The sequence below is a fragment of the Pseudocitrobacter faecalis genome (assembly GCF_965231525.1).
Taxonomy (GTDB): domain Bacteria; phylum Pseudomonadota; class Gammaproteobacteria; order Enterobacterales; family Enterobacteriaceae; genus Pseudocitrobacter; species Pseudocitrobacter faecalis.
Genome location: NZ_CBDDNJ010000002.1, coordinates 3,739,573 through 3,795,234, shown reverse-complemented (window position 1 = coordinate 3,795,234; position 55,662 = coordinate 3,739,573). Strand labels below are relative to the sequence as shown.

General features: G+C 54.6%; 56 protein-coding genes and 3 tRNA genes (2 of these 59 cut by a window edge). 28 read left to right on the top strand and 31 right to left on the bottom strand.

All coding sequences use genetic code 11. The features are described from left to right. The 7 genes from hpaX to hpaG form a co-directional block, all read right to left on the bottom strand. Positions 1-1,179, bottom strand: partial view of a 4-hydroxyphenylacetate permease gene (gene hpaX / locus ACOXYR_RS18485; protein WP_415727660.1) — the 5' portion only. The gene continues 189 nt to the left of window position 1, outside the view; the window shows 1,179 of its 1,368 coding nt (coding positions 1-1,179); the start codon lies at positions 1,177-1,179; its stop codon lies beyond the left edge, outside the window. Positions 1,180-1,401: 222 nt separating this feature from the next. Further along, positions 1,402-2,190, bottom strand: coding sequence for a 4-hydroxy-2-oxoheptanedioate aldolase (hpaI, locus tag ACOXYR_RS18480; protein WP_189623724.1), 789 nt, complete (start codon positions 2,188-2,190; stop codon positions 1,402-1,404). Between the two features lie 10 nt (positions 2,191-2,200). Continuing rightward, the gene (hpaH, locus tag ACOXYR_RS18475) at positions 2,201-3,004 is read right to left on the bottom strand and encodes a 2-oxo-hept-4-ene-1,7-dioate hydratase (protein WP_015966059.1); all 804 of its coding nucleotides are present in this window, start codon (positions 3,002-3,004) and stop codon (positions 2,201-2,203) included. Between the two features lie 88 nt (positions 3,005-3,092). Then, positions 3,093-3,473 carry a 5-carboxymethyl-2-hydroxymuconate Delta-isomerase gene (locus ACOXYR_RS18470; RefSeq protein ID WP_108475425.1) on the bottom strand — a complete coding sequence of 127 codons (381 nt, stop codon included), beginning with the start codon at positions 3,471-3,473 and terminating at the stop codon, positions 3,093-3,095. A 9-nt stretch (positions 3,474-3,482) separates the two neighbouring features. Further along, positions 3,483-4,334: a 3,4-dihydroxyphenylacetate 2,3-dioxygenase gene (gene hpaD / locus ACOXYR_RS18465; protein WP_421356711.1), complete on the bottom strand. Its 852-nt coding sequence runs from the start codon at positions 4,332-4,334 to the stop codon at positions 3,483-3,485. Position 4,335: 1 nt separating this feature from the next. Beyond that, positions 4,336-5,802, bottom strand: a complete 1,467-nt coding sequence (hpaE, locus tag ACOXYR_RS18460; protein ID WP_108475427.1) for a 5-carboxymethyl-2-hydroxymuconate semialdehyde dehydrogenase — start codon at positions 5,800-5,802, stop codon at positions 4,336-4,338. Next, positions 5,799-7,088 (bottom strand): 4-hydroxyphenylacetate degradation bifunctional isomerase/decarboxylase, encoded by a 1,290-nt coding sequence (gene hpaG, locus ACOXYR_RS18455; protein ID WP_421356712.1) that lies wholly within the window; start codon positions 7,086-7,088, stop codon positions 5,799-5,801. The genes hpaE and hpaG overlap by 4 nt, the downstream gene beginning before the upstream one ends. A gap of 282 nt (positions 7,089-7,370) precedes the next feature. Between hpaG and hpaR the strand changes: the two genes are divergently transcribed. Next, positions 7,371-7,817, top strand: a complete 447-nt coding sequence (hpaR, locus tag ACOXYR_RS18450; RefSeq protein ID WP_108475429.1) for a homoprotocatechuate degradation operon regulator HpaR — start codon at positions 7,371-7,373, stop codon at positions 7,815-7,817. Here hpaR and ACOXYR_RS18445 read toward each other — a convergent pair. The 3 genes from ACOXYR_RS18445 to ACOXYR_RS18435 all read right to left on the bottom strand — a co-directional run bounded on the left by ACOXYR_RS18445 (position 7,814) and on the right by ACOXYR_RS18435 (position 9,711). After that, positions 7,814-8,293, bottom strand: a complete 480-nt coding sequence (locus tag ACOXYR_RS18445; RefSeq protein WP_113858186.1) for a FidL-like protein — start codon at positions 8,291-8,293, stop codon at positions 7,814-7,816. The genes hpaR and ACOXYR_RS18445 overlap by 4 nt on opposite strands. 3 nt (positions 8,294-8,296) lie before the next feature. After that, positions 8,297-9,043 (bottom strand): winged helix-turn-helix domain-containing protein, encoded by a 747-nt coding sequence (locus ACOXYR_RS18440; protein ID WP_108475580.1) that lies wholly within the window; start codon positions 9,041-9,043, stop codon positions 8,297-8,299. Between the two features lie 119 nt (positions 9,044-9,162). Then, the gene (locus ACOXYR_RS18435) at positions 9,163-9,711 is read right to left on the bottom strand and encodes a helix-turn-helix transcriptional regulator (RefSeq protein WP_113858187.1); all 549 of its coding nucleotides are present in this window, start codon (positions 9,709-9,711) and stop codon (positions 9,163-9,165) included. A 277-nt stretch (positions 9,712-9,988) separates the two neighbouring features. On the opposite strand from ACOXYR_RS18435, the gene ACOXYR_RS18430 reads away from it, so the two are divergent. Together ACOXYR_RS18430 and tsr are read left to right on the top strand one after the other, a co-directional pair. Continuing rightward, complete coding sequence (locus ACOXYR_RS18430; protein ID WP_350436454.1) at positions 9,989-10,999, top strand: Ldh family oxidoreductase; 1,011 nt, start codon at positions 9,989-9,991, stop codon at positions 10,997-10,999. Positions 11,000-11,156: 157 nt separating this feature from the next. After that, positions 11,157-12,818 carry a methyl-accepting chemotaxis protein gene (gene tsr, locus ACOXYR_RS18425; protein ID WP_421356713.1) on the top strand — a complete coding sequence of 554 codons (1,662 nt, stop codon included), beginning with the start codon at positions 11,157-11,159 and terminating at the stop codon, positions 12,816-12,818. Positions 12,819-13,138: 320 nt separating this feature from the next. Here the strand turns inward: tsr and opgB are convergent, their stop codons facing one another. The 6 genes from opgB to ACOXYR_RS18395 all read right to left on the bottom strand — a co-directional run bounded on the left by opgB (position 13,139) and on the right by ACOXYR_RS18395 (position 18,877). Beyond that, the gene (gene opgB, locus ACOXYR_RS18420; protein ID WP_421356343.1) at positions 13,139-15,430 is read right to left on the bottom strand and encodes a phosphatidylglycerol--membrane-oligosaccharide glycerophosphotransferase; all 2,292 of its coding nucleotides are present in this window, start codon (positions 15,428-15,430) and stop codon (positions 13,139-13,141) included. Positions 15,431-15,663: 233 nt separating this feature from the next. After that, positions 15,664-16,155 carry a YjjA family protein gene (locus ACOXYR_RS18415; RefSeq protein WP_113858191.1) on the bottom strand — a complete coding sequence of 164 codons (492 nt, stop codon included), beginning with the start codon at positions 16,153-16,155 and terminating at the stop codon, positions 15,664-15,666. A gap of 71 nt (positions 16,156-16,226) precedes the next feature. Further along, positions 16,227-16,964 carry a replicative helicase loader DnaC gene (gene dnaC, locus ACOXYR_RS18410; RefSeq protein ID WP_015966046.1) on the bottom strand — a complete coding sequence of 246 codons (738 nt, stop codon included), beginning with the start codon at positions 16,962-16,964 and terminating at the stop codon, positions 16,227-16,229. Positions 16,965-16,966: 2 nt separating this feature from the next. After that, positions 16,967-17,506 carry a primosomal protein DnaT gene (dnaT, locus tag ACOXYR_RS18405; protein WP_421356344.1) on the bottom strand — a complete coding sequence of 180 codons (540 nt, stop codon included), beginning with the start codon at positions 17,504-17,506 and terminating at the stop codon, positions 16,967-16,969. Positions 17,507-17,630: 124 nt separating this feature from the next. Beyond that, entirely contained in the window at positions 17,631-18,104 is a 474-nt protein-coding gene (locus ACOXYR_RS18400; protein ID WP_108475437.1) for a threonine/serine exporter, read from the bottom strand. After that, positions 18,095-18,877 (bottom strand): threonine/serine exporter family protein, encoded by a 783-nt coding sequence (locus tag ACOXYR_RS18395; protein WP_113858193.1) that lies wholly within the window; start codon positions 18,875-18,877, stop codon positions 18,095-18,097. The genes ACOXYR_RS18400 and ACOXYR_RS18395 overlap by 10 nt, the downstream gene beginning before the upstream one ends. A gap of 277 nt (positions 18,878-19,154) precedes the next feature. Between ACOXYR_RS18395 and pobA the strand changes: the two genes are divergently transcribed. The 3 genes from pobA to bglJ all read left to right on the top strand — a co-directional run bounded on the left by pobA (position 19,155) and on the right by bglJ (position 22,064). After that, positions 19,155-20,345, top strand: a complete 1,191-nt coding sequence (gene pobA, locus ACOXYR_RS18390) for a 4-hydroxybenzoate 3-monooxygenase (RefSeq protein WP_113858194.1) — start codon at positions 19,155-19,157, stop codon at positions 20,343-20,345. Between the two features lie 355 nt (positions 20,346-20,700). After that, positions 20,701-21,420 carry a helix-turn-helix transcriptional regulator gene (locus ACOXYR_RS18385; protein ID WP_108475440.1) on the top strand — a complete coding sequence of 240 codons (720 nt, stop codon included), beginning with the start codon at positions 20,701-20,703 and terminating at the stop codon, positions 21,418-21,420. Continuing rightward, positions 21,384-22,064, top strand: coding sequence for a DNA-binding transcriptional activator BglJ (gene bglJ, locus ACOXYR_RS18380; RefSeq protein WP_108475441.1), 681 nt, complete (start codon positions 21,384-21,386; stop codon positions 22,062-22,064). The genes ACOXYR_RS18385 and bglJ overlap by 37 nt, the downstream gene beginning before the upstream one ends. Before the next feature lie 41 nt (positions 22,065-22,105). On the opposite strand, the gene ACOXYR_RS18375 is transcribed toward bglJ, so the two are convergent. Next, entirely contained in the window at positions 22,106-22,564 is a 459-nt protein-coding gene (locus ACOXYR_RS18375; protein WP_108475442.1) for a YbaK/EbsC family protein, read from the bottom strand. Positions 22,565-22,855: 291 nt separating this feature from the next. Here ACOXYR_RS18375 and ACOXYR_RS18370 point away from each other — a divergent pair, with 291 nt between their 5' ends. After that, a complete protein-coding gene (locus tag ACOXYR_RS18370) occupies positions 22,856-24,199 on the top strand; it encodes a PTS sugar transporter subunit IIC (protein WP_421356345.1) in 1,344 nt (447 codons plus the stop codon). A gap of 111 nt (positions 24,200-24,310) precedes the next feature. Here the strand turns inward: ACOXYR_RS18370 and fhuF are convergent, their stop codons facing one another. Together fhuF and ACOXYR_RS18360 are read right to left on the bottom strand one after the other, a co-directional pair. Beyond that, on the bottom strand, positions 24,311-25,099 hold the full coding sequence (gene fhuF / locus ACOXYR_RS18365; RefSeq protein WP_421356346.1) for a siderophore-iron reductase FhuF: 789 nt from the start codon (positions 25,097-25,099) through the stop codon (positions 24,311-24,313). A 103-nt stretch (positions 25,100-25,202) separates the two neighbouring features. Then, a complete protein-coding gene (locus tag ACOXYR_RS18360; protein WP_350436458.1) occupies positions 25,203-26,267 on the bottom strand; it encodes a GGDEF domain-containing protein in 1,065 nt (354 codons plus the stop codon). A 209-nt stretch (positions 26,268-26,476) separates the two neighbouring features. On the opposite strand from ACOXYR_RS18360, the gene ACOXYR_RS18355 reads away from it, so the two are divergent. Next, entirely contained in the window at positions 26,477-26,746 is a 270-nt protein-coding gene (locus ACOXYR_RS18355; protein ID WP_108475446.1) for a DUF1435 domain-containing protein, read from the top strand. Between the two features lie 40 nt (positions 26,747-26,786). Here ACOXYR_RS18355 and ACOXYR_RS18350 read toward each other — a convergent pair. The 4 genes from ACOXYR_RS18350 to rsmC form a co-directional block, all read right to left on the bottom strand. Continuing rightward, a tRNA-Leu gene (locus tag ACOXYR_RS18350) sits at positions 26,787-26,873 on the bottom strand. A gap of 30 nt (positions 26,874-26,903) precedes the next feature. Next, positions 26,904-26,990, bottom strand: a tRNA-Leu gene (locus tag ACOXYR_RS18345). Between the two features lie 27 nt (positions 26,991-27,017). Beyond that, positions 27,018-27,104: transfer RNA gene (locus ACOXYR_RS18340), tRNA-Leu, on the bottom strand. 203 nt (positions 27,105-27,307) lie between these two features. Next, positions 27,308-28,339 carry a 16S rRNA (guanine(1207)-N(2))-methyltransferase RsmC gene (rsmC, locus tag ACOXYR_RS18335; RefSeq protein ID WP_108475447.1) on the bottom strand — a complete coding sequence of 344 codons (1,032 nt, stop codon included), beginning with the start codon at positions 28,337-28,339 and terminating at the stop codon, positions 27,308-27,310. A 121-nt stretch (positions 28,340-28,460) separates the two neighbouring features. Here rsmC and ACOXYR_RS18330 point away from each other — a divergent pair, with 121 nt between their 5' ends. The 8 genes from ACOXYR_RS18330 to ACOXYR_RS18295 all read left to right on the top strand — a co-directional run bounded on the left by ACOXYR_RS18330 (position 28,461) and on the right by ACOXYR_RS18295 (position 35,225). After that, positions 28,461-28,898 carry a DNA polymerase III subunit psi gene (locus ACOXYR_RS18330; protein WP_108475448.1) on the top strand — a complete coding sequence of 146 codons (438 nt, stop codon included), beginning with the start codon at positions 28,461-28,463 and terminating at the stop codon, positions 28,896-28,898. Then, positions 28,843-29,289 carry a ribosomal protein S18-alanine N-acetyltransferase gene (gene rimI / locus ACOXYR_RS18325; protein ID WP_108475449.1) on the top strand — a complete coding sequence of 149 codons (447 nt, stop codon included), beginning with the start codon at positions 28,843-28,845 and terminating at the stop codon, positions 29,287-29,289. Before ACOXYR_RS18330 ends, rimI begins: the two co-directional genes overlap by 56 nt. 18 nt (positions 29,290-29,307) lie before the next feature. Further along, positions 29,308-29,985, top strand: a complete 678-nt coding sequence (gene yjjG, locus ACOXYR_RS18320; RefSeq protein WP_421356347.1) for a pyrimidine 5'-nucleotidase — start codon at positions 29,308-29,310, stop codon at positions 29,983-29,985. Between the two features lie 91 nt (positions 29,986-30,076). Next, positions 30,077-31,666 (top strand): peptide chain release factor 3, encoded by a 1,590-nt coding sequence (gene prfC, locus ACOXYR_RS18315; protein WP_108475451.1) that lies wholly within the window; start codon positions 30,077-30,079, stop codon positions 31,664-31,666. Positions 31,667-31,997: 331 nt separating this feature from the next. Further along, complete coding sequence (gene osmY / locus ACOXYR_RS18310; RefSeq protein ID WP_373300331.1) at positions 31,998-32,591, top strand: molecular chaperone OsmY; 594 nt, start codon at positions 31,998-32,000, stop codon at positions 32,589-32,591. 105 nt (positions 32,592-32,696) lie between these two features. Then, the gene (locus tag ACOXYR_RS18305; RefSeq protein WP_007373037.1) at positions 32,697-32,858 is read left to right on the top strand and encodes a DUF1328 domain-containing protein; all 162 of its coding nucleotides are present in this window, start codon (positions 32,697-32,699) and stop codon (positions 32,856-32,858) included. Between the two features lie 153 nt (positions 32,859-33,011). Next, a complete protein-coding gene (locus ACOXYR_RS18300; protein WP_421356360.1) occupies positions 33,012-33,800 on the top strand; it encodes a TatD family hydrolase in 789 nt (262 codons plus the stop codon). 147 nt (positions 33,801-33,947) lie between these two features. Beyond that, a complete protein-coding gene (locus tag ACOXYR_RS18295; RefSeq protein ID WP_108475453.1) occupies positions 33,948-35,225 on the top strand; it encodes a NupC/NupG family nucleoside CNT transporter in 1,278 nt (425 codons plus the stop codon). On the opposite strand, the gene ACOXYR_RS18290 is transcribed toward ACOXYR_RS18295, so the two are convergent. Continuing rightward, positions 35,220-36,083, bottom strand: coding sequence for a YjjW family glycine radical enzyme activase (locus tag ACOXYR_RS18290; protein WP_421356348.1), 864 nt, complete (start codon positions 36,081-36,083; stop codon positions 35,220-35,222). The genes ACOXYR_RS18295 and ACOXYR_RS18290 overlap by 6 nt on opposite strands. Next, a complete protein-coding gene (locus ACOXYR_RS18285; protein ID WP_421356349.1) occupies positions 36,055-37,605 on the bottom strand; it encodes a YjjI family glycine radical enzyme in 1,551 nt (516 codons plus the stop codon). Before ACOXYR_RS18285 ends, ACOXYR_RS18290 begins: the two co-directional genes overlap by 29 nt. A 245-nt stretch (positions 37,606-37,850) precedes the next feature. Between ACOXYR_RS18285 and deoC the strand changes: the two genes are divergently transcribed. From deoC to deoD, 4 genes are all read left to right on the top strand, one after another. Next, a complete protein-coding gene (deoC, locus tag ACOXYR_RS18280; protein ID WP_015966024.1) occupies positions 37,851-38,630 on the top strand; it encodes a deoxyribose-phosphate aldolase in 780 nt (259 codons plus the stop codon). Positions 38,631-38,758: 128 nt separating this feature from the next. Further along, on the top strand, positions 38,759-40,081 hold the full coding sequence (deoA, locus tag ACOXYR_RS18275) for a thymidine phosphorylase (protein WP_108475456.1): 1,323 nt from the start codon (positions 38,759-38,761) through the stop codon (positions 40,079-40,081). Positions 40,082-40,133: 52 nt separating this feature from the next. After that, complete coding sequence (gene deoB, locus ACOXYR_RS18270; protein WP_108475457.1) at positions 40,134-41,357, top strand: phosphopentomutase; 1,224 nt, start codon at positions 40,134-40,136, stop codon at positions 41,355-41,357. Between the two features lie 78 nt (positions 41,358-41,435). Further along, positions 41,436-42,155 carry a purine-nucleoside phosphorylase gene (gene deoD, locus ACOXYR_RS18265; RefSeq protein WP_108475458.1) on the top strand — a complete coding sequence of 240 codons (720 nt, stop codon included), beginning with the start codon at positions 41,436-41,438 and terminating at the stop codon, positions 42,153-42,155. A gap of 104 nt (positions 42,156-42,259) precedes the next feature. Here deoD and lplA read toward each other — a convergent pair whose 3' ends face one another. Both lplA and ACOXYR_RS18255 read right to left on the bottom strand, forming a co-directional pair. Then, positions 42,260-43,276 (bottom strand): lipoate--protein ligase, encoded by a 1,017-nt coding sequence (lplA, locus tag ACOXYR_RS18260; RefSeq protein ID WP_108475459.1) that lies wholly within the window; start codon positions 43,274-43,276, stop codon positions 42,260-42,262. Positions 43,277-43,290: 14 nt separating this feature from the next. Continuing rightward, positions 43,291-43,932: a YtjB family periplasmic protein gene (locus tag ACOXYR_RS18255; protein ID WP_015966018.1), complete on the bottom strand. Its 642-nt coding sequence runs from the start codon at positions 43,930-43,932 to the stop codon at positions 43,291-43,293. A 104-nt stretch (positions 43,933-44,036) separates the two neighbouring features. Between ACOXYR_RS18255 and serB the strand changes: the two genes are divergently transcribed. Then, a complete protein-coding gene (gene serB / locus ACOXYR_RS18250; protein WP_113858206.1) occupies positions 44,037-45,008 on the top strand; it encodes a phosphoserine phosphatase in 972 nt (323 codons plus the stop codon). Positions 45,009-45,018: 10 nt separating this feature from the next. Beyond that, entirely contained in the window at positions 45,019-46,401 is a 1,383-nt protein-coding gene (radA, locus tag ACOXYR_RS18245) for a DNA repair protein RadA (protein ID WP_421356350.1), read from the top strand. A 79-nt stretch (positions 46,402-46,480) separates the two neighbouring features. On the opposite strand, the gene ACOXYR_RS18240 is transcribed toward radA, so the two are convergent. Beyond that, the gene (locus ACOXYR_RS18240; RefSeq protein WP_421356351.1) at positions 46,481-46,639 is read right to left on the bottom strand and encodes a hypothetical protein; all 159 of its coding nucleotides are present in this window, start codon (positions 46,637-46,639) and stop codon (positions 46,481-46,483) included. A 28-nt stretch (positions 46,640-46,667) separates the two neighbouring features. Here ACOXYR_RS18240 and nadR point away from each other — a divergent pair, with 28 nt between their 5' ends. Beyond that, positions 46,668-47,900, top strand: a complete 1,233-nt coding sequence (gene nadR, locus ACOXYR_RS18235) for a multifunctional transcriptional regulator/nicotinamide-nucleotide adenylyltransferase/ribosylnicotinamide kinase NadR (protein ID WP_108475582.1) — start codon at positions 46,668-46,670, stop codon at positions 47,898-47,900. Between the two features lie 39 nt (positions 47,901-47,939). On the opposite strand, the gene ettA is transcribed toward nadR, so the two are convergent. After that, positions 47,940-49,607 carry an energy-dependent translational throttle protein EttA gene (ettA, locus tag ACOXYR_RS18230; protein ID WP_108475462.1) on the bottom strand — a complete coding sequence of 556 codons (1,668 nt, stop codon included), beginning with the start codon at positions 49,605-49,607 and terminating at the stop codon, positions 47,940-47,942. Between the two features lie 210 nt (positions 49,608-49,817). Here ettA and sltY point away from each other — a divergent pair, with 210 nt between their 5' ends. Next, positions 49,818-51,755, top strand: coding sequence for a murein transglycosylase (sltY, locus tag ACOXYR_RS18225; protein WP_108475463.1), 1,938 nt, complete (start codon positions 49,818-49,820; stop codon positions 51,753-51,755). A gap of 87 nt (positions 51,756-51,842) precedes the next feature. After that, positions 51,843-52,178, top strand: a complete 336-nt coding sequence (trpR, locus tag ACOXYR_RS18220) for a trp operon repressor (protein WP_108475464.1) — start codon at positions 51,843-51,845, stop codon at positions 52,176-52,178. 47 nt (positions 52,179-52,225) lie between these two features. Here trpR and yjjX read toward each other — a convergent pair whose 3' ends face one another. After that, positions 52,226-52,750, bottom strand: coding sequence for an inosine/xanthosine triphosphatase (gene yjjX, locus ACOXYR_RS18215; protein WP_113858209.1), 525 nt, complete (start codon positions 52,748-52,750; stop codon positions 52,226-52,228). Between the two features lie 52 nt (positions 52,751-52,802). Here yjjX and gpmB point away from each other — a divergent pair, with 52 nt between their 5' ends. Beyond that, positions 52,803-53,450: a 2,3-diphosphoglycerate-dependent phosphoglycerate mutase GpmB gene (gene gpmB / locus ACOXYR_RS18210; RefSeq protein ID WP_108475466.1), complete on the top strand. Its 648-nt coding sequence runs from the start codon at positions 52,803-52,805 to the stop codon at positions 53,448-53,450. Here the strand turns inward: gpmB and robA are convergent. Further along, positions 53,447-54,316 carry an MDR efflux pump AcrAB transcriptional activator RobA gene (gene robA / locus ACOXYR_RS18205; RefSeq protein ID WP_108475467.1) on the bottom strand — a complete coding sequence of 290 codons (870 nt, stop codon included), beginning with the start codon at positions 54,314-54,316 and terminating at the stop codon, positions 53,447-53,449. The two genes, gpmB and robA, sit on opposite strands and share 4 nt — an antisense overlap. Positions 54,317-54,528: 212 nt before the next feature. On the opposite strand from robA, the gene creA reads away from it, so the two are divergent. Both creA and creB read left to right on the top strand, forming a co-directional pair. Continuing rightward, entirely contained in the window at positions 54,529-55,002 is a 474-nt protein-coding gene (creA, locus tag ACOXYR_RS18200) for a protein CreA (RefSeq protein ID WP_015966008.1), read from the top strand. A 12-nt stretch (positions 55,003-55,014) separates the two neighbouring features. Further along, positions 55,015-55,662, top strand: partial view of a two-component system response regulator CreB gene (creB, locus tag ACOXYR_RS18195; RefSeq protein WP_113858211.1) — the 5' portion only. 42 nt of this gene lie beyond the right edge of the window; the window shows 648 of its 690 coding nt (coding positions 1-648); its start codon is at positions 55,015-55,017; its stop codon lies beyond the right edge, outside the window.

Here is a 55,662-nt window from a genome sequence, read left to right as displayed (position 1 = left end):
GACCGCTCTGGCACGAAGGCTGATTGATTGATCCGGGGTAGTCCAGAAAATGGCCATGGCGCTGAACGATCCGGTTGAGGCCATCACGATCCCCAAAAGTTGGATCAGACTGTGATCGGTAGCGGACGCCAGCAGCCAGCCCACGGCGGCGAACAGATACGGCAGGGCGGTATGATGTTTACGTTCCTGGTGTTTGTCAGAATGCCGGCTCCAGTAGATCATCCCAAGAATGGTACAAATCTGCGGTACGGCGGCGAGCAGGCCGATAGTGATGTTGCTACTGGCCTGGTTAAAGCTTTGCAGGATCTGCGGCGTCCAGATGCTGATGGCGCTTAAGGTGTTGGTCAGGCAGAAGTAGGCGAGGGTATACATCAACACAATCGGCGTGAAAATCTCGCGCCACAGGCTGCGCTGCTGTGCGGCGTGGTGGCTGATTGCGCCTTCCGGCTGAACCAGGGTCAGGCGATCGTTATCCATCATCTGCTGAAGGTTTTTCTTATCATCAGCGGTCAGCCATTTGGCTTTGTCCGGGGAATCATCAAGATAGAACCACACCATGATACCCAACAGCAGTGAGGGGAAGCCTTCCAGCAGGAACAGCCACTGCCAGCCTTTCAGCGCCATCACACCGTCCAGGGCCAGAATATAACCGGAGACGATGGAACCGAGCGCGGTTGTTACCGGCATTGCCACCATAAACAACGCGTTCGCGCGGGCGCGGAAATAGGCCGGGAACCAGTAAGTGAGATAAAGCAGAATGCCCGGCAGAAAGCCGGCTTCGGTAATGCCGACCAGAATACGCAGCACATAAAGGCTGGTGGGGCCGGTGGCGAACATCGTCGCAGTGGAGGCGATGCCCCACAGCACCATAATGGTGGCGATCCAACGGCGCGCACCGACAATCCCCAGCATGATGTTGCTCGGAATGCCGAAAATTACGTAGGCGGCGTAAAACAGCGTCGTGGCGAGGCCGAACATGGTGGCGCTCAGGCCGAGATCGCGCCCCATCGTTAGCCCGGCAAAACCGATGTTGATGCGGTCAAGAAACGAAAAGATAAACAGCACAAACAGAAAGACGATCAGGCGGCGAAAGAGTTTGTTGATGACCGCCTGCTGGCCTGCCGTCAGCGATTTATGCGCGTCCGCGGGGTTTGGCAGTGCAGATGATGTGTCGCTCATGGCTATTCCTCTAAGGGGATTTTTGTAGGGTACGACAACGGTTCTTGCCGGATGCGGCGTTGCCTTATCCGGCCTACGGTTTGGTGTTGCTGTTTGCCGGATGCGGCGTTGCCTTATCCGGCCTACGGTTTGGTGTTGCTGTTTGTCGGATGCGGCGTAAACGCCTTATCCGGCCTACGATTTGGTGCGGTTGTAGGCCGGATAAGCGCAGCGCATCCGGCGTCAATACACGCCGGGCTTAATGGCTGTGGCCTGCGCGCCAAACCGGGCGGCGAGCGCTTCGGCGGCGCGGGCGAGCAGGGTGGTGTCGACGCCGACGGCGACAAACAGCGCGCCTAATTCCAGATAGCGTTTCGCCAGTGGCTCATTGGCGATTAAGATCCCCGGCGCTTTGCCCGCTTCGCGGATCTGTACGATCGCCTGCTCAATCGCGGCTTGCACTTCCGGATGCTGAGGATTACCGGCATAACCCATATCGGCGCTCAGATCCGCCGGGCCGATGAATACGCCATCCACCCCTTCCACATCCAGGATCTGTGGCAGGTTTTTCATTGCTTCACGGGTTTCGATCTGCACCAGCACGCACATCTCATCGTTGGCTTTTTGCAGATAATCCGGAATACGGTTCCAGCGCGAGGCGCGTGCCAGTGCGCTTCCTACGCCGCGAATACCGGCTGGCGGGTAACGCGTGGCACGAACCGCTTCACGGGCTTCATCAGCGTTTTGCACCATCGGCACCAGCAACGTTTGCGTGCCAACATCCAGCAGTTGCTTAATCTGCACCGGATCATTCCATGACGGACGCACCACCGGCTGGCTGGGGTAGGGCGCAATCGCCTGAAGCTGAGTGAGCACGGTTTGCACAGTGTTTGGCGCATGCTCACCGTCAATCAACAACCAGTCGAATCCCGCCCCTGCCAGCAGTTCGGCGCTGTAGCTGCTGCTCAACCCCAGCCATAAACCGATTTGTGGACGACCCGCTTTCAGCGCCGCTTTAAAGGTGTTTTCCATGATTCTCTCCTTAAACAAAACGGCAGCTAATGGAACCCATGTTGCCGTAGTCAACGTGGAAGGTGTCGCCCTTGCGCGCCGGAACCGGGCGGGTGAACGATCCGCCGAGAATGATTTGCCCGGCTTCCAGTTGCACGTCATACGGTGCGAGTTTGTTCGCCAGCCAGGCCACGCCGTTTGCCGGATGATTCAGCACGCCAGCGGCGACGCCGGTTTCTTCAATCACGCCATTGCGGTAAAGCAGAGCGGAGATCCAACGCAAATCCAACTCATCGGGCTTAATGGGACGACCGCCGAGGATCACCCCGGCATTGGCGGCGTTATCGGAAATGGTGTCGAACACTTTGCGCGGGCGCTGAGTTTCCGGATCGATGTTGTGACAGCGGGCGTCGATCAGCTCCAGCGCCGGGATCACATAGTCCGTCGCGTTGTAGACGTCGAACAGAGTACAGTTCGGCCCGCGCAATGGTTTTGCCAGCACAAAAGCCAGCTCCACTTCGATGCGCGGCACGATAAAGCGATCGGTCGGGATATCGCTGCCATCGTGGAAGAACATGTCATCCAGCAACGCGCCGTAGTCTGGCTCGCTTATCTGCGAGCTGGCCTGCATCGCTTTCGAGGTCAGGCCAATTTTGTGACCTTTGAGCGTGCGACCTTCGGCGATCTTCAGGCGAACCCATTCGCGCTGTACGGCGTAGGCATCTTCGATGGTGATCTCCGGGTAGTCGAGGGAGATCGCGCGGATCTGTTCACGCTGTTTTTCTGCCTGATCCAGACGCTGGGCGATCAGGGTGTGAGTTTGTTTGTCGAACATGGCGATATCCTGTGGCATTGCCGGATGCGGCTGTGCCTTATCCGGCCTACGGTTCGGTGCTGTCTTTTGCCGGAGGGCAACCTGCACCTTACTTAAACAACGCGTGCACGTTGTTTTGTTTAAAATTCAGTACCGGATGAAGCTCTTCAATCTCAAACGACAGTGCCAGCAGGCGGCTCTCCATCAGGGCGGCAAAGTGCGTTTTAATCAGTTCAAACAGCATTTCGCCGACTTCCTGACGGCTTTCCAGGCTGCGCCCCGCACCGATTTTCAACGTCATATGTACGAAGGCGTAATCGCGCTGCCCGTCGGCCATCTGCCAGGTATCGACCCAGTGCACGCGGCTGCGAATGCCTGCCAGCGGGAAGATGCCCGTGGCGGCCAGCGCCGGATTCACTTTGGCAAACAGCCCCGGCAGGTCAGCTTCTTCGCGGATGTTGTCACTGCATTCAACGATAAAGTGCGGCATAAAACGTCCTTACGCGGGAAGCGGGAAAACAGCATTAACCTGGCCGGTGCCGGAGCTTGGGAACAGTTCGGTGATAAATTCGACTTTGCCGTCGTATTTATCCCAGCCGAGCATCCCCAGCAGCATCACCGTGTCGTGCATGTTGCCTTCGCCGTAGCAGTAGTTGGCGTACTCCGGCAGCATGCTGCAAAACTCTTTGAACTGTCCTTCGCGCCACAGCTTTACTACGCGCTCGTCCATCTGGCGGTCGAACTCGCGGGTGTAGCTGTTCATGCCTTCCTCGGCGCGCTGGTCGTCAATAAAGCGGTGCGACAACGAACCGCTGGCAAGTACCGCTACGGTGCCGTCGTACTGTTCGATTGCTTTCAGAATCGCTTCGCCCAGCTTGCGGCTGTCGGCAAAGTCATGAACCGTGCAGAAAGCGGAAATGGAAACCACTTTGAAGTGCTTGTCTTCATTCATGTAGCGCATGGGCACCAGCGTGCCGTACTCCAGTTTCAGGCTGGGGATGTTGTGCGCTTTCGCCCGCACGCCGAGTTTCAGTGCTTCATCGGCGATAAGTTGCCCCAGTGCCGGGTTGCCTTCGTAGTTGTAGGTCATGTCGCGGATAAAGTGCGGCAGTTCGTTACTGGTATAGACGCCTTCGAAATGATCCGCACAGTTGATGTGATAAGCGCTGTTCACCAGCCAGTGGGTATCGAAAACGATAATGGTATCGACGCCCATTTCCCGGCAGCGCTTGCTGATCTCTTTATGACCGTCGATCGCTCCCTGGCGGCAGCCGTGGTTTTTCCCTGACAGTTCAGAGAGATACATCGACGGTACGTGCGTGATTTTTGCTGCTAATGCGAGCTTGCCCATATCAGACTCCCCATTTCGGAATTGGATGGTCGCCCATGGAAATGCAGACGTTCTTCATTTCCGCGAACACCTCAAAGCTGTACTCACCGCCTTCGCGCCCGGTTCCGGAGGCTTTCACACCGCCAAACGGCTGGCGCAGGTCGCGGACGTTCTGGGTGTTGACGAATACCATGCCCGCTTCGATACCGCGTGCCAGGCGCAGCACTTTGCTGACATCCTGCGTCCAGATGTACGATGCGAGGCCATACTCCACGTCATTCGCCAGGCGTAAGCCTTCGGCTTCATCTTTAAACGGCAGCAGGCAGGCGACAGGCCCAAAAATCTCTTCCTGGGCGACGCGCATGCGGTTATCGACATCCGCCAGCACCGTTGGGCGCAGGAAGTTGCCGCCTTTCAGATGCGCAGGCAGGTCGGACGGTTTATCCGGGCCGCCCGCCAGCAGGGTGGCGCCTTCTTCAATGCCGAGGCGGATATAGCCGGAGACTTTTTCCCAGTGCTGCTGGCTGATAAGCGCCCCAACCTGGGTATTCGGATCGGTCGGATCGCCCACGCGCAGACGATTCGCGCGTTCGGCAAAACGTTTTACGAATTCCGGGTAGATGCTCTGTTGAATAAAGATGCGTGAACCGGCGGTGCAGCGTTCGCCGTTGATTGAGAAGATGGTGAACAGGGCGGCGTCCAGCGCGCGTTCAATATCGGCATCTTCAAAAATCAGCACCGGCGATTTACCGCCCAGCTCCATAGAGTATTTTTTCAGCCCGGCGTTTTTCATGATGTTGCGCCCGGTGGCGGTGCCGCCGGTGAACGACACGGCACGCACGTCATGATGACGCACCAGCGCATCGCCTGCGGTGGCGCCGTAACCCTGCACCACGTTCAGCACGCCGGCCGGAATACCGGCTTCCAGCGCCAGTTCACCCAGACGATCGGCAGTCAGCGGAGAGAGTTCAGACATCTTCAGCACCGCGGTATTGCCCAGCGCCAGACACGGTGCAACCTTCCAGGTGGCGGTCATAAACGGCACGTTCCACGGTGAAACCAGCGCACACACGCCCACCGGCTGCACCAGCGTGTAGTTGAGCATCTTGTCATCGACCGGGTAGGTCTTGCCGTTCATCTGTTGGCACACTTCGGCGAAAAATTCGAAATTGTGGGATGCGCGCGGGATCAGCACGTTTTTGGTTTGATGAATAGGCAGACCGGTGTCCGCGGTTTCCATCGCGGCGATCTCCGGCACGTTTTGGTCAATAAGATCGCCCAAACGGCGCATCAGGCGCGCGCGCTCTTTCATCGGCAGATTGGCCCATTTCGGAAACGCCTCTTTCGCCGCCGCTACCGCCTGGTTTACCTCCGCTTCACCGCCGGAGGCAACATCTGCCAGCACCTCACCGGTTGCCGGGTTGGTGGTCTGGAAGTAGTCGCTGCCAGCCACGTTTTTGCCGTTGATCCAATGGTTTATCTTTTTCATTTTGCAGTCTCCTCACTGACAATTCGGTTCACCAGACGCCCCACGCCTTCCACTTCCACCACCACTTCATCGCCGGGCACCACGTCGGACAAGCCTTTCGGTGTGCCGGTGGCGATCATGTCGCCAGGATTGAGGGTCATAAATTCGCTCAGATAAGCGATCAGGAAGGGTACGCTGAAGATCAGATCGGCAGTTGTGCCTTGCTGGCGTAACTCGCCGTTGACGTAGGTGCGCAGGGTCAGGTTATGCGGATCGGGAATGGCGTCTTTCGGTACGATGGTTGAAAGCATCGGCGTCAGTCCGTCACGGCTTTTTACCCGCAGGTTCGGGCGATAGTAGTTTTCCAGGTAGTCGCGGATGGCGTAGTCGTTACACACGGTGTAGCCCGCGACATAATCCATAGCATCGGCTTCGCTGACGTTACGCGCCTGCTTGCCGATCACCACCACCAGTTCCGCTTCGTAGTGCATGTACTCGATGTTGTTCGGGCGCACGGACGTCTGGTTGTCGCCCGTGAGAGTATTTGGCGCTTTCAGGAATACCAGTGGCTCTTCCGGTGGCTTAAATTCCAGTTCGCTGGCGTGATCGGCATAGTTCAGGCCAAGGGCAAACAGCGTGCCGTGTGGATGCGGCAGCGTTGGGAAGGTTTTGCGTGTGGTCACTTCACGTTCGTTGACTACCGGGTTTTCCAGCGCCGGGAAACCTTCCGCCAGAATGCGCACCTGGTCGCCGGGTTGAATCGCCACACGATTATGTGGCGTGCCAAGCAGGATGGCGTCGCCAGGGCTCAGCGTGGCGAATTCGCTCAGGGCGCTCAGCAACTGCGCGGCGTTGCGTTGTAAGTCGGCGGTATTCCAGTGATCCGCTTCGCGCCCGTTGATTTCGGTAATAATTGTCAGGTTATCGACATCTTTCAGCGCCACCGTTTCGCCTATCGGGCAGAAGCCATCGCGGCATTTGGCTTTGATCGCCGGGCGATAAAAGCTCTCTTCCGGCAGGCTGACGTCATTCGCCAGCGCATAGCCCGCGATGTACTCTGCGGCGTCTTCTTCGCGCACTTTTGTTGCCGTTTTACCGACAATCAGCGCCACGGTTGCGCCGCTTTGTACCGTTTCGCCTTGCGGGAATGGAATGGGTTCTCCCGCATGAATCACGGTGTTACGCGGTTTGATAAACCAGACGGCGGTTTTGGGCGGTGTCTTATAGGGGGCTTGTTGGAACGCGTTGTGCCAGGCGTCAATCTGGCTGCGGTGGTTCAGGGCGACGGCGAAGACGGTGCCTTTCATTGACCTCTCCTCAGGGCTGATTCGGTGAGCTACATTTTCATTAATATGTTAATGATCTCTTTTATTCCTGATCGTGCCGTTTGGCAAAAATAAGTGAAATATTTGTGATGCCTTTAACAAAATATTTACACTGATATTTATTTAATTCATAAGAAACAAACATTTAAAGTTATATGGTGATTTTTGGCTGGCTATAGCACAAAGAAACCGGTTGCCGAACAACGCCGCGTTTGCTAATTGTTTCGTTATTAATGATTTTTTTGAGTACCGTGGGGAAGAATGATGCACGAATCTTTGACTATCGCACTGTTGCAGGCACGCGAAGCGGCGATGAGCTACTTTCGTCCCATCGTTAAGCAGCATAATTTGACCGAGCAACAGTGGCGTATCGTGCGTATTCTGGCCGAGAATCCGTCGATGGATTTTCACGACCTGGCATTTCGCGCCTGCATTTTGCGCCCAAGCCTGACCGGTATTTTGACGCGTATGGAACGCGATGGTCTGGTGCTGCGCTTAAAGCCGGTTAACGATCAGCGCAAGTTATTCGTGTCATTGACCAAAGAGGGGCAGGCGCTTTACGCACGCGCGCAAACGCAGGTGGAAGAAGCCTATCGGCTGATTGAAAATGAGTTTACGCCAGAGAAAATGCAGCAGCTTACCGCGCTGCTGGGGGAGTTTATCGCACTGGGAAGTTTGCGCCAGAGCGAAAATAGGGACGATAAAAACTAGCTCGCGCAGAGTAAAAGCGGCGAGTAGAAATTACCGATAATGATGGCGTGTTCCGGCGTTCGCTGAATGCTGAGTAAGCGCTTCTGACCGAGAAGAATACCGGCAGTGTACGCTTCGAAAATTTTATCCGGCACGCGATCGTGGCTAAATCGTTCGATGTTCTGAATGTGAATTTCATACAGGCTATCGTGCAGATTACGCCAACTGAAATTCTCCTGTCGCGAGACGGTATGCATTTTCGCGTTCGCCATCAGGTTGCCGGTCATGATGAAATAGCCGCTGCCGTCCGGGTTGAAATGCATGACCACCTGGCCGTCGAAATTGAAGGGATTATTGTCGCGGCTTTCCTTGAAGTTGAGTTGCCCGAGGCAGTTAAAGGCCAGCGGTTTGGGCTTATTTAGCCACCATAACGTTGCGGCGACCAGCGCGATGTTAATGAGAAGAAAGGCTATTATCTGAAGGGTACGGGACTTCATCGGTCACCACTCATAAAAGTAATTGGTGCTACAGGTGCTGGTACTTTGGCTTGAGCGCGAACACTGAGAAAGCACCAGTCGGCCCTTATCCCCATAAAACAGCGTGTTCTGAATATGCACATAGAATACGGAGTTTTCCAGGCACGATAAGCCGCTGTTTTCTTTGATTTGGCGAGTGAGCGCCACGGCCTGTTTTTGAAAAACATCCGCAATGGGCGTGAAGGTATACACCGGGCAGCCGTCAATCTGGGTCAGTAAATAGCGGGCAGTCACTAGCGGTGACTGTTTTTGCGAGAGATAACTGCCGCAAATGGCCGCAACCACCATCGTCGCGATGCACAACCAAATGGCTAATTTGGGGCGGGAGCGAGGCGCACGCATCGGCACGGGAAGCGCGGGCGCGCTTTCACGGCTGAGGGGGTGCACACTTATCTCGGCATTCAGCATAAAACCTGTTTTCGGTACGGTGATGATAAACGAGGTGCCGGGCATCATACCGTCCAGCAATTTACGCAAGATGCTAATGTATTGATTTAGCGAGTTATTAGAACCCGTCAGACCCCGCTCGTCCCACACGTCTTGCAGAAATTTTTCGCGATCGACCACCATACCATGATGGGCGATTAATAAACTGAAGATATGATTCGCGGTACTGGTCAGCACCTGTCGCTCGTCGTTCTCCTCTCCCTTCAGGGAGAGCGAACCCTCTTCATTGTCATAGATGAGCGCATCAGCGAGCAGATATTTCATATGCGGTAAGAGCATCCGGAATCAAGAAAGCCAAAAGCAAAGTGCTTTTATATTAGCTGAAATTATAGGTCGTTACGTTACCTATAACATTGATCCCAGCGATGATCACCGCGTCTGCATTAGTTGTAGAGAGCCTGGCGTTCCATCAGGTTCATTTTGCGGTTGAATTCGACCAGGGTATCGCAGTGGAATTTATCCATCGCATTGCGCTTGTGGGTATAAATTGTTTTCGGCGATTTATTGAGAATTTGCGCAATGCGCACCAGCGTGAAGCCCTGGCGAATCAAGGAACAGACGCGCGCTTCAGAGCGGGTGAGCTGTTTATCGCGGCGGCGGCGGCTAAAAGTCGGGTTTTTCAACTGTTCTTTTAACTCACTCATTTCCAGTCGATCGGAAAGAATGTTCACCCTGTCATCCGGTAACATCACGCTCAGGGTGTCAATCTGCTCGCTTTCCGTAAAGACCAGCCACTTTTGGACAATTGGAGTGGCGTAGATTTCCTGGCACAGCAAACGCTGCTGGCTGTCGCTGGCCTCTTTAATCCACTTAATATCGGCGGCCGGTTTTCCCTGTTGATGCATCAGGTTTTTCACACCTACCCAGAAGAAATAATTGTTACTCAGAACCCGAACCTGATAGCGGGGTTCTGCAAGAGTTAATGCGGTCATCGTCAATTTCACACCCGTTCTGGCCGCGATGGCATTATCGCTGGCTCGGAGAAGAATGAGAAAAAGCCTACCTTGCAGGGGGCGTTTAAAGATATTTATAAATACATTTGGTGTTTATATGGTGATTTGCTCTAATTTATAAGTGTTGTATATGTTTTTCATCTGTTTGGCGTGTGTGCTTGTGCCATTGTTGTTAATTGAAAATTAAGATACGGTTAACTAACCCTGCCGTCTCTGGTCAACGTTATCGGAGATGAAAATCATAAAGGAGCGTTTCATGGAAACAGTAAACCTCTCTGTCGATGAGGCTTACGCGCTGGCGTATCACGCGCTTAGCAGTAATGGATTCAGTGAACAACATGCGGCGGTGATTGCGAAAAACGTCACTGCCGGTGAGCGTGATGGTTGTGCATCACACGGTCTGTGGCGTTTGCTCGGTATTGTCGACACGTTGCGCAAAGGAAAAGTGTCCGCCGATGCGCTGCCCACGGTGGTGTCTCAGGCCCCGGCGATTGTGAAAGCGGATGCGCATGGTGCGTATTCGCTGCTGGCATTTGAGCAAGCGCTGCCGCTGTTGATCGAGAAAACGCGGCAATGTGGCATTGCGGCGCTGGCGATCAACCGCTGCGTCCACTTCTCCGCGTTGTTTGCCGACGTAGAACCGCTGACCGACGCCGGGCTGGTGGCGCTGGCGACGACGCCGAGCCACGCCTGGGTTGCACCGGCGGGTGGCACTCAGCCACTTTTTGGTACCAACCCGATAGCCTTTGGCTGGCCGCGGGGCGATAAGCATCCGTTTATTTTTGATATGGCGACCAGCGCGGCGGCGCGTGGGGAAATTCAACTGCATCATCGTGCCGGGAAAGCGATCCCTGAAGGCTGGGGCATCGACAGCGACGGCAATGCCACTACCGACCCGCAGGCGGTGCTGGATGGGGCGATGCTCACCTTTGGCGGGCACAAAGGTTCAGCGCTGGCGGCCATGGTTGAGTTGCTCGCCGGGCCGTTGATTGGCGATATGACCAGCGCGGAGTCTCTGGCGTGGGATAACGGCGCAGGTGGTCTGCCGTACGGCGGCGAATTGATTCTGGCGCTCGACCCGACGCGCTTCCTCGGCGAGGATGCCAGTGCGCATCTGGCGCGGGCAGAAACATTATTTAGCGGCATGCAGGCGCAGGGCGCTCGGTTACCGGGCGAGCGTCGTTATCAGTCACGCCTGAAGAGTGAAAAGCAGGGCGTAGTTATCACACAGTCGCTTTACGATGATATCCGTGCGTTAAGCGCCTGATGCGCTTCGCTTATCAGGCCTACGCGCGGGTCAAACATAGCGCCAAACCGTAGGCCGGATAAGGCGTAGCCGCATCCGGCAATTCAGGGTTGCACCTTTTCTTAAAGTTTTCTCTTTCCAGGCCGAAAACCGTAATTCGCCAGGAGGAAGAGAAAGCATGTTAAAACGTATCAAGATCGTGACCAGCTTAGTGCTGGTTTTGGTGTTATTTGGACTCTTACAACTCACATCGGGCGGGCTGTTCTTCAACGCGCTCAAAAACGACAAGGAAAACTTTACCGTTCTACAAACCATTCGCCAGCAGCAGTCTGGCCTCAACGGCAGCTGGGTGGCTTTGCTGCAAACCCGTAACACCCTGAACCGCGCCGGGATCCGCTACATGATGGATCAAAACAATATCGGCAGTGGCGCTACGGTGGCGGAATTGATGCAGGTCGCGCAGAAATCGCTGAGCGATGCGGAAAAGCGTTGGGCCGAGTACGAAGCGATGCCGCGTGACCCGCGTCAGAGTGAGTCGGCAGCGCTGGAAATCAAACGCAACTATGACATCTACCACGGTGCGCTGGCGGAGCTGATTCAGCTGCTGGGCGCGGGGAAAATCAACGACTTCTTTGACCAGCCTACCCAGGGCTATCAGGATAGATTCGAGCAGGCTTATGTTGATTATCTGCAACAGAACGATCGTTTATACGATCTGGCTGTCGCCGATAACACTCGTTCATACGATCAGGCGATGTGGATCTTAGCCGGCGTCATGATTGCCGTACTGCTGGCGATCGCGATTGTCTGGTTTGGCATCCGTAAAACCCTGATCCTGCCGCTGCAAAGTCTGATTGAAAGTATTCGCCATATTGCCGGAGGCGATCTTGTTCGTCCTATTGATGTGGAAGGGCGCAACGAAATGGGGCAACTGGCCAGTACGTTGCGTCATATGCAGGGTGAACTGGTGCGTACCGTCGGTGAAGTGCGTAACGGCGCGGACGCGATTTATAGCGGCGCGAGCGAGATTGCGATGGGCAATAACGATCTCTCTTCCCGTACTGAACAGCAGGCCGCTTCGCTGGAAGAAACCGCTGCCAGCATGGAAGAGCTGACCGCAACCGTTAAGCAGAACGCCGAGAACGCACGTCAGGCGAGCAACCTCGCACTGAGCGCGTCGGAAACGGCGCAGAAGGGCGGGAAAGTGGTGGATAACGTGGTGCAAACCATGCGTGATATCACCGCCAGTTCGCAGAAGATTGCCGATATTATCAGCGTAATTGACGGCATTGCTTTCCAGACCAACATTCTTGCGCTGAACGCCGCGGTAGAAGCGGCGCGTGCAGGCGAGCAGGGACGTGGTTTTGCGGTAGTCGCGGGGGAAGTGCGTAATCTGGCCCAGCGTAGCGCGCAGGCAGCCCGCGAAATTAAGAGCCTGATTGAAGACTCGGTTAGCCGTGTTGATTTAGGTTCGACGCTGGTGGAAAGCGCCGGTGAAACCATGGGTGAGATTGTGAATGCGGTGACCCGCGTGACCGATATTATGGGCGAGATTGCGTCTGCGTCTGATGAGCAGAGCAGGGGCATCGACCAGGTCGGGCTGGCGGTGTCGGAGATGGATCGTGTCACCCAGCAGAACGCCTCGCTGGTGGAAGAATCCGCCGCTGCGGCTGCCGCGCTGGAAGAACAGGCCAGCAGACTGACTCAGGCGGTAGCCGTGTTCCATATCCAGCAGGAAAAAGCACTTCAGGAGAAACCGGAAGAGCGCGTTGTGGCAATGAAGCCAGTGCAACGTAAGGCTGCGGCGACGGATGCCGGGGAGAATTGGGAGACGTTTTAAGGCCCTCACCCTAACCCTCTCCCACAGGGAGAGGGAACCGATCGAGCACGTTGCTGAATTTCCTGCGTTTTTCACCCTCTCCCTGTGGGAGAGGGCGGGGTGAGGGAACCGATTGTACCAGTGGTCAGGTATATGCGGTTTTCACCCTCTCCCTGTGGGAGAGGGCCGGGGTGAGGGAACCGATTGTGCCAGTGGTGAGGTGCGTGCGGTTTTCTCCCTCTCCCTATGGGAGAGGGCGGGGTGGGGGAACCGATTGTGCCAGTGGTCAGGTATATGCGGTTTTCACCCTCTCCCTGTGGGAGAGGGCCGGGGTGAGGGGATTACCCCTGCGCCTCAACCACCTTAATCTCTACCATTCCAATCCCTAACTGACGTGGGGAATGGCCGAGGATATTCCCTTCGTTCGTAGACTCAGGCGCTGGTGGAACAATCACCAGCGTGCTGGCCTGCGTCGGGTTATCGAAGTGCAGCGTCGTCGTGGTCACGTCGTGTCCCAGCGTCAGCGTTTGCTCGCTATTACCGACGCGCACCGGGATTGGTTTATCGGCATTCTGCCCAAAGGCTTTTGCGGTGATCACCAGGTCAAATTTCTTCGGCAGAGGGTGCTGATACTCAATCTTCACCTGGTTGCCCAACTGGGCATTAGACCAGCGTCCCCAGCTTTCCGGACGTGAAATGCCACTAAACTGCTTCACCTCTTCCGGCGCGCCAGCGACGTTGAAAATGAAGCTGTCGGCTTTGTAGCGAATATCGTTATCCACCACTTTTAGAGTGTCGACGTTGCCGTTATAGCGCGTCATGTCGATCACGGTATCTTTGAATGCCGTTTTGCCTTTCCACTGCGCTTTATCGACATGCTGGACTTTTTGTTCGCCACCGAGCTGCCCCTGAGAGACGCACCAGTCGGTGGAGAGCGCGAATTCCGGTGCCCAAAGCTGGCCCATCTTGTAGCAGCGGTCAATCCAGACGAAGTTATCGCGCGGAGCGAAATCGGCTAACTGATAACGCAGCGGTGCGGAGTACTCGCTTTCTGGCAGCGGTTCGACGCGTTTTTCCGACACGCGCAGCAGCAGCGGCAGACGGAAATGGCTACCGGAGAACGCAATCATGTTTTTCTGCGTATCGATGGTGAACTCTTTCATCTCTTTCGGGAAATTCCACAGACGGATGATGTCGGGTTTCCACGCCAGCACTTTCTCTTTCATATTGAGGAAAATGGTCGACAGCGATTCGCCCGAGAGGCTGCTGCGCCCAAGGCCGATGAAGTTATCACCGCCCAGAATATCGAGCACCGTTGCACCGTTATCCATAGTGTTACGCTTTTGCGCCATCACTTCCTGCTGAGGCTTGTCGCCGCGCAGGATGAAGAACAGGTTATTGCGATCCTGCTTATTGAGGTAATCCCAGGCGGTGTTTTTCATCGCCAGATGATCGGAGGAGACCACGATCACCGTGTTTTTAAAGTACGGCGAGGCTTTGATTCGGTTAATAAATTCCGCAATATTCTGCTGGCTACAGGTGACGGCGCTGAAGGACTGATTCGCCTTGCCGCCAATTTCATAGCGTTTACGCGAGCAACTGCGCGAGATAAAACCATCCGGATGGTGCGTGTCGACGGTCAGAGTGAACAGAGAGAAACGCTTACCCTCTTTAGAGAGCGTTTCGAATTTTTTCCATGCTTCGTCCAGCACCGTGTCATCGTAGAAGCCCCAGTCGTTGCGGTAGTTCGGGTCGTCAACGGTGGCCTTCAGCTCTTCGGAGCCGTAGAGGTTGTCAAAGCCGTGCGACTTCAGGAAGACATCTTTCCCGGCGAAGCGCAGGTTCGCGCCCTGGACAAAATAGTTTTCATAGCCTGAGTTCTTCAGGATATCGCCGAGGCAGATATTTTGCGGGAAGAAACTGGAGAGCGACGCGGACGCGTTGCCTTCAAACGGGGCGAACAGCGGAATACCGCATTGTGACGCGACCATTCCGGCAATGGTGTAGTCGGTGCCCGGTAACTGCATGGTGTGGCTGAAATCGATGCTGTCGTCTTTCAGCGCGCCAAGCTCCGGTGCGAGATCCGGGAACGCCTGGTTATCAAAATAGGTGCGCTCAAGGCTTTCACCGTAGATGTAGACGAGGTTCAGCTTTGGCTGCGGAATACTTTTGGCGGGCTCTTTGTAGTAAATAGAGAAATCAGGATCGCCGTCGCGTGATTGAGATTTTACCAGTTCGCTAATCTGGCGAAACGCCGGGCTGGCATCAACGGAACCCACCGCCAGCACCAGCGCCAGCAGGCTGTAACCAAAATGGTGTGGGTGATGGCGGCGGCGACGCAGCAGCCAGCCGAGCGTGCCGAATATGGCCACCAGCCCTAACACCAGGCCGATGCCTGGCAGGATATATTTGCTGACGCCCGCGCCGGTCAGGCTGTTGGTGAGTGTGTAAAGTACGGCGTCGTTGATGCCGTCGCCGGTGAAATAGTCGCTGGCATAGAGCGTAATGTTGAGTACGACAAAAAATCCCAAAACAATCAGCGTAGCGGCGAACCACCACGTATTGCGGCCTGCCTTCAGGGCATAAATCGCCACGGAGGCAAGAAAAAGAGCAAGGGAGAGCAACTCTGACACTACGTATCCTCAACAGCGCCAGTTTTCTGGCCAGACATTTATTGAACAGCATAATGTAATCATGCGGTCGTATAGCTGCAATTCTAGCGTCATCAAAGTGTGCTGTTGTTCAGAATTGGTTTATAAATAGCCGACTTTATCGCCGAAGAAGGGAACTTTTATGCATGAGGGGTAAGAGAGATGTCGCAGCGCGCGGAGAAGCGAATGGGCGTTTATCCGCGCGCTCAGTGGGATCAGGAGAGGAAATTCACACCCTGTTTCAGCACCAGATCGCAGGCTTTGGCTTTCACTTTTTTACCCAGCTCGCTATTACCCAGGCTTTCAAGATTCAGCTGCTGCCCATCTTTTGCATTCAGCAGACCCTGGATGCCGTCCATGTAGCTGGTGTCTTTTTTCTGCTCAGCGGCAGTGTCCAGCCCCAGTTTATCCAGCACCTGAGATTTAATGTTGTCGACGTTGGCAACAGAAGTGATTTTCTCTTTTGCACAGTAACCCATAATGCCCGCGGCATTATTCATGGTGCTGGAGCTGAGAGACTGCGAGCCGCCATTGAGCAGGCTGGTTAATGAGGAGAGCGATGTGCCGCTCTGCTGGCTGCTGCTCTGGCCGCCCAACTGGCTGGCTGCGCTGCTCAGGGTGTCGGTCAGGGAACTGGCGTTGGCCGCAGTGGCGAAGAAGGCGCCTGCGAGGATAGCGCCGCAAAACAGGGATTTGGTCGTTTTCATGAGAAGCACTCTATTCATGCAATGAATGTATTAGGCCGCCAGTATACTCCCTGTCGGCACTAAGATTTATCTCAATACTCTTTGCCGGTGACCCGGCTGCGATAGCTGTCCCAGTTGAAGATCACCCACAGACTGTTGCCGAGACGCATACGATCCATTACGCGCTCTCCGAGTAGCTTATTCATCTCATCCATATTGCTGTTGGTGAGCATCCCGGTAGGGCGTTTAGAAGATGAACGACGATCGACAATCTGATTAATGATCACCTTCTCGTAGCGCGACTCCGTTTGCACGCCGATTTCGTCGATCACCAGCAGGTCGACCTGGCTGAGATCGTTTAGCAGTTGCTCTTCGCTGGTTTCCCGATTGCTGAAAGTATCTTTCATGGCCGACATAATGTCGGCAACGGTGATGATCAGCACCGATTTCCCGCGAAGGAGTAGTTCATTGCAGATGGCCGCCGCCAGGTGGTTTTTCCCGGTGCCAGGCTTGCCGGAAAAGATAAAACTGGCGATGTTGCCATCGAACTCTTCCACGTACTGACGCGCTTTTGACAGCGCGTTCATCTGGCCTTCGTTTTCCACGCGATAATTATCGAACGAACAGTTCTGGTGCAGTGGGCGAATGCCCGAACGGTTAAACGTGCGCTGCATTTTCATGGCGCGGTTTTCCCGCTCCAGCGCGGCGGCGCGGATTTTTCCCTGCTCTTTTTGCCAGGCCAGCAGCTCTTCACCGGTCGTGAAGGCGGGCTTGACGTTCGCCGGCATCATCTTTTGCAGGCGTTGCATTAAATCGCCAACGTTTTTCATGCTCATCCTCTGAAACCAGGGGGAATATGATTATCGGGTTCGGATACGCTGTTCAGGTCGCGCTTCGGCTGGCCGTTATTGTTCGCACGGCCCATTTGTACGCTGCGCGCCAGTTTTTGCTGCCACTGTACGTGATGGAACACTTTCCCTTCTGCCTGCCAGTAAGCGACAAATGAAGCCAGTTCTTCTGGGGTGACTGGCTCACTAAGGGCAATACCCCAGAGTGCGGAAAGCCGCAAAAATTCAGCATCCGGTTGCCAGCCGGTATACATGGCAAATTTGCCCATCGGCACGGCGATAGGGGCGGGCGCTGGCTCTTCAAAGAACTGCGTATCCAGCGCCACGTCGCTGCCTGGACGGGCAAGCTTTTCTTCCAACGCTAACAATTGTGCCAGCCGTTCCGGCGTGATGGCGTAGAACGCGGGCGCATTGTTAGCAAATACGGCCAGTGCACCACCTTCTGTTTTAGCAAGAATGGCAGCAGGATCGGCGACAAAGGCGTCAATACCAATCACGTTCGGCGTCAAAATACGAGAAGACATAACACTATCTCAATACAGAAAAACACAGGAAGGCTGCGAAATAGCCGCAGGTTAATGGGCATATAGTAGCACAGAGCATGAAAGGGACGGCAGCCTTAATCCCGCGCTGCCGTTGTGCTGAGAATTAGACCCGCGGGCGTTTGCGATACAGCCACAGGCCAGGGATCGACAGGCCGATAGAGAGCGCGCCAACAATCGATGATGCCTTAAGAAAGTTGCTGATGAGCGCAATCATCATCTCTTCGGTATAACCTAAGTGGCTGATTTTTACTGCGGAAATCATAGCTGTATAGGCTGATATACCGGGGAACATGGGGATGACGGCGGCGACGGTAAAGATCTTCGGGTGCGCGAGGTACCAGCGTGACCAACGAATGCCAATGCTACCGACCAGAATCGCGGCGAGGAACGTTGCCCACTCAATGTTAAACCCGGCGGTCATCATCACAAAGCGCGAGCTATGGCCGATCGCGCCCAACAGCCCACACCACGGCAACGCCCGGTGCGGCACGTTGAAAACCATCGCAAAACCCACTGCCGGAATGGACGAAAGAAGGATGTCCTGAACCAGCGCCAGCATAAAATCGATTACACCCATCCGCGCAGCCCCCATAAGGTCATGGCCATCACCACGCCCACGCAGGTGGCAAGCGTCAGCAGGCTGGCGATCGCCCACCGCGCCAGCCCGGTGTTGATGTGACCTTTAAACATGTCGGCGACGGCGTTAATGAGCGGAAAACCCGGCACCAGCAGCAGGACGCTGGCTGCCATTGCCACGGTTGAGGTTTGGCTGAAAGCAGGCATGCGCAACAGCAGGCCAGAGACAGTGGTCGCGGCGAAAGCGGTAATACAGAAATTGATTTGCGGGTGCATTGCGCGGTGGGTGAGAACCTGGCGAATATACATCGCGATAGTACTGGCGCAGAGCGTGACGAATGCACCATCCCAGCCGCCGTTATTGAGTTTACAGAAACAGGCGCAGGAAAGGCCTACCATTGTCACCACGAGCCAGCGCGGGTAGCGCAGGGGCTTGATTTGCGTGAAGCGTTTGGCGACATCCCGCGCATCCAGCAGTTTATGCTCTGCCATGATAACGATGTGTTGGATCTCCGTCACCATATGCATATTGATGCCGCGATCGGCGTTTTTGCGTGTCGATGTAATGCATTGCCCATCTTTGATGGTTGATAAAACAATGGCATTCGGTGAAATGGCGATTTCGACGCTGTCCATTCCCAGCGCGCGCCCTAAGCGTGAAGCCAGCTCATCAACCAGCGCGCTTTCCGCGCCGTGCTGAAGCAGAAAAAGGCCGCACTGAATACAGAGCCGCGTAATGCCTCGCTGGGTGTGGTGATCAATTTCCGTGGTCATCCTGCATCCTCGGTACAACTGCCTGATGAGTTACTTTTACCCGAAGCGTCGCGGGTGGGAGTCCGTGTCGGATCAAATAATGTGCAAAAAGGCGTCGGTGTTTTGGCGTGGGTCATAACTTGATGCTCGCCACACTTTCTGAAAATTGTCGAAAAGTGCAGCTTTTGAACAGGTTTTTCCCTTCTTTTCCCACGCCCCCTTATCAAAAATGCATGAATAAACTTTATGCAAACATAAAACAAACAAATTATTAACTTATCCGACGTGAGGCGACCCTATGAAGACACAGGTAGTGATTATTGGCGCGGGGCCTTCCGGGCTGCTGTTGGGGCAGTTGCTGCATAACGCGGGCATTCAGACCCTGATTCTGGAGAGACAGACGCCGGACTACGTGCTGGGGCGGATCCGGGCCGGTATTCTGGAAAGTGGCACAGTTGGCCTGCTGCGCGAAGCGGGAGTGGCAAAACGGATGGATGCGGAAGGGCTGGTGCATCACGGGGTGGAGTTTTTGTTTAACGGCAAACGCATTCCGGTACCGCTGAGTGAGCTGACCGGCGGCAAGAGCGTGATGGTTTACGGACAAACCGAAGTGACGCGTGACCTGATGGAGGCCCGGCAGTCCAGTGGCGCGCCGGCTATTTATGGTGTGAGCGATGTACGTATCGATGACATCAAAAGTGACAGCCCAACAGTCACCTTTAACAAAGGCGGTGAAATCTGCCGCGTGTCCTGCGATTTCGTCGCCGGATGCGATGGCTTTCACGGCGTTTCGCGGCAAACCATTCCGCGTGAGATTTTGCGGGAATACGAAAGCGTCTGGCCGTTCGGCTGGTTAGGGATGCTGGCCGATACGCCGCCGGTGAATCCGGAGCTGATATACGCCCATCACGAACGCGGGTTCGTTCTTTGTAGTCAGCGCTCACTAACTCGTAGCCGTTACTATTTACAGGTACCGCTAACGGAGAAAGTCGAGCTGTGGTCTGATGAACGCTTCTGGCAGGAGCTGAAATGTCGTCTGCCTGAGGATCTTAGTCAGAAGTTAGTGACTGGTCACTCACTTGAGAAGAGTATCGCGCCGCTGCGCAGTTATGTGGTGGAACCGATGCAGTATGGCCGCCTGTTCCTGGTGGGCGATGCGGCGCATATCGTTCCGCCGACGGGGGCGAAAGGATTAAATCTGGCGGCGTCGGACGTCAATTATCTGTGGCGGATCCTGTGCCAGTATTATCAACACGGACGGGCCGACCTGCTGGATCGCTACTCGCAGTTGGCGCTTAATCGTGTCTGGAAGGGGGAGCGGTTTAGCTGGTTTATGACCCATCTGCTACACGATTTTCAGGATAAGAGTGAATTCGATAAAAAGATGCAGGAAGCGGATCGTCAATATTATCTGGGTTCACGCGCTGGCCTGACCACGATTGCAGAGAACTATGTCGGTCTGCCCTATGAGGCGGTCGAGTCATTATAATTTTCCGCCTCTTACTTTTATCAATTAAAGGTGAGGGGCGCATTAGTGCTTTTAATCAATTCAAAAATATAATACTACATAAATGAGTTATATAATTAACAAATGTTTTAATTATAACTTACGCGCAGATTCATTTTTTCTAATTGCATTTGGATTACCATTTTATAAACAATGTGACATATTATATCGGTTAACCTTTTGCCGTGACGCCCCTTATTTAAATATATCAATTTGATCTCATTTATCAGGGCAAGAAAAGGTAATTAAGGAACAAGGATGAACAGGTTCTTTTTTTTTAACAGCACACCTTTACCGGTGAGCGTAAAAAGAATCGTCGATTGGATGCGGAGGTTTTATGTTACAAGGATACTGTAAGTTCGGCGTCATTATCAGTAAAATACCGGTGATGCAGTCCGGGTTGAGTGCGATAATGACCACGCATTTCCCCAATTATGAGCTGAACGTTTGTCACTCTCTGGAGGAGCTTACGCTGCTCCAGCTTCGTCGGGCTGACCTGGTGTTGGTCGATCTCTCTGGCGATATTCATCAGCCGCGCAACGTGTGCGAGCAATTCTACTCTCTACTGTCGCAATACCGTGATATTCACTGGGTTTTTCTCGTCAGTCGCCCTCATTATTCCCTTGCCATTGAATTTTTGATGCGTCCGGAAAGCACTCTGTTATCTGACTCTGAGCCTGTTGAACGTGTCGTCATGGCGATTCGCCAGGGAGGCGCTTCCGCCGAGCGCATCAGTCAAACCCTGTTGGTGCCAGATTACGATGCTATTCATGAGGAAAATGAAAAAATGGTGATGCTGACGCTGTCGGAACGTAAAGTTTTACGTCTGCTGGCGAAGGGCTGGGGAATTAACCAAATCGCCACGCTGTTGAAAAAGAGCAATAAAACAATCAGCGCACAGAAGAACAGCGCTATGCGCCGTTTATCGTTACGCAGCAATGCTGAAATGTACGCGTGGATCAACAGCACTCAGGGAATGAAGGAACTCAATCTCTTCTCAGCATATGGAGAACCGGCAGAATGGAAAAACATCACGGAAAGCAGCATGTCGCTATAGTCGAACCCTGCGTGATGGCGGAAGTCGGCCTGCGTCATTTGCTCGCCGCGTCTTCCCGAAGCCCCTATGTATTTCATTTTTTCCGGTCGGTTGATGCGCTTAGAGAATCCATGCTAAGCGACGACTATTTTGCGGTAATCTGTTGTCTGTCAGGTACGCGTGAATTACGCCTTGAAAGCCTGCTGATTCAGGATGAAATAGCGAACAGCAGATCAGAAATTATCCGTATCATTCTGGCCGGCGATCGGCAAGAAGTGGAACTGATTAAGCAGCTTTCGCCAACGCTGCTGAACGGCGTGGTAAGCAAAGCGGAATCGCTCACCAGGCTGAAGAACACTATCCTTGAAATTTTGCGCAGCGGCGGGACGCAGCAGCTCGCGCAGGATGAAAGCGATATCACCGTGCATCACCGCTTTTTAAGCCCGACTGAACGGGCCATTTTACGCTATATGACCTGCGGTTATTCCTTAACGGATATCGCTGAACGGCTTGAGCGGAATATTAAAACGATTCGCGCGCATAAATTTAATGCGATGGCGAAGCTGGGCGTCAATTCTGATATCGGGTTACTTAGCGCGGCGGACTTATTGATGTCATTGCCCGATCGCGAAGGCTTATCCGGCGACCTTTCCTATTTTGTATAGCTGAAAGCCGGAGCGGATGCGTCAGCTCCGGTATCTGAGGCTTACAAACACACATCGACCCAGGTGGCGCCGGTCAGTTGCGCAATGCGTTCGGGGGATATCCGTACGGCGCTGTGCGTGGACCCAGCGGCGGGCAGTACTTCCGCATACTGCTGCAATGAGACATCACAATAAACGGCGAGCGGGTTTTCCAGGCCAAACGGGCAGACGCCACCAACCGGGTGGCCAGTCAACGTTACCACTTCATCGCTACTCAGCATGCGAGCTTTGGCACCAAAGGTTGTTTTCAACTTTTTGTTATCCAGGCGGGCATCACCTTTTGCCACGATCAAAATAACCTGCTCTTTGACCTTCAGCGACAGCGTTTTGGCTATCTGGCCGGCTTCCACCTGATGGGCAGCGGCGGCAAGGGCGACGGTGGCGGTGCTTTGCCCTGATTCAATAATCTCAATATCGGGGGCGTGTTCGGCGAAGAATTGCCGCACAGATTGCAGGCTCATTAGACTCTCCTGAAAAATTGTGGCGTTCAATCTGTCATAAGCCCTGGATGCTGTAAATATTTGCTGTGAGGGAATCGGATAAAACCGCGTTTTCTGGATCTCCTTCACAATCACTGCAACCGGTTACAGTAACCGGTTGCAGTTCTGCAGAGAGGGGATTAAAACTGTGAGTGTCACTTATGCTGTACCCAATAATAAGAGCCCTGTACGACGTGTCGCGTAACACGCGTTTGTATAGCGGCAAAATCGTTGTTGCTGTGCTTACGTCTCAAGCCTGTCAGGAGGGCTGCTATGTCTGCTGGTCACACTGCGTTTAATTTAATTTTCCGGTTCGTGGAAAACTACGTCAGCCCCATTGCCGGGCGTATTTCCTCGCAACGTCACGTAATGGCTATTCGTGACGGCTTTATCTCTGCCATGCCGTTTATGATTGTTGGCTCGTTTTTACTTGTCTTCGCTTATCCGCCATTTTCGCCCGATACCACCTGGGGCTTTGCCCGCGCGTGGTTAGATTTAGCAAAAGAATTTGAAGGTCGCATTCTGACGCCGTTCGATATGACCATGGGCATTATGTCCATCTATATCTGTGCGGCAATTTCTTATAACCTTGGCAAACATTACGAAAAATCCCACCAGCTTGATCCATTTATGTGCGCCATGTTGTCTATTATGGCGTTCCTGCTGGTTGCTGCGCCGAAAACCAATGGCACGCTGCCGGTGGATAGCCTCGGCGGAACCGGGATTTTCACCGCCATTCTGGTGGCGATTTACTGCGTTGAGCTGATGCGCTTTTTGAAAGCGCACAACATCGGTATTCGTTTGCCGGATCAGGTGCCGCCGATGATCAAAAACTCCTTTGATCTGCTCATTCCGGTGCTGGTGGTGGTACTGACGCTTTACCCGCTCAGCCTGCTGATCCAGGGACAGTTTGGCATGCTGATCCCGCAGGCGATTATGTCGCTGTTTAAACCGCTGGTTTCGGCGGCTGACTCCCTGCCAGCGATTCTGTTAGCGGTGTTGATTGGTCATCTGCTGTGGTTTGCAGGTATTCATGGGGCGGCGATTGTCTCCGGGATGCTGCAGATGTTCTGGCTGACCAACCTTGGTCTGAACCAAACCGCGCTGGCGCAGGGCGCGCCGTTACCGCACATCTTTATGGAAGCGTTCTGGACTTTCTTCATCGTTATTGGCGGCTCAGGGGCGACTATGGGGCTGGTGTTCTGCTACCTGCGTAGCCGTTCAGCACATTTGCGTTCGATAGGTCGTCTGAGCGCGGTACCAAGCCTGTTTAACATCAACGAACCGGTGATTTTTGGTACGCCAATCGTGATGAACCCGGTGTTCTTTATTCCGTTTCTACTGGCGCCGATGGTAAACGCCGTGCTGGCGTGGGCAGCCATGAAGCTGGATCTCATTGGCCGCGTTATCTCGGTTGTTCCGTGGACGGCTCCGGCACCGATTGGCGGCGCATGGGCGTTAGGCTGGGATTTCCGCGCGGCGATTCTGGTCGTACTGCTGGCGTGTGTGTCCGCCATCATCTACTACCCCTTCTTCAAGGTATATGAGAAACAGCTGTTGGCGCAGGAAGCGGAAGAAGCGCAGCGTGCGGCGGAAGAGAGCCAGCAGGTTGCGTAACGACTGAGTCGGGGTTGTTGCCGGGTGGCGCTACGCTTACCCGGCCTACCGGTTATCTTACATATTTCGCTGGCCTGATAAGCGAAGCGCTATCAGGCATTTCGCGTTCGATTATTTCAGCGTGCAGTCACCGCATTGCTGCACATCCGGCAGGCGGTAACGCTGACAGCAGGTACGGCGAACCAGCAAGCCCTCACGTGGCACGACGGTGCGCCACAGCGGGTTATCCTGGCCGCAGGAAAGGGTTTTCGCAAAGAATAATTGTTGGCGCAGGTTGTTGACCTGTTCTTCACCCAGCACGGTTTTCATCTCACCCAGATACCAGTTAATCAGATAGCCGGTGTTGCTCCAGATAAGTTTTCCGTTAATGTCGCCCGTGGCTTCCAGAGCTTCAACAACCGGGATCAACGCCTGTTTAATCAGTGTTTCCATACGATGCGAGCCTGAAGACTGGCTGGCGCGCGTATCTTCCTGTACATCGACCCAGAAACAGGCTGCACGTCCCGTTTCATGGAATTCGACGTGGAAATGCTCCGGCGAGAGGTCAAGCGCGGCATCTTCTGTCAGCAACGCCAGCATCAGCGGCGGCACCATCAGGCCGATATACCATTGCGCCCACAACGAGATCAGCGGCTTATTCTCCCGCGTCATGGTCGGCTGGTTACGATAGATATGATCGGAATAGAGCGCCAGCAGCGAACTGAGCTCGGTGGGCCGCATCCACTCCGCCAGGGTTTTGGCTTGTGCGGAGTGAGGCTCATCGAGTTTAAAGCATTCCAGCATATGCGGGCGCTGTTCGGCGATTTTGTCGCGCACGGATTCAGCCAGCGTTCGCTTACGAGTTGGAAGCGGCGCTCGCCAGATAATATCCTCAGCAATCGGTGCGGAACGGTAAGCCATAGAATTCGCTGGATACAAATCTAAATGATAATGATTGCCAATCCTAGCTATAGATAAAACCGAGCGCAAGGAATTTTATGTTTCTTACGCTCGGGGTGTGAGGTTAGTGCTGGGGAATGGCGTCGCTGGTCAGTATATGGTTGCGGCCCAGTCGCTTGGCTTCGTAGAGGGCTTTATCCGCATTTTCCAGTGCCTTATCAATTTCTTCGCCTTCAAGTGGGGCAATGCCAATACTGATAGTGACATTGGTCGCCACGCTGGCGTTCAGGATGTGCGGAATTTTCAGATCGTACACTTTCTGGCGGATGCGCTCTGCCGCGCGTTGAGCGCTATCGGCATTGCTGTTTGCCAGCAGGACAACGAACTCTTCGCCGCCGAAGCGAGTCACGATATCGCGTGAGCGCACGGCATCACGCACCGCAGCGGAAACCTGAATCAGCGCCTGATCGCCCATCATATGACCATAGTGATCGTTATAGGCCTTGAAATGGTCGATATCCAGAAGCAGGACATGATGACCTTCCGGCGCCAACGACATCAACGTGGCGAAGCGGTGCTGGAAGCCCCGGCGGTTATACAGTCCCGTTAAGGGGTCAAGCATACTTAAATCATTCAGCGTTTCCCGCTCTGCCAGCAGCTTGTGCATCAGACTCTGGGCAAAGGCATCGTTACGCTTTTCAATCAAATGCTGGATACTGATGCCGACGATCGGCAAGGCCAGGCAGAATGCCATTCTTAACCATTGTTCGTGGTCGCTGAAAAGCAGGCAGATAATAAATACCGGCAGCGAGTGCAGCAGAAACGCGACAATATTATTCGAAAAGGCGATGGTGCCGATGAACAAAACATTAAGCAGGACAACCGTTAAAAATGTCATTTCGGTCGGATACGTGCCGGGCATTTTTATCACGATGTGCCAGGCCCATAAACAGCCGAAAATAACTGAAATAACAGGAAGAAAGATCTTTCGCTCTGCATTCAGCCAGTGCCAGAGTAACAGCACGCTACTTACGCCCAAAATTAACGAGAGGGGAATCGTAAACGCATGAACTTTATAGATAGGATTCAATAGCGAAAATAGTGACGACACCAGATTAAGAAAAAGGAAAAGCCTCAGCGTGAGCTGATACTTTTTGCTGTGCAGAGACCGCCAGGATTGTACTGTCATAAGAGATCGTTATTAATCTTCTGGTAATTAAAGAAAGGTCGCCAGCTGTGAACAAAACAAAATAAAACATGCAAGAAGTGCACGCAAACCCCAGGAATTAAGAGGGGGAAGTTTACGGTCGCACAATTTATCACCTTACAACCGTCGTGTCATTATTCGTAAGCGAAACTTATCATTTCACGAGGTTCTCAAATGATAAAAATTATCATATGATATTGGTTATCATTATCGATTTAAGAGATGAAACCATGTTGATGAGAACGTTAGGCAGTGGGTGGGGCGTGCTGATCTCGGGGATGGCGACCTTTGCTCTTGGTCTGCCAGGGCTTTCGATGGACGCGTGGCGCGGAATTATCACCGTCGGCATGCTGCTGACCTGCGTGATGATCTGGCATCGACAATGGCGCCATTACGTCTTGCTGCCGTCGTGCGTAGCACTGATAAGCGGTTTGATGCTGATTGTGATGAACGTTAAATAAGGGAGTAAAGAAGAAGGAACTGCAGGATGGGAACGAGGACTGGTGCGAGGGGGGGGACTTGAACCCCCACGTCCGTAAGGACACTAACACCTGAAGCTAGCGCGTCTACCAATTCCGCCACCTTCGCACAGATATCTCGTTGTTTATATCGCCCTCGTGGTGCGAGGGGGGGGACTTGAACCCCCACGTCCGTAAGAACACTAACACCTGAAGCTAGCGCGTCTACCAATTCCGCCACCTTCGCACAGTGCGAGCGATATAACGTGGTTTATGGTGCGAGGGGGGGGACTTGAACCCCCACGTCCGTAAGGACACTAACACCTGAAGCTAGCGCGTCTACCAATTCCGCCACCTTCGCATACCATCGATACCCTAAAAAGTATCGTTACCACGGAGGCGCATTCTAGAGATTTTCAGCTTGACGTCAATAGTTAATTATTGGATGTCGCGCGATTGCTGCAAAAAACGGCGATTATGCTGCGCCTGATGCGCTGCGCTTATCAGGCCTACGGGATTGGTAGGCCGGATAAGGCGGTTCGCCGCATCCGGCAAAGGGTCAGCTTAGGCTTTCTTCGCCTGGCGGGTCATGATGGCGCGATACACCTTGAAGCGGCCGGTCTGCGCGATAACTTCGTGGAAACCAAAGGTGTCGTCGAGTATCGCCGGATACGGCAGGAAGGCGTTCGCCACAATGCGCAGTTCACCACCACTGTTCAGATGACGCACGGCGCTACGAATCAACGTTTGCGCGGCATCGAGGCTGGTTTGCAGGCCATCGTGGAACGGCGGGTTGGAGATAATCATATCGAAGCGGCCTTTCACTTCAGAGAAGACGTTGCTGGCAAACACATCGCCCTCAAAGCCATTGGCCGCAAGCGTTGCGCGGCTGGCTTCGACCGCAGGTGCGCTGACGTCGCACAGAGATAAACGTACTTTGGGGGAATGGCTGGCAAGCGTCGCGGCTAACACGCCCGCGCCGCAACCGACATCCAGCACTTTACCTTTGGTATGCGGCGTCAGGGTGGAGAGCAACAGTTGGCTACCCACGTCCAGCCCATCACGGCTAAATACGCCCGGCAGCGTTTTGATGGTCAGTCCGTCGAGCTGATATTCGCCCCACTGTTTTTCCACATCAAAGGTGGTCTGTTTTTCCAGACGACCATGATACAGGCCGCAGCGACGGGCGCTGTCGACCTTATTCAGCGGCGCGTAATCCGCCAGCATTTGTTCGGCGCTGCGCACGCCGCTGCGGTTTTCCCCAACCACAAAAATATCAGTCCCAATCGGCAGCAGCGACAGAATATTCATCAGCTGGAACTGGGCTTCCGGCTTGTTCTTCGGCCAGTAATAGATAAACGTGTCGCAGTCAGCGACATCTGACGCCTCGGCCACCAGGCTGTAGCGCACGTTCTCGCCCATCTGCGGGGCCAGCGCCTGCCAGTGGTGGAATTGCTGGGTATGCGCGCGGCTGAATGCCGTGTCGAGGCGGGCAGGCAGGTCATCCTGCAAATCTCCGGCAAACAGAATACGGCTTTGTTCGAAATCATCACTGTGGCGCAGCAAGACTTCACTTGCCGGGGTAAAAGCAGACATGAAAAGCTCCTTCGTTAAACGTGGCGGCGATTATACACTGTTGTTTACGCGCGAGCGCGTAATTGGCGCACTTTCGCTGAGTTTGCTATATTTGCGCCCTTGATAGACAGGAGCGTTTTACATGACTTCCCGGCGAGACTGGCAATTACAACAGTTGGGCATCACCCAGTGGTCACTTAGGCGCCCGGCGGCGCTGCAGGGAGAGATCGCGATTTCGCTCCCTGAGCACATCCAACTTGTGATGGTTGCTGATGATCTGCCGTTGCTGACGGAACCGCTAATTATCGATGTACTACGCGCGTTGCAGCTTACGCCAGACCGCGTCCTGCAACTTACGCCTGAAAAAGTGGCAATGCTACCGCAGGGAAAACGCTGCAACTGCTGGCGTCTTGGCAATGATGAGCCCGTCTCGCTGGAAGGGGCTCAGGTCTCAACGCCTGCCTTTAACGAATTAAAAGCCAGCGCGCCAGCACGCGCCGCGCTTTGGCAACAAATTTGCGCACATGAACACGATTTCTACCCTCAGCACGACCGATCTCCCCGCAGCCTGGCAGATTGAGAAACGCGCCCACGCTTTTCCGTGGAGTGAAAAAACCTTTGCCAGTAACCAGGGTGAACGTTATCTGAATCTGAAGTTAACCGTTGGCGATGAGCTGGCTGCTTTCGCTATCACTCAGGTGGTGCTGGACGAAGCGACGCTATTTAATATTGCCGTCGATCCCGCTTATCAACGTCGCGGGCTGGGGCGTGAGTTACTTGAACACGTCATTGATGAAGTCGAAAAGCGGGGCGTCGCGACGCTATGGCTGGAAGTGCGCGCCTCGAATGCGCCTGCCATTGCGCTCTATGAAAGCTTAGGTTTTAACGAAGCGACGATTCGCCGCAATTACTACCCGACAGTTGACGGGCATGAAGATGCGATAGTGATGGCATTACCCTTAAGCATGTAAGTAAAACAAGGTGATACGATGAAGTGGGACTGGATTTTCTTTGACGCCGATGAAACGTTGTTTACGTTTGATTCTTTCAGCGGCTTACAGCGGATGTTTCTCGACTATAGCGTGACCTTTACCGCCGAAGATTTTCAGGACTACCAGGCCGTGAATAAGCCGTTGTGGGTGGATTACCAGAATGGGGCGATCACCTCGTTACAGCTTCAGCGTCAGCGCTTTGTTGGCTGGGGTGAGCAGCTAAACGTGCCGCCGGAAGAGTTGAACGACGCGTTTATGAATGCGATGGCTGAAATCTGTGCACCGTTGCCGGGCGCGGCATCGCTTATCAGCGCGCTGGAAGGCAAGGTAAAAATGGGGATCATCACCAATGGCTTTACGTCGTTGCAGCAGATTCGCCTTGAGCGCACCGGTTTTCGCGATCACTTTGATTTACTGATTATTTCTGAAGAGGTTGGCGTCGCTAAACCTGACCGTCGCATTTTCGATTACGCGCGGGAGTTAGCCGGGAACCCGGATCCTTCACGCATATTAATGGTCGGTGATACCGCCGCGTCGGATATTCTCGGCGGCATGAACGCAGGCTGGTCGACCTGCTGGCTGAATGCGCACCAGCAGCCGCTGCCGGAAGGTATTAAACCCGACTATACCGTTTCGTCATTAAGCGAACTGGAGTTACTCCTGTGTAAACAGTGATTGCCTGTCCCCCTTTGATGGGTAAAATAGCCGCAATTTTTCGTATTTAACGTGCGCAGCGCTTTGCTGCGCCTGGAAAGAAGATCCCATTATGACGTTGTCTCCTTATTTGCAAGAGGTGGCGAAGCGCCGCACTTTTGCCATTATTTCCCACCCGGATGCCGGTAAAACAACAATTACCGAAAAGGTTCTCCTGTTCGGACAGGCGATCCAGACTGCGGGTACGGTAAAAGGCCGTGGCTCCAGCCAGCACGCGAAATCTGACTGGATGGAGATGGAAAAACAGCGTGGTATCTCAATCACCACGTCCGTGATGCAGTTCCCGTATCACGATTGCCTGGTAAACCTGCTGGACACCCCGGGGCACGAAGACTTCTCGGAAGATACCTACCGTACCCTGACGGCGGTCGACTGCTGTTTGATGGTCATCGATGCCGCGAAAGGTGTAGAAGATCGTACCCGTAAGTTGATGGAAGTGACCCGTCTGCGCGATACGCCGATCCTCACTTTTATGAACAAACTCGACCGTGACATCCGCGATCCTATGGAACTGCTGGATGAAGTGGAAAACGAGCTCAAAATTGGCTGTGCGCCAATTACCTGGCCTATCGGCTGCGGCAAGCTGTTCAAAGGTGTTTACCATCTCTATAAAGATGAAACCTATCTTTATCAGACCGGTAAAGGTCACACCATTCAGGACGTGCGCATCGTTAAGGGATTGAATAACCCGGAACTTGACGCCGCTGTTGGTGAAGATCTGGCGCAGCAGTTGCGCGATGAGCTGGAACTGGTACAGGGGGCCTCGAACGAGTTCGATAAGGATCTGTTCCTGGCCGGTGAAATCACGCCGGTATTCTTCGGGACAGCGCTGGGTAACTTCGGTGTGGATCACATGCTGGATGGCCTGGTGGAGTGGGCGCCAGCGCCGATGCCGCGTAAAACTGACACTCGCGAAGTGGTTGCTGCGGAAGAGAAATTCTCTGGCTTCGTCTTCAAGATTCAGGCCAACATGGACCCGAAACACCGTGACCGCGTGGCGTTTATGCGCGTCGTTTCTGGTAAATATGAGAAGGGTATGAAGCTGCGCCAGGTGCGTATTGGTAAAGACGTGGTCATTTCCGACGCGCTGACCTTTATGGCGGGCGACCGTTCTCACGTAGAGGAAGCCTATCCGGGCGACATCATCGGTCTGCATAATCACGGTACGATCCAGATCGGCGACACCTTTACCCAGGGTGAAATGATGAAGTTCACTGGCATTCCGAACTTCGCGCCGGAACTGTTCCGTCGTATTCGCCTGCGCGATCCGCTGAAGCAGAAACAGCTGCTTAAAGGGCTGGTACAGCTTTCCGAAGAGGGGGCGGTGCAGGTGTTCCGTCCGATTGCCAACAACGACTTGATCGTGGGGGCGGTCGGCGTACTGCAGTTCGACGTAGTTGTGGCGCGTTTGAAAAGCGAATACAACGTTGAAGCGATTTACGAATCGGTAAACGTCGCGACCGCCCGCTGGGTGGAAGGCAAAGACGTCAAGAAATTCGAAGAATTTAAACGGAAGAACGAAGTTCAACTGGCGCTGGATGGCGGCGATAACCTGACCTATATCGCACCAACCATGGTTAACCTGAACCTGACACAGGAACGTTACCCTGATGTCGAGTTCCGTAAAACTCGCGAGCATTAATCCCCCCGGAAGCACGGCCAGCGCCGTGCTTCCGCATTTTTAGCCTCTCTTTTTTCCGCTGCGGAAAGTTCTTAATTGCACCCCCATCTCATCCGTTTTGCTGGTTTTTTAGTCAATTGCACCTGCAAGCTGCCGAGAGTGTTCTATATTTAACAGAGTGATGAGCGAGTTGCTGGTTTAATGCACTTTGTTATTTATGAATCTTAGCGCATTAACCCATCAAATATACTCATCGCGGTATTAATAACCTCAAACGGGACGGATGTCGTCCTCAGCAGCATAACGGCCACTGTGTCGGGTGCTCAAAAACCGGGCAATACAAGGAGAAATAATGATGACTAAGATGAAAATGGGAAAAACGTTGCTGGCCGTCATTCTGGGCTCTGCGGTGATGAGCGGTTCTGCAATGGCTGAAAGCAATGCGGCCTCTGAAGCAGGACAGAAAGTTGACAGTTCGATGAATAAAGTCGGCAACTTTATGGATGACAGCGCTATCACGGCGAAAGTGAAAGCGGCGCTGGTCGATCATGATGCGATTAAAAGTACCGATATTTCGGTGAAAACTGAAAATAAAGTGGTGATCTTAAGCGGTACAGTCGACAACCAGTCTCAATCCGATCAGGCGACTTCCCTGGCGAAAGGGGTTGAGGGCGTGAGCAGTGTCGAAAACAAATTGACCATCCGTGAAGGTAAAGCCGACAGCATGAAGGGTTACGCGGGTGATGCGGCTACGACCAGTGAAGTGAAGGCCAAACTGCTGGCTGATGACATCGTACCGTCACGCAAAGTTAAAGTTGAAACCACCGATGGCGTTGTGACGCTGACCGGTACGGTTGACTCCAAAGCGCAGGTGGAACGCGCTGAAAGTATCGCCAAAGCCATTGACGGCGTGAAAAGCGTAGAAAACGACCTGAAAACGCCGTAAGGAACGTTCAGGAAAATATTGATGCACTTTTAATTTTTTAATATCGCTGGTGTCGCCTGAGTGCGTTGAGAAGCGGTGACATTAACTATGGTAAAGGAGAATCGTATGTTTCGTTGGGGCATTATCTTTCTGGTTATCGCGTTAATTGCCGCTGCACTGGGCTTTGGTGGGTTAGCAGGTACCGCAGCAGGTGCGGCGAAAATCGTGTTTATCGTCGGTATCATCCTGTTCCTGGTCAGCCTGTTTATGGGCCGCAGACGTCCGTAGCGTCTGATACAGACAATTTACAAAGCCAGTCTTCGGACTGGCTTTTGTCGTTTATGCGCCGTTGTCAGGTGCGGCGTACCGCCTTATCCGGCCTACAAAACCGTAAACCAAATGGGTTACACTGAAACGCCGCACGTTGCCGGAGAAAACCGCATGACCTTCCGTTTTATCGACACCCATTGTCACTTTGATTTCCCGCCGTTCACCGATGATGAAACGGCAAGCCTGGCGCAGGCCGCGCAGGCGGGCGTCGAAAAAATTATCGTTCCAGCGACCGAGGCGTCGCGTTTTGATAAGGTACTGTCGCTGGCTTCCCAACATGCACCGCTTTATGCCGCGCTGGGTCTGCATCCTATTGTTATTGAGCAGCATGATGACGCCAGCCTGGCGGCACTGGAGACGGCGCTGGCCGCAATGCCGGAAAAACTGATTGCCGTTGGCGAGATAGGTCTCGACCTCTATCGTGACGAGCCGCAATTTGACCGCCAGCAGCGATTACTGGACGCGCAGCTTCAGCTGGCGAAGCAATATGATTTACCGGTTATTCTTCATTCCCGTCGCACCCATGACAAACTGGCGATGCATCTAAAACGCCATGCGCTGCCACGAACCGGCGTGGTGCATGGCTTTTCCGGTAGCCTGCAGCAGGCGCAGCGATTTGTTGAGCTGGGATACAAGATTGGCGTCGGCGGAACGATCACTTATCCGCGAGCCAGCAAAACACGCGCGGTGATGGCTCAACTTCCCCTCAGCGCACTCCTACTGGAAACCGATGCGCCGGATATGCCGTTAAACGGCTATCAGGGCCAGCCCAACCGCCCGGAGCGCGTGGCGCAGGTCTTTACTGAACTTTGTGCGCTACGTGATGAATCTCCTGAAGATATTGCCGAAACATTATGGCTCAACAGTCACCAGCTATTCTTCTCATTTATGAATAAGTGATGTGATTGGGGTCTCATAATTAACTTTTGCTCGCTGAGTCTTGCGTAAAATATGTGATGTCGCGCGAGAAGGATAGTGACGGAACGTTATAATCGTGGCGCGTTAAGTCGCTCTTTTTTTCAACGTTTCAATACACAGGGACTCTGTATGCAAATCCTCATGGGACTCATCGGCATGGTGGTGCTGCTGGCCATTGCCTTACTTCTCTCCAACAACCGTCGAGCGATAAATCTCCGAACCGTACTGGGTGCCTGGCTGATTCAGGTGGGTATTGGCGCGCTTATCCTCTATGTTCCCGCTGGCCGCAAGGTGCTGCTGGCGATGTCTGAAGGCGTGGCGAACGTCATCGCTTACGGTAACGAAGGTATCGGCTTCCTGTTCGGTGGGCTGGTATCCGATAAAATGTTTGAAGTCTTCGGCGGTGGCGGTTTTGTTTTCGCGCTGCGGGTGCTGCCGGTTATCGTCTTCTTCTCGTCGCTGATTGCCGTGCTTTACTACCTCGGCATTATGCAGTTTGTGATCCGTATTCTGGGCGGCGCGTTGCGTGCGGTGCTGAAAACCTCGCGGACGGAATCACTCTCCGCGACGGCGAATATTTTCGTTGGGCAAACGGAAGCGCCGCTGGTGGTACGTCCCTATATCGCGACCATGACCCGCTCTGAACTGTTCGCGGTAATGTGTGGCGGACTGGCGTCGGTGGCGGGTTCAGTACTGGCAGGTTATGCGCAGATGGGCGTGCCGCTGGAGTATCTGATCGCCGCGTCGTTCATGGCGGCGCCGGGTGGACTGCTGTTTGCGAAAATCATTGTGCCGGAGACGGAAAAACCGCACGACTCGCCGAACCTGGAAGCCGAAACGGATAACCCGGATGCCCCGGCGAACGTGCTGGATGCCGCAGCGTCCGGAGCTGCATCGGGTATGCAACTGGCATTGAACGTGGGCGCAATGCTGCTGGCGTTTATCGCCCTGATTGCCCTGTTGAACGGTATGCTTTCCGGGATTGGCGGTTGGTTTAACCATCCGGAACTCTCGCTGCAAATGATTCTTGGCTGGGTCTTCTCGCCGCTGGCGTGGGTTATTGGCGTGCCGTGGAGCGAAGCGACGGTAGCGGGGTCGTTTATCGGCCAGAAGCTCATCATCAACGAATTTGTGGCTTACATGAACTTTGGCGAATATCTGAAGCCGGATGCCGAGGTTACGGCGGCAGGTTTACAGGTCATCTCAAGCCATACCAAAGCGATTATCTCCTTTGCTTTGTGCGGCTTTGCTAACCTGTCGTCGATTGCCATTCTGATCGGCGGACTGGGCGGTATGGCGCCCAACCGCCGTCAGGATATCGCCCAGCTTGGCCTGCGCGCGGTGGCGGCAGGGACGCTCTCCAACCTGATGAGCGCCACCATCGCAGGGGTATTCCTCGCCCTATAAGTATAGTGCCGGAGGGATAATACGTGTTATCCCTCTGGCCCGCAGCGCCTGCGCCAACTTCTCAATATCGTCTGGCCCGGCACTACGCCACGTTTTCGCCTCACCGTACACGCCATGGGCGTGAAATGCATTCAGCCGCACCGGTATCTCCCCCAGTTCGCGAATGAATTCGCTGAGTGCTTCTATTTCCTTGAGATAGTCACTCTGTTCCGGAATAACCAGCAATCGTAATTCCGCCAGTAAGCCACGTTCAGCCAGCCAGCGGATGCTTGCTTTAATGCGCTGATTGCTTCGCCCGGTCAGCGACAGATGCGTTTTCTCCCCCCAGGCTTTTAAATCCACCATCACGCCGTCGCAAACCGCGTGGAGTTTCTCCCAGCCAGCCGTGGAGAGCTCGCCGTTGCTGTCGACCAGGCAGGATAGATGACGCAGGGCCGGCGATTGGCGCAGCTGTTCAAACAGCGCACAGACGAACGGTAACTGCGTGGTGGCCTCGCCGCCGCTGACGGTAATGCCTTCGACAAACGGCGCGGCACGGGTAATCTGCTGAAGAATGTGTTCCATGCTCCAGAGCTGGGCCATTGGCGTTGCCTGCTGCGGGCACATCTGCATACAGGTGTCGCACTGCTGACAGGCGTCCTCCTGCCAGTAAACGCGTCCAGCCTGTATGGAAAGCGCATCGTGCGGGCAGTGCAGCACGCATTCGCCACAATCGTTACAACGGCCCATCGTCCAGGGGTTATGACAGTTTTTGCAGCGTAAATTACACCCCTGCAGGAACAAGGCCAGGCGGCTCCCCGGCCCATCCACGCACGAGAAGGGGATGATTTTACTGACTAAAGCGCATCTGCTGTTCATGGCTGACCACTCGCGGTTGGCGTTCCAGAATGCGGGTATTGCGCGCGGCTTCTTCGCCCAGCCAGGTGGTATTGGTGCGCGAACCGTCGGCACGGTACTTTTCCAGATCCGACAAACGCACCATGTAGCCCGTCACGCGCACCAGATCGTTGCCGCTGACGTTAGCACTGAACTCGCGCATGCCGACCTTGAACGCGCCGAGACAAAGCTGCATCACCGCCTGCGGATTGCGTTTTACCGTTTCATCGAGCGTCAAAATATCGCTGATGCCCGCCGGATAATGTGCGTGATGCGGCGCAACCGCCAGCAGATGACTGACCGGATCGGGTTCATCGCCGTAAGGAAGACGCGCGCCCGGCGTGGTGCCGATATCGGCGCTGATCCCCGATTGCGCATGCAGCAGCGCGCGCTGCTGCCAGCCGTAACGCACAGGTGTGTTCGCCACAAAAGCTGCGAGTTGTTCACTAATACGGTAGCCCAACGCGTTGGCCTGCGGATCTTTACCGTAGCGGGCGCTAAGCCCCTCTTTCTCGCACAGAATGTTGACCGCTTCCGCCAGAGAATAGATGCCAAACATCGGTACAAAACGATCGGGATCGATCAGGCCTTCTGCCACCAGGAAGCTATGATCAAAGAAGTGCGATTGCTCATAAAGGAAGGCGCAGCGAGCGTCGATGATGTCAATTTGCTGCTGACAGTAGTACGGCAACATGTGGGTGAAAAAATCGTCCGTGGAGTGACTGCGTCTGGCGACTTCCTGCAAATTGAGGCGCACCAGCGTACTGCCGCCGCCCGCCATCGGCAGGCTGTTATAACAGCTCACAATGCCATACTGGCCTTTTGTGAAAATATTATCATTTATCGGGCCGTTGGCGATGTGGGGTTTACTGCACTCACAGATATTTTTGCTGACTTCCAGCAGCAGATCGTCTGAGGTAATGTCAGGGTCGTAGATAAAGGTGAGATTCGGTGCGACCTGCTTTAATTCTGCATCTGCACGCAGAATAGCGCGCGTGATTGGCGTATCGGCAGGGCCAATATTCACATGTGTGAAGGCGTCAGGAAGCGTGCGATCGAGGTAGCGCCAGAAACGTTTTATTCGGCTATCGATTTCTTCTTGTGTTAGAATTCTAACATATGGCATCAATAGCGCATCGAGATGCCCGAGGAATACCGGCATGGCGGTCACGGAAGGCACATGGTGATACAGAATGGTGAGCAAAGAGAGCGCATCATCCAGATCCTCAGCGCCTTCCAGCTCCAGCCATTCTGAACCGTTTGCCAGAAATCGCGCGTAGTCAGGCAGTACGTAACGCGGTTTGTAGGGGGCATGGCCTTCGAACATATCGCAGATCACGCCCTCCGTCAGTGCGGCTTGCGCAGCGGGCGGCAGCGTCGGATAAGGCAATGCGTTTTCTGCTTCCAGCGCCAGAAAATGGCGTTTCTGTTCCGGGCTTAACACTGGGCTGGTGACAATTTGCTGGCACTGTTGCAGCACCGATGAAGGGGTAGATGTTGGCATGGTGTGTTCCTCAGGCGAGAGATGGGCGAAGTGTAGGAAAAAGCGCGTCGCGATCTTTTGATCCCATACGGCGATCCGCGTGTTTTCTTGCGCTGAGAGGATGAGAAATTTGATTAATGTCTCATTATGGTTATGCAAACCTAATGGTGTTTTTCATTAACTGTGATGAGTGTCGAAGTGTGAGTGCGGGTCGGTGTTACAATAGTCACATACCCGCAAGGTAAAATTCTACGTCGGAGAACAAAATGACTGATTTAACGGCAAGCAGCCTGCGTGCATTGAAACTGATGGATCTGACCACCCTGAATGAAGACGACACCGACGCGAAAGTGATTGCGCTGTGTCATCAGGCGAAAACCCCGGTCGGTAACACCGCAGCGGTCTGCATCTACCCGCGTTTTATCCCGATTGCGCGCAAAACCCTGAACGAGCAGGGCACGCCGGATATTCGCATCGCCACCGTCACTAACTTCCCGCACGGTAACGACGATATTGATATCGCGCTGGCGGAAACCCGCGCAGCAATCGCCTACGGTGCTGACGAAGTTGACGTGGTCTTCCCGTACCGCGCACTGATTGCCGGTAACGAGCAGGTGGGCTTCGACCTGGTGAAAGCCTGTAAAGACGCGTGTGCTGCGGCGAACGTGCTGCTGAAAGTGATCATCGAAACCGGTGAACTGAAAGAAGAAGCGCTGATTCGCAAAGCCTCTGAAATCTCCATCAAAGCGGGTGCGGATTTCATCAAAACCTCTACCGGTAAAGTGCCGGTGAACGCCACCCCGGAAAGCGCGCGCATCATGATGGAAGTGATCCGTGATATGGGCGTGTCCAAAACGGTGGGCTTCAAACCGGCGGGCGGCGTACGCAGCGCAGAAGACGCACAGCAGTTCCTGGCGATTGCCGACGAACTGTTTGGTGCAGACTGGGCGGATTCCCGCCACTACCGTTTCGGCGCATCCAGCCTGCTGGCGAGCCTGCTGAAAGCACTCGGCCATGGCGACGGTAAAAGCGCAAGCAGCTACTAAGTAAGATGCTTTGCGCCTGATGCGCTGCGCTTATCAGGCCTACAAGACATAACTCTCCGTAGGCCGGATAAGGCGTAGCCGTATCCGGCAAAAACCGCCTTCAAACTCTTTTCCTCAGGGAGGTTACCTTGTTTCTCGCACAAGAAATCATTCGTAAAAAACGCGATGGTCACGCATTAAGCGACGAAGAGATTCGCTTCTTTATCAATGGCATTCGCGACAACACCATTTCAGAAGGGCAAATTGCCGCTCTGGCGATGACCATTTTCTTCCATGATATGGCGATTGAAGAGCGTGTCTCACTGACCATGGCCATGCGTGATTCAGGAACCGTTCTGGACTGGAAAAGCCTTAACCTTAACGGGCCGATTGTCGATAAACACTCTACCGGCGGCGTGGGCGATGTCACTTCGCTGATGCTGGGGCCGATGGTTGCCGCATGTGGCGGCTATATTCCGATGATCTCCGGGCGCGGCCTGGGCCACACCGGCGGTACGCTGGACAAACTGGAAGCGATCCCCGGGTTTGATATCTTCCCGAGCGATGACCGTTTCCGTGAAATTATTAAAGACGTGGGTGTGGCGATTATTGGGCAGACCAGCTCGCTCGCACCGGCGGATAAACGTTTTTACGCCACCCGCGACATTACCGCGACGGTGGATTCCATCCCGCTCATCACCGCGTCTATCCTTGCCAAAAAACTGGCTGAAGGTATCGATGCGTTGGTAATGGATGTGAAAGTGGGCAGCGGCGCATTTATGCCGACCTACGAACTTTCTCAGGCGCTGGCCGAAGCGATTGTTGGCGTGGCCAACGGCGCAGGCGTGCGCACGACCGCGCTGCTGACGGACATGAACCAGGTGCTGGCTTCCAGCGCGGGTAACGCTGTCGAAGTACGCGAAGCGGTGCAGTTCCTGACCGGCGAATACCGCAATCCGCGCCTGTTCGACGTCACCATGGCGCTGTGCGTGGAAATGCTGATTTCCGGCAAGCTTGCCAAAGACGATGCTGAAGCGCGCGCCAAATTGCAGGCGGTGCTGGATAACGGCAAAGCGGCAGAGGTATTTGGCCGTATGGTCGCGGCACAAAAAGGCCCGACCGATTTTGTCGAAAACTATGCGAAATACCTGCCGACCGCGATGCTCAGCAAAGCGGTATATGCTGATACCGAAGGCTTTGTCGGCGCGATGGACACTCGCGCGCTCGGCATGGCGGTGGTGGCGATGGGCGGCGGACGCCGTCAGGCTTCCGATACGCTTGATTACAGCGTCGGCCTGACCGACATGATTCGTCTGGGTGACAGCGTTGACGGGCAGCGTCCGCTGGCGGTCATTCACGCGAAAGATGAAAATAGCTGGCAGGAAGCGGCGAAAGCCGTCAAAGCGGCCATTCGCCTTGACGACAAAGCGCCAGAAATTACACCGACAGTCTATCGTCGAATCACTGAATAGCGATATACTGATCTGATCGCTTTTTTGCAGCGCAAGATGTATGGAGAACAAGATGAAACGTGCATTTATTATGGTGCTGGACTCCTTTGGTATCGGCGCAACTGAAGATGCCGACCGCTTTGGCGACGTCGGCGCAGACACTATGGGCCATATCGCAGAAGCCTGCGCCAAAGGTGAGGCTGATAATGGCCGTAAAGGCCCACTGAACCTGCCTAACCTGACCCGTCTGGGTCTGGTGAAAGCGCACGAGGGTTCTACCGGTAAAATCGCCGCGGGTATGGACGGCAATGCCGAAGTCGTTGGCGCGTACGCGTGGGCGCATGAACTCTCTTCCGGTAAAGACACCCCTTCCGGTCACTGGGAAATCGCTGGCGTGCCGGTTCTGTTCGACTGGGGCTACTTCAGCGACCACGAAAACAGTTTCCCACAGGAATTACTGGATAAACTGGTAAAACGCGCGAACCTGCCGGGTTACCTGGGTAACTGCCACTCTTCCGGTACCGTGATTCTGGATCAACTGGGCGAAGAGCATATGAAAACCGGTAAGCCGATTTTCTATACTTCTGCCGACTCCGTATTCCAGATAGCCTGCCACGAAGAGACTTTTGGTCTGGATAAACTTTACGAGCTGTGCGAAATCGCCCGTGAAGAGTTGACCGAAGGCGGCTACAACATTGGCCGCGTGATTGCGCGTCCGTTTATCGGCGATAAAGCTGGAAACTTCCAGCGTACCGGCAACCGTCACGACCTGGCTGTCGAACCGCCAGCGCCGACCGTGTTGCAGAAACTGGTTGATGAGAAAGACGGACACGTGGTTTCCGTGGGTAAAATCGCGGATATCTACGCAAACTGCGGTATCACTAAAAAAGTGAAAGCCACCGGGCTGGACGCGCTGTTTGACGCGACCATTAAAGAGATGAAAGAAGCGGGTGATAAGACCATTGTCTTCACCAACTTCGTTGATTTCGACTCCTCCTGGGGGCACCGTCGCGATATCGCCGGTTACGCTGCGGGTCTTGAACTGTTCGACCGCCGTCTGCCGGAACTGATGGAGCTGGTGGGAGAAGATGACATTCTGATCCTGACCGCTGACCACGGCTGTGACCCAAGCTGGCAGGGCACCGATCATACCCGTGAGCACATCCCGGTACTGGTTTATGGCCCGAAAGTGAAACCGGGCTCGCTCGGCCACCGCGAAACCTTCGCGGATATCGGCCAGACGCTGGCGAAATACTTCGGTACTTCCGATATGGAATATGGCAAAGCCATGTTCTGATAAAGGTGCGGCCTGATGCCCTCACCCCGGCCCTCTCCCACAGGGAGAGGGTGAAAACAAATTGATAAGGATAAAACGATGGCTACCCCACACATTAACGCAGAAATGGGCGATTTCGCTGACGTAGTTTTGATGCCAGGCGACCCGCTGCGTGCGAAGCACATTGCTGAAACTTTCCTCGAAGACGTGCGTGAAGTGAACAACGTTCGCGGCATGCTGGGCTTCACTGGTACCTACAAGGGCCGCAAAATCTCTGTAATGGGTCACGGCATGGGTATCCCGTCCTGCTCCATCTACACCAAAGAGCTGATCACCGATTTCGGCGTGAAGAAAATCATTCGCGTGGGTTCCTGCGGCGCGGTGCGCCCGGACGTAAAACTGCGCGACGTGGTTATCGGCATGGGCGCGTGCACTGACTCTAAAGTAAACCGTCTGCGCTTCAAAGATCATGACTTTGCGGCGATTGCTGACTTCGGTATGGTGCGTAACGCAGTTGACGCAGCGAAAGCGCTGGGCGTCGATGCGCGCGTGGGTAACATCTTCTCCGCAGACCTGTTCTACACGCCAGACCCGCAAATGTTCGACGTGATGGAAAAATACGGCATTCTGGGCGTTGAGATGGAAGCGGCGGGGATTTACGGCGTGGCAGCGGAATTTGGCGCGAAAGCGCTGACCATCTGCACCGTGTCTGACCATATCCGCACTCACGAGCAGACCACTGCCGCTGAACGTCAAACCACGTTCAACGACATGATTAAAATCGCACTGGAATCTGTACTGCTGGGCGACCAGGAGTAAGTTCGTTACCCCTCACCCTAACCCTCTCCCTCAAGGGAGAGGGGACCGATCGTGCATGCAGTTTTCTCCCTCTCCCTGAGGGAGAGGGCCGGGGTGAGGGGAAATTATCGCACCGCCCCCGCAATCCACGCGGATAATTCCCTTAGCTCTTTCTCCTGCTCCGGGAAATCGCCCAATAGGGCCTCACACTCCTGTTGCAACACATCCGCCCGGTACAAACATCCCTGCAAACGCGCGGCCAGCGCTTCCAGCGGCGCAGGATTCAAACTGTCGGTAAAGACCTGCGTCCGGGTGATATGCCCCTTCTCAACGTCGAAATGCAGCTCTACGCCGCCCCAGGTGAAGCGTTCGTCCAGCAGATGGGTAAACGCCGGGGCCTGGCCGAAATTCCACTCCCAACTGCTCTGGCGCGCGAACGTTTCGGCGAAGTTGGGCAGGTCTGGCGTTTTATCCGGCGAGATAATCTCCGCCTCTACACGTTCGCCATAATGGGCGAAAAACGCTTCCGTCACCGCCGTGCAAATCTGCTCATGCGTGATGCCCGGTAACAGCTCCACCAGATTCGCCACCCGCCCGCGTACGGAGGTAATTCCCTTCGCCTGAAGTTTCTTCTTATCCGGGTTGAGGTAGTTCGCCAGACGACTGAGATCGGCGTTGAGCAGTAGCGTACCGTGGTGGAAGCCGCGATCTTTGGTCTCACGGTAGGCCGAACCTGACACCTTGCGATCGCCCTGGGGCGTTTTCACAATGAGGTCGTTACGTCCGGAGGCTTCCGCCACCGCACCCAGCGAATTCAAGGCGTCCAGCACAATGCGGGTTGAGACGGATTTATCGTACTCCGGCTTACCCGCCATAAACGTAAAACAGGTATTGCCGAGGTCATGGAACACGGCGCCGCCGCCGCTACTGCGACGCGCCAGGCGCACGTTGTCCTCTTCCATGCGCCGGGTATTACACTCTTTCCACGGGTTTTGCGCACGGCCTATGACCACGGTATCGGCGTTACGCCAGAGGAACAACACGCGCTGTGTGGCGGGCATCTGACGGAAAATACACTCTTCAACCGCCAGGTTAAACCAGGGGTCGTATGAGTCTGAGAGGAGCAGGCGTAAAGTGGCCATATTGAGTTTCCTTTCTACTCTTTTTTCTCTTCTTCCTCTTCCTGTACCGGTTTATTGGCGGTGAGAAGGAAGGGCGATTGTTGCCAGCGGGTGCGTTTGCCTTGCAGCAGAGTGCGCGTCAGCACCACGCCAATGGCAAGCGACAGTAATAGCATCAGGCGCAGAATATTGGTCGTGTTATCAACCTGTTTGGCTTCGGTTGGTAGCGTATGGGTGTCCAGCGTCAGACGTAAATATCCCAGTGGGCCATTTTTGCCCTGAATGGGTTCGACGATTTGCTGATTGAAATAGCCGCCCGCTTTTTTGCCATCCAGCGCCAGACGGTCGCGCAGTTCGACGCTCTCGCCGGCGCGGGCGATCATGTCGCCTTTTTCATCATACACCCCGGCGTCGAGGATGCGGCTTTCAGCGGTGAGTTGCGTGAGCAACTGGCGGACTTTTTTCTCATCCGGCGTCTCGCTGCGTACCAGTGGTGCCAGGTTTAGCGCCACCTGACGGGCAAGCGTGCGGGCCAGTTCTTCAAGCTGCGGATTACGCTGCTGCTGGTGTTGTTGACTGAACCATGATGCCCCTTGCATCAATGCCACCAGAAGTGCGAGGCATATCAGGACAATCACGGCGCGATGCAGTCTGAATTTCAGTTTTGCGCGTACCATATTCCACCTTTGAAAATTTGCAGCTTAATGTTGCCAGAAGCGCTGGTTACAAGGTAGCCTCATGCGTTATTTTCCTGGCCTTAATGAAGTGGAGTGGAGCTGTAATGCCGAACAGTTTGACCTGGTGCGACCTGCCTGAAGATGTCTCCTTGTGGCCTGGGTTGCCGCTTTCTTTAAGTGGCGATGAAGTGATGCCACTGGATTATCACGCCGGGCGCAGCGGCTGGTTGCTCTACGGCCGTGGGCTGGATAAACGCCAGTTAACCTCTTATCAGCGCAAACTGGGCGCGGCAATGGTGATTGTTGCAGCCTGGTGTGTGGAAGATTATCAGGTTATTCGTCTGGCCGGGTCATTAACGCCGCGCGCGACCAAACTGGCGCACGACGCCGGGCTGGATGTGGCACCGCTGGGGAAAATCCCACACCTGCGTACGCCAGGATTACTGGTCATGGATATGGACTCAACAGCCATCCAGATCGAGTGCATTGATGAAATCGCCAAACTGGCGGGGACGGGCGAGCTGGTTTCGGAAGTGACCGAGCGTGCGATGCGTGGTGAACTCGACTTCGCCGCCAGCCTGCGCCAGCGTGTTGCCACGCTGAAGGGCGCAGATGCCAATATTCTGCGTCAGGTGCGCGACGACCTGCCGTTAATGCCGGGCTTAACCCAACTGGTGCTGAAGCTGGAATCGCTGGGCTGGAAAGTGGCGATTGCCTCCGGCGGTTTTACCTTCTTCGCGGAGTATCTGCGCGATAAGCTGCGCCTGACCGCCGCGGTTGCCAACGAACTGGGCATTATGGATGGCGTGCTGACGGGGGAAGTGGTGGGCGATATTGTTGATGCGAAATATAAAGCCAATACACTACAGCGCCTTGCTGAGCAGTATGACATCCCGAAAGAGCAGACCGTCGCCATTGGCGATGGCGCGAACGATCTACCGATGATCAAAGCGGCGGGGCTGGGCATTGCCTATCACGCCAAGCCGAAAGTTAATGAACAGACGGAAGTCACCATCCGTCACGCTGATCTGATTGGGGTGCTGTGCATTCTGACGGGCAGCCTGAATCAGGAATAAGAGGTAAAACGTGGCGAAAGCTCCAAAACGCGCATTTGTTTGTAATGAATGTGGTGCGGATTACCCGCGCTGGCAGGGGCAGTGCAGCGCCTGCCATGCCTGGAACACCATCACCGAAGTGCGCGTTGCTGCTTCGCCTACCGTGGCGCGTAATGAACGTCTGAGCGGTTATGCGGGCAGCGCTGGCGTGTCGAAAGTGCAGAAACTGTCGGATATTAGTCTGGAAGAGTTGCCGCGCTTCTCGACCGGTTTTAAAGAGTTTGACCGCGTACTGGGCGGTGGCGTCGTGCCGGGTAGTGCGATTCTTATCGGCGGTAACCCTGGCGCGGGGAAATCGACACTGCTGCTGCAAACCTTGTGCAAGCTTGCCGAGCAGATGAAAACCCTGTACGTCACCGGGGAAGAATCTTTGCAGCAGGTGGCGATGCGCGCGCATCGTCTTGGCCTGCCGACAGCGAATCTCAATATGCTCTCGGAAACCAGCATCGAACAGATTTGTATGATCGCCGAGGAAGAGCAGCCGAAGCTGATGGTTATCGACTCCATCCAGGTGATGCACATGGCGGATATTCAGTCTTCGCCGGGCAGCGTGGCGCAGGTGCGCGAAACGGCTGCTTATTTGACGCGCTTTGCCAAAACGCGCGGTGTGGCGATTGTGATGGTCGGCCATGTGACCAAAGATGGTTCACTGGCGGGCCCGAAGGTGCTGGAACACTGTATCGACTGCTCGGTGCTGCTGGACGGCGATGCTGATTCGCGCTTTCGCACCCTACGCAGCCATAAAAACCGTTTTGGTGCGGTGAATGAACTGGGCGTGTTCGCGATGACCGAGCAGGGGCTGCGTGAAGTCAGCAACCCGTCAGCTATTTTCCTGAGCCGTGGCGATGAAGTGACCTCCGGCAGTTCAGTGATGGTGGTGTGGGAGGGTACGCGTCCGCTGCTGGTTGAGATTCAGGCGCTGGTGGATCACTCTATGATGGCAAACCCGCGTCGCGTTGCGGTCGGGCTGGAGCAGAACCGTCTGGCGATTCTGCTGGCGGTGCTGCATCGTCACGGTGGTTTGCAGATGGCGGATCAGGACGTGTTCGTTAACGTGGTCGGCGGCGTGAAGGTCACTGAAACCAGTGCCGACCTGGCGCTGCTGTTGGCGATGGTCTCCAGCCTGCGTGACAGGCCGCTGCCTCAGGATCTCGTGGTGTTTGGTGAAGTTGGGCTTGCCGGGGAAATTCGCCCGGTACCGAGCGGCCAGGAACGTATTTCCGAGGCCGCCAAACATGGCTTCCGCCGCGCGATTGTGCCAGCCGCGAACGTGCCCAAAAAATCGCCCGAAGGCATGCAGGTGTTCGGTGTGAAAAAACTCGCGGATGCGCTAAACGTCTTTGACGACTTATAATTAACCCCGCGCCGATGCCGGATGCGGCGTAAACGCCTTATCCGGCCTACCAGATTGTAGGCCTGATAAGCGCAGCGCATCAGGCGCAGTTCAGCGCCGATGCCGGATTGTAGGCCTGATAAGCGCAGCGCATCAGGCGCAGTTCAGCGCCGTTGCCAAATTCGTAGGCCTGATAAGCGCAGCGCATCAGGCGCAGTTCAGCAATGATGCCGGATGCGGCATACAATTGTTTTACCATCGTTTATCCCCATCAGCAGGAGGCTCTTGTGTCATCGTTTGACTATCTTAAAACCGCGATCCGTCAGAAAGGTTGCACGCTACAGCAAGTAGCTGACGCCAGCGGCATGACCAAGGGCTATCTTAGTCAGTTATTGAACGCCAAAATCAAAAGCCCAAGCGCGCAGAAACTCGAAGCATTGCATCGCTTTTTAGGCCTGGAATTTCCGCGTCTGCAAAAGACCGTTGGCGTGGTCTTCGGCAAGTTTTACCCACTGCATACCGGCCACATTTACCTGATTCAGCGCGCCTGTAGCCAGGTGGACGAGCTCCATATCATCATGGGTTACGATGATGTGCGCGACCGCACGTTGTTTGAGCAAAGCGCGATGTCGCAACAGCCTACCGTCCCGGATCGCCTGCGCTGGTTGCTGCAAACCTTTAAATACCAGAAAAATATTCGCATCCACGCCTTCAATGAAGAAGGCATGGAACCATACCCGCACGGCTGGGATGTCTGGAGCCGCGGCATGAAAGCCTTTATGGAAGAGAAGGGCATTCAACCGGACGTTATCTACACCTCCGAAGAGCTGGACGCGCCGCAGTACATTGAACATCTCGGCATCAAAACCGTGCTTGTCGATCCGAAGCGAACCTTCATGAACATCAGCGGCGGGCAGATTCGTGAGAACCCGTTCCGCTACTGGGAATACATCCCGACCGAAGTGAAGCCGTTCTTTGTGCGTACGGTGGCGATTCTTGGCGGCGAATCGAGCGGTAAATCAACGCTGGTAAACAAGCTCGCCAACATCTTTAATACCTCCAGCGCCTGGGAGTATGGCCGAGATTATGTCTTCTCGCATCTGGGCGGTGATGAGATGGCGCTGCAATATTCCGATTACGACAAAATTGCGCTCGGTCATGCACAGTACATTGATTTTGCAGTGAAATACGCCAATAAAGTGACGTTTATCGATACCGATTTTGTCAGTACCCAGGCGTTCTGCAAAAAATATGAAGGCCGCGAGCATCCCTTTGTGCAGGCGATGATCGACGAATACCGTTTCGACCTCGTCATCTTGCTGGAGAACAACACGCCGTGGATCAACGATGGATTGCGCAGCCTCGGCAGCTCTGTTGATCGCAAAGAGTTTCAGTCGCTGCTGGTATCGATGCTCAAAGAGAACAACATTGAGTTCGTGCATGTGGAAGAGGCAGACTACGATGCACGCTTCCTGCGCTGCGTGGAGTTGGTGAAGCAACTGATGGGTGAAGCGGGATAAGCTTAAAAGAATGCCGGGCGTAAGCCCGGCATGGATGATTTACTTCGCAATACGTTTGTACTTGATACGCTTCGGCTCCAGCGCATCAGCGCCCAGCGTGCGTTTCTTATACTCTTCGTATTCGGTAAAGTTACCTTCGAAGAATTCCACTTTACCCTCATCCTGGTAATCCAGAATGTGCGTCGCGATACGGTCAAGGAACCAACGGTCGTGCGAGATAACCATCGCGCAGCCCGGGAATTCCAGCAGGGCGTTTTCCAGCGCGCGCAGGGTTTCGATATCCAGGTCGTTGGTCGGTTCATCGAGCAGCAGGACGTTGCCGCCTACCTGCAACAGTTTTGCCAGGTGCAGACGACCGCGCTCACCGCCGGACAGCTCGCCCACACGTTTCCCCTGGTCAACGCCTTTAAAGTTAAAGCGACCAACGTAGGCGCGGCTTGGCATCTCGGTGTTGCCGATCTTCATGATATCCAGCCCGCCGGAAACTTCTTCCCACACGGTTTTGCTGTTATCCATTGCGTCACGGAACTGATCTACCGACGCCAGTTTGACGGTATCACCAAGAGTGATCGTACCGCTGTCAGGTTGTTCCTGGCCTGACATCATACGGAACAGGGTGGATTTACCCGCGCCGTTCGGGCCGATGATACCGACAATCGCGCCTTTCGGTACGGAGAAGGTCAGGTCGTCAATCAGTACGCGATCGCCGTAGGATTTACGCAGATTGCTGACTTCCACCACTTTATCCCCCAGACGTGCGCCTGGCGGAATAAACAGTTCGTTGGTTTCGTTACGTTTCTGGTACTCAACGTTGTTAAGCTCTTCGAAACGGGCCAGACGCGCTTTGCCTTTAGACTGACGGCCTTTCGCGCCCTGACGTACCCACTCCAGCTCTTTCTCGATAGACTTACGACGCGCCGCTTCCTGAGAAGCTTCCTGCGCCAGACGCTGATCTTTCTGCTCCAGCCAGGAGGAGTAGTTACCTTCCCACGGAATACCTTCGCCGCGGTCAAGTTCCAGAATCCAACCGGCAACGTTGTCGAGGAAGTAACGGTCGTGGGTAATCGCCACAACGGTGCCTTCGAAGTCGTGCAGGAAGCGTTCCAGCCACGCGACGGATTCGGCATCCAGGTGGTTAGTCGGTTCGTCGAGCAACAGCATGTCTGGTTTTTCCAGCAGCAGACGGCACAGCGCGACGCGGCGACGTTCACCACCGGACAGGTTGGCGATTTTGGCATCCCAGTCCGGCAGACGCAGCGCATCAGCGGCGCGTTCCAGTTGGACGTTCAGGTTATGGCCATCGTGCGCCTGAATGATTTCTTCAAACTTGCCCTGCTGAGCGGCGAGCTTATCGAAGTCGGCATCCGGTTCGGCATATTTGGCGTAGACTTCGTCCAGGCCTTTCAGCGCATTAACCACTTCAGCAACCGCTTCTTCAACGGATTCACGAACGGTATGTTCCGGGTTTAACTGAGGTTCCTGCGGCAGGTAACCAATCTTCAGGCCTGGCTGCGGGCGAGCTTCACCTTCGATATCGGTATCGATACCCGCCATGATGCGCAGCAGGGTCGATTTACCGGCGCCATTCAGGCCCAGGACACCGATTTTTGCGCCAGGGAAGAAGCTCAGTGAGATGTTTTTCAGAATATGACGTTTCGGCGGAACCACTTTGCCGACACGATGCATGGTATAAACGAATTGAGCCACGTTGGACTTCGCCTCTTTTATTTTGATGGTAAGTATACAAAGCCGAAGTGTAGCCTTTTTCGTTCGTTAATCCCAGCGAGGCGGTAAACGCGATAAAAGCGTAAAAATGTGTCCAGAACGTGGCGCGTTGCCTCATGTGTGGTTAGCATGAAATAGATATCTTATACGCGGCATGAAGCTGCAACATGTGATTGATTAGAGGAAGATCGTGTGAAAAAAGCCAAACCGATGGCGTGGCGCGTGTTAGCGGCCAGTGTTTGCCTGTTGTCACTTAACAACCTGGCTCACGCGGATTCACTGGACGAACAGCGCAGTCGCTATTCGCAGATTAAGCAGGCCTGGGATAACCGACAGATGGACGTCGTGGGCCAGTTGATGCCAACGTTGCGGGAATACCCGCTTTATCCTTACCTGGAATATCGCCAGATCGCCGGCGATTTGATGAACACACCCGCCGTTACCGTCACCAATTTTGTGCGTGATAACCCGACGCTGCCGCCTGCGCGTACGCTCAAAAACCGCTTTGTGAATGAACTGGCGCGACGCGAAGACTGGCGCGGCCTGCTGGCCTTCAGCCCGGATAAACCCGGCACCACCGAAGCGCAGTGTAACTATTACTACGCCAAATATAATGTTGGCGAAACCCAGCAGGCCTGGGACGGTGCGAAAGCGCTCTGGCTGACGGGTAAAAGCCAGCCCAACGCCTGCGACAAACTGTTCAGCGCCTGGCGTTCGTCCGGCACGCAGGATCCGCTCGCGTATCTCGAACGTATTCGACTGGCGATGAACGCGGGTAATACCTCGTTGGTCAAAGCGCTGGCCTCGCAGATGCCGGCAGATTATCAAACGATTTCGCAGGCGGTGACCGACCTTGCGAACAATCCCAACAACGTGCTGACCTTCGCGCGCACCACGGGCGCAACCGATTTTACCCGCTCGGTGGCGGCGGTGGCGTTTACCAGCGTTGCGCGTCAGGATGCGGAAAACGCGCGACTGATGATCCCATCGCTGGTGCAGGCTCAGCAGCTTAATGACGATCAAACCCAGGAACTGCGCGATATCGTCGCCTGGCGTTTGATGGGCACTGACGTTACCTCCGAGCAGGAAAAATGGCGCGACGACGCCATTATGCGTTCCCAGTCAACGTCGCTGATTGAGCGTCGGGTTCGTATGGCGCTGGGGACGGGCGATCGCCGTGGGCTGAATACGTGGCTGGCGCGTCTGCCGATGGATGCCAAAGAGAAAGACGAGTGGCGTTACTGGCAGGCCGACCTGTTGATGGAGCGCGGGCGCGATGACGAAGCGAAAGAGATCTTAAAATCCTTAATGACTCAGCGTGGTTTCTACCCGATGGTGGCGGCACAGCGTCTGGGCGAGGATTATACCCTGCGTATTGAAGGCCCACAGGGCACGGTTTCGCCGTTGCTGGTGAATGGCCCGGAAATGGCGCGCGTGCGTGAACTGATGTACTGGGATATGGATAACACCGCGCGCAGCGAGTGGGCGAACCTGGTCAGCAGCCGCACGAAGAACGAGCAGGCCCAGCTGGCGCGCTACGCGTTTGATCAGCGCTGGTGGGATCTCAGCGTGCAGGCGACCATCGCCGGCAAGCTGTGGGATAATTTGCAAGAGCGCTTCCCGCCTGCCTATAACGATCTCTTTGTGCGTTACACCGCCGGTAAAGACATTCCGCAAAGCTATGCGATGGCGATTGCACGCCAGGAAAGCGCCTGGAACCCGAAAGTGAAATCGCCGGTAGGGGCGAGCGGCCTGATGCAAATCATGCCGGGTACGGCGACGCACACGGTGCAGATGTTTAATATCCCGGGCTACAGCAACCAGAATCAGCTGCTGGATCCGGAAACCAACATCAATATCGGTACCAGCTATCTGCAATACGTTTACCAGCAGTTTGGCAACAACCGCATCTTCTCTTCCGCTGCGTACAACGCCGGCCCGGGGCGCGTGCGCACCTGGCTTGGCAACAGCGCCGGGCGAATCGATCCGGTTGCGTTTGTTGAGAGCATTCCGTTCTCGGAAACGCGCGGTTATGTGAAGAACGTGCTGGCTTATGACGCGTACTATCGTCACTTTATGGGTGAAAAAGAGGCGATCTTTAGCGACAGCGAGTGGCAACGTCGTTACTGATCCGCAGTGACTATGTTATGCTGTACTCGTTGAAGAGTACATACAGCGGATGGCCCTGTGCCATCCGCCATAACATGGCGGCATACTATGACCCAACAATCACCTTATTCAGCCTCCGTCGCGGAACAGCGGCATCAGGAGTGGCTTCGCTTTGTTGAACTGCTTCGTCTGGCCTATACCGATGAGCACGCACTGCCTTTACTCGACCTGATCATGACGCCGGACGAGCGCGAAGCGCTGGGCACGCGCGTGCGTATTATTGAAGAACTGCTGCGCGGTGAGATGAGCCAGCGTGAGCTGAAGTCGGAGTTAGGCGCGGGCATCGCCACCATCACTCGCGGTTCGAACAGCCTGAAATCCGCTCCGGCCGAACTGCGTCAATGGCTGGAGCAGACGTTGCCGAAAACGGTGAACAACGCCTGATGGCGCTGCGCTTATCAGGCCTACTTGATCCGTACCCTCGGGCAAACTTACGTGCGTTGCCCGTAAATCGCGTTATGGAACGGGCTTAACGCTAACACCACCGCCTGATGATAAACGCTGCTGCGCGTCAGGGTACCTTTGGTGAACACGCCGATAGCGCCTTCTTTGCGGCCAATTTTATCGATCCCGGTGTAGTGCGACATCACCGGGCCGAGTTCTTCCCCTTCACGTACTTTTTCCAGAATCACTTCCGGCAGGGGTAAGGTGGCGGAACGCGCTTCACCGCGAAGCTCTGCATTTTCAATGACCACCCAACTGAAGGTACTGCCTTCATCAATACCCGCTTCAATCGCCACCCAAAAATCGGCATTCGGACGCAGGGCGCGCGCATTCTCGACGCGATTTCGTGCGCCAGCACGCGTTTCTTCACTGCCAATCGGCTGTTCAGGCACGCCAGTGTCGACGGAGATAGCGTCAATATGGCAGGATCCTTCACCGTAGATCAGCTCAAATGCAGCAAGAATTGCCTGAATTTTGGCAGGATTGGTGGTAGCTGTGACAACATTGTGCATAATCAGAACAACTCATAAGATTTAACATCACCGCAGTATACGGAAGAAAGACATGTTACAGGTATACCTTGTTCGCCATGGCGAAACGCAGTGGAACGCCGAACGGCGTATTCAGGGCCAGTCTGATAGTCCACTTACCCAGAAAGGTGAGGATCAGGCAAAGCAAGTGGGCGATCGCGTTCGCTCTCTGGGGATCACCCATATCATCACCAGCGATCTGGGGCGTACCCGTCGTACTGCGGAGATCATCGCCGATGCCTGCGGATGCGAAGTGATCGCTGACCCGCGTCTGCGTGAGCTGAATATGGGCGTGCTGGAACAGCGCCATATCGACACGTTAACGGCGGAAGAAGAGGCGTGGCGTCGTCAACTGGTCAACGGTACGCCGAATGGCCGTATCCCGGAAGGAGAGTCGATGCAGGAGCTGAGCGAGCGTATGCACAGCGCGCTGCAAAGCTGTCTGGAACTGCCGCCGGGAAGCCGCCCGCTGCTGGTCAGCCACGGTATCGCACTGGGTTGTCTGGTGAGCACCATTCTCGGCCTGCCCGCGTATGCGGAGCGCCGTTTGCGCCTGCGTAACTGCTCGATTTCGCGTATTGACCATCAGCAGAGCGCCTGGCTGGCGTCGGGATGGGTGGTGGAAACCGCAGGCGACGTCTCACATCTGGACGCCCCTGCGTTAGACGAACTGCAGCGTTAACGACGAATTGGGATCAGGTATTCGCAGCGCAACTGAATTGGCGGCTCCTGGTCCCGCGCTTCATCCTGCGGGAAGAAGCGCTCAATATCCAGCCCCTTACGACGCGTCAGGTTGAGCATGGGCATGCAGGTGCCATAAAGCGTAAGGATAAATTCCTGTAGCCCGGTCCCCAAACCTTCATACGTGAACATCACATACTCGCCGCCTTCCAGCGTCACCGGATGCGAATTGTTCAGGTGGCCGTTAGCCATATCTGGCGTAACCGCCGTGGTGTAAAACACCTCCTGCTCATCGTCTTTTTCCAGGCTCGGACGCGGCTCATGCAGGCCGTAAAGCGTTGGCGGGATCGACGGCGAATTGCCCAGAAACTCCTGCCAGAACTGCACGCGCATTTGCTGACGGAACTCGGAAATCTCTTCCAGTTTGCAGGTATAGCTTTGCGTCACCCCAACCAGCGGAGTGGCTGGCAGCGTCACAAACTCATACGGCGGCATGGTGAATTCCCCCAGGCGCAGCGGTGGACGCATGCCGAAAGAGCTCCAGTCCGGCGAGCGGCGATAAAGTGCGGGCGTCAGGGCAAACTGTTTTTTAAACGCGCGGGTAAAGGTTTGCTGCGAATCGAAGCGATACTGCAGCGCAATGTCTAAAATAGGGCGAGCGGTCAGGCGTAGCGCGACAGCAGATTTCGACAGACGCCGCGCACGGATGTAAGCGCCAATGGCATGACCGGTGACATCTTTGAACATCCGCTGCAAATGCCACTTGGAATAGCCCGCTTTTGCCGCAACATTATCAAGCGACAGGGGTTGATCCAGATGACCTTCAAGCCATACAAGGAGATCGCGAATAATCCCAGCCTGATCCATATAATGTCCTCGTCCTTAAAATTATAGGTGCCTGATACTAAGGTAGCGGATAATAGCATTTTTTGATGTTTTAGCATTCAGTGTTTTTTTTGTGCATTCATGCGCTTTTACATTGGGTTGCGGCGTATTATTTGTAAAGGTGTGATCTTTCAATACGTTATATCTGAAATGTTGAATAATCACTCAATCGAATCGTCAGGAATGGTAACAATATGAAATACAAGAAGTTAGTGGCGGGCCTGGTACTGAGTGTCTGCGGTTTTAGCGCACATGCGGAACAAATTGGCTCGGTCGATACCGTTTTCAAAATGTTTGGCCCGGACCACAAAATCGTGGTTGAAGCCTTTGACGATCCCGATATCACCAACGTCACCTGCTACATCAGTCGGGCAAAAACCGGGGGCATTAAGGGGGGATTGGGGCTGGCGGAAGATACCTCTGATGCTGCGATCTCCTGCCAGCAGGTGGGCCCGATCGAACTCTCCGATAAGATCAAAAACGGGAAATCGCAGGGTGAAGTGGTATTCCAGAAACGGACTTCTTTAGTCTTTAAAAAGCTGCAGGTTGTCCGTTTCTACGACAGCAAGCGTAATGCGCTGGTGTATCTCACTTATTCCGATAAAGTGGTCGATGGTTCGCCGAAAAATGCCATTAGCGCGGTGCCGATTATGCCGTGGGGCAAATAACAAGGAACGTGTATGCAACAACCGCTGATATGGCTGGTGGAAGATGAGATAAGCATCGCGGATACGCTTATCTACATGCTCCAGCAGGAGGGATTTACCGTCAGGGCGTTTGAGCGCGGCCTGCCTGCGCTGGAAGAGGCGCGGCACTCCTTGCCTGATCTGGCTATTCTCGATGTTGGCTTGCCGGATATCAGCGGTTTTGAATTGTGCCGCCAGCTGCTGGCACGCCACGCGGCGTTGCCGGTGCTGTTTCTCACCGCGCGCAGCGATGAAGTGGACAAACTGCTGGGGCTGGAAATCGGCGCGGATGACTACGTGGCCAAGCCGTTTTCGCCGCGTGAAGTCTGCGCCCGCGTGCGCACGATCCTGCGTCGTCTGCAAAAGTTTTCTGCACCGCCTGCGCAGGTTCGTGTCGGAGATTTCCTGCTCGATGAACCCGCCGCGCAGGTGAGCTGGTGCGGCCAGCCGTTAATGCTTACGCGCTATGAGTTTCTGCTGCTGAAAACGCTGATTCTGTCGCCGGGGCGCGTGTATTCGCGCCAGCAACTGATGGATATCGTCTGGGGCGATGCGGCGGAAAGCTTCGATCGCACCGTCGATACGCATATCAAAACCCTGCGCGCTAAACTGCGCGTGATTGACCCATCACGGCAGCCTATC

Excerpts from the sequence above, each read along its gene's own strand:
- tsr (WP_421356713.1), top strand. The coding sequence starts at position 11,157 with ATGTTAAAACGTATCAAGATCGTGACCAGCTTAGTGCTGGTTTTGGTG.
- deoB (WP_108475457.1), top strand. The coding sequence starts at position 40,134 with ATGAAACGTGCATTTATTATGGTGCTGGACTCCTTTGGTATCGGCGCA.
- ACOXYR_RS18395 (WP_113858193.1), bottom strand. The coding sequence starts at position 18,877 with ATGACCACGGAAATTGATCACCACACCCAGCGAGGCATTACGCGGCTC.
- ACOXYR_RS18400 (WP_108475437.1), bottom strand. The coding sequence starts at position 18,104 with ATGGGTGTAATCGATTTTATGCTGGCGCTGGTTCAGGACATCCTTCTT.
- dnaT (WP_421356344.1), bottom strand. The coding sequence starts at position 17,506 with ATGTCTTCTCGTATTTTGACGCCGAACGTGATTGGTATTGACGCCTTT.
- serB (WP_113858206.1), top strand. The coding sequence starts at position 44,037 with ATGCCGAACAGTTTGACCTGGTGCGACCTGCCTGAAGATGTCTCCTTG.
- rimI (WP_108475449.1), top strand. The coding sequence starts at position 28,843 with ATGAACACGATTTCTACCCTCAGCACGACCGATCTCCCCGCAGCCTGG.
- ACOXYR_RS18305 (WP_007373037.1), top strand. The coding sequence starts at position 32,697 with ATGTTTCGTTGGGGCATTATCTTTCTGGTTATCGCGTTAATTGCCGCT.
- deoC (WP_015966024.1), top strand. The coding sequence starts at position 37,851 with ATGACTGATTTAACGGCAAGCAGCCTGCGTGCATTGAAACTGATGGAT.
- ACOXYR_RS18290 (WP_421356348.1), bottom strand. The coding sequence starts at position 36,083 with ATGAACAGCAGATGCGCTTTAGTCAGTAAAATCATCCCCTTCTCGTGC.
- ACOXYR_RS18435 (WP_113858187.1), bottom strand. The coding sequence starts at position 9,711 with ATGACCGCATTAACTCTTGCAGAACCCCGCTATCAGGTTCGGGTTCTG.
- gpmB (WP_108475466.1), top strand. The coding sequence starts at position 52,803 with ATGTTACAGGTATACCTTGTTCGCCATGGCGAAACGCAGTGGAACGCC.
- hpaD (WP_421356711.1), bottom strand. The coding sequence starts at position 4,334 with ATGGGCAAGCTCGCATTAGCAGCAAAAATCACGCACGTACCGTCGATG.
- ACOXYR_RS18470 (WP_108475425.1), bottom strand. The coding sequence starts at position 3,473 with ATGCCGCACTTTATCGTTGAATGCAGTGACAACATCCGCGAAGAAGCT.
- ACOXYR_RS18285 (WP_421356349.1), bottom strand. The coding sequence starts at position 37,605 with ATGCCAACATCTACCCCTTCATCGGTGCTGCAACAGTGCCAGCAAATT.
- fhuF (WP_421356346.1), bottom strand. The coding sequence starts at position 25,099 with ATGGCTTACCGTTCCGCACCGATTGCTGAGGATATTATCTGGCGAGCG.
- hpaG (WP_421356712.1), bottom strand. The coding sequence starts at position 7,088 with ATGAAAGGCACCGTCTTCGCCGTCGCCCTGAACCACCGCAGCCAGATT.
- yjjG (WP_421356347.1), top strand. The coding sequence starts at position 29,308 with ATGAAGTGGGACTGGATTTTCTTTGACGCCGATGAAACGTTGTTTACG.
- trpR (WP_108475464.1), top strand. The coding sequence starts at position 51,843 with ATGACCCAACAATCACCTTATTCAGCCTCCGTCGCGGAACAGCGGCAT.
- ACOXYR_RS18295 (WP_108475453.1), top strand. The coding sequence starts at position 33,948 with ATGCAAATCCTCATGGGACTCATCGGCATGGTGGTGCTGCTGGCCATT.
- ACOXYR_RS18370 (WP_421356345.1), top strand. The coding sequence starts at position 22,856 with ATGTCTGCTGGTCACACTGCGTTTAATTTAATTTTCCGGTTCGTGGAA.
- hpaI (WP_189623724.1), bottom strand. The coding sequence starts at position 2,190 with ATGGAAAACACCTTTAAAGCGGCGCTGAAAGCGGGTCGTCCACAAATC.
- osmY (WP_373300331.1), top strand. The coding sequence starts at position 31,998 with ATGATGACTAAGATGAAAATGGGAAAAACGTTGCTGGCCGTCATTCTG.
- ACOXYR_RS18255 (WP_015966018.1), bottom strand. The coding sequence starts at position 43,932 with ATGGTACGCGCAAAACTGAAATTCAGACTGCATCGCGCCGTGATTGTC.
- ACOXYR_RS18300 (WP_421356360.1), top strand. The coding sequence starts at position 33,012 with ATGACCTTCCGTTTTATCGACACCCATTGTCACTTTGATTTCCCGCCG.
- yjjX (WP_113858209.1), bottom strand. The coding sequence starts at position 52,750 with ATGCACAATGTTGTCACAGCTACCACCAATCCTGCCAAAATTCAGGCA.
- ACOXYR_RS18330 (WP_108475448.1), top strand. The coding sequence starts at position 28,461 with ATGACTTCCCGGCGAGACTGGCAATTACAACAGTTGGGCATCACCCAG.
- ACOXYR_RS18430 (WP_350436454.1), top strand. The coding sequence starts at position 9,989 with ATGGAAACAGTAAACCTCTCTGTCGATGAGGCTTACGCGCTGGCGTAT.
- lplA (WP_108475459.1), bottom strand. The coding sequence starts at position 43,276 with ATGGCCACTTTACGCCTGCTCCTCTCAGACTCATACGACCCCTGGTTT.
- ACOXYR_RS18375 (WP_108475442.1), bottom strand. The coding sequence starts at position 22,564 with ATGAGCCTGCAATCTGTGCGGCAATTCTTCGCCGAACACGCCCCCGAT.
- robA (WP_108475467.1), bottom strand. The coding sequence starts at position 54,316 with ATGGATCAGGCTGGGATTATTCGCGATCTCCTTGTATGGCTTGAAGGT.
- hpaH (WP_015966059.1), bottom strand. The coding sequence starts at position 3,004 with ATGTTCGACAAACAAACTCACACCCTGATCGCCCAGCGTCTGGATCAG.
- ACOXYR_RS18360 (WP_350436458.1), bottom strand. The coding sequence starts at position 26,267 with ATGACAGTACAATCCTGGCGGTCTCTGCACAGCAAAAAGTATCAGCTC.
- creA (WP_015966008.1), top strand. The coding sequence starts at position 54,529 with ATGAAATACAAGAAGTTAGTGGCGGGCCTGGTACTGAGTGTCTGCGGT.
- ACOXYR_RS18355 (WP_108475446.1), top strand. The coding sequence starts at position 26,477 with ATGATATTGGTTATCATTATCGATTTAAGAGATGAAACCATGTTGATG.
- ACOXYR_RS18445 (WP_113858186.1), bottom strand. The coding sequence starts at position 8,293 with ATGAAGTCCCGTACCCTTCAGATAATAGCCTTTCTTCTCATTAACATC.
- deoD (WP_108475458.1), top strand. The coding sequence starts at position 41,436 with ATGGCTACCCCACACATTAACGCAGAAATGGGCGATTTCGCTGACGTA.
- hpaE (WP_108475427.1), bottom strand. The coding sequence starts at position 5,802 with ATGAAAAAGATAAACCATTGGATCAACGGCAAAAACGTGGCTGGCAGC.
- hpaR (WP_108475429.1), top strand. The coding sequence starts at position 7,371 with ATGCACGAATCTTTGACTATCGCACTGTTGCAGGCACGCGAAGCGGCG.
- ACOXYR_RS18385 (WP_108475440.1), top strand. The coding sequence starts at position 20,701 with ATGTTACAAGGATACTGTAAGTTCGGCGTCATTATCAGTAAAATACCG.
- bglJ (WP_108475441.1), top strand. The coding sequence starts at position 21,384 with ATGGAAAAACATCACGGAAAGCAGCATGTCGCTATAGTCGAACCCTGC.
- dnaC (WP_015966046.1), bottom strand. The coding sequence starts at position 16,964 with ATGAAAAACGTTGGCGATTTAATGCAACGCCTGCAAAAGATGATGCCG.
- ACOXYR_RS18440 (WP_108475580.1), bottom strand. The coding sequence starts at position 9,043 with ATGAAATATCTGCTCGCTGATGCGCTCATCTATGACAATGAAGAGGGT.
- ACOXYR_RS18240 (WP_421356351.1), bottom strand. The coding sequence starts at position 46,639 with ATGGTAAAACAATTGTATGCCGCATCCGGCATCATTGCTGAACTGCGC.
- ACOXYR_RS18415 (WP_113858191.1), bottom strand. The coding sequence starts at position 16,155 with ATGAAAACGACCAAATCCCTGTTTTGCGGCGCTATCCTCGCAGGCGCC.
- rsmC (WP_108475447.1), bottom strand. The coding sequence starts at position 28,339 with ATGTCTGCTTTTACCCCGGCAAGTGAAGTCTTGCTGCGCCACAGTGAT.
- pobA (WP_113858194.1), top strand. The coding sequence starts at position 19,155 with ATGAAGACACAGGTAGTGATTATTGGCGCGGGGCCTTCCGGGCTGCTG.
- prfC (WP_108475451.1), top strand. The coding sequence starts at position 30,077 with ATGACGTTGTCTCCTTATTTGCAAGAGGTGGCGAAGCGCCGCACTTTT.